The following is a 57,671-nucleotide window of genomic DNA, read 5'->3' as shown; positions in this document are numbered from 1 at the left end:
TCGCCCAGGCGTAGGCGCCGACCGCACTGGCGTCCTCGCCGCTGGCCCAGGCGTTGTCGCCCTGCGCCAGGCTGTAGTTGCCGGTCGCCCGCGCCTTGTAGCCGCCTGCAGTGCTGTGGTCGCCGGTGGCCTGCGCGCCGTAGCCGGTGGCGGTGGCGACGCTGCCCGTCGCCTGCGCGCCGGCACCGAGCGCGGTGGCGTTCTCGCCGGCATTGGCGCCGACCAGCACCGGCTTGCCGTCGGCATCGACGATCGGCTGGTTGTATTGGTCGTAGGCCTGGCCGCGGCCGCCGATGGCGGTGCCGCCGGTGCCGCTGGCGCTGCTGCCGTTGCCGAGCGCGACCGCGTCATCGCCCATCGCCGCCGCGCCGCTGCCGAACGCCGCCGCGCCGGCGCCGTAGGCATTGGCCGCATCGCCGGCGGCCAGCGCACCGTCGCCGTCGGCATAGGCGCCGACCGTGCCGCCGCTGTGGGCGAAGAACTTGGAGGTGCTCTCGGCGGTGGCACGCACCGCATCCAGCTGCGCGAGGTTGACCGCATCGGTGGACTGCGTGCCCGCGGCGACGTTGACGACCTGCCGCTCGCTGCCGGCATCGCCGACCGAGACCGTGTTGGCGCGGCGCGCCACCGAATTGGCGCCCAGCGCCACGCTGTCGGCCGCGAACGCGGTGCTGTAGTAGCCCAGCGCGGTGCTGTTGGCGCCGCTGGCCCAGGACTGCGCGCCCAGCGCGCTGGCATGGTCGCCCGGCGCATAGGCGAAGTAGCCCAGCGCGGTGCTCTGCAGGCCCGAGGCTTCGGTCATGCTGCCGGTGGCGGTGGAGTCGTCGCCCGAGGCGATCGCGCCGGCGCCGAACGCGGCCGCGTTGGCGCCGCTGGCCTGGGTCTGCACGAACAGGCCCAGGCCCGGGATCAGGTCGGCCGGACCACCGACCGCGACGCTGCTGGTGCCGGTGGCCGCGCTCTGGGTGCCGACCGCGGTGGCGTAGTCGCCGGTGGCGTTGGCCACCGCACCGAAGGCCGACGCCTGCGCGCCGCCGGCGTAGGCACCCACGCCGACCGCCGAGGCGGCGAAACCGCTGGCATCGGCGCTGGCGCCCAGCGCGGTACCGCCGACCCCGGCGCTGGTGGCGCCGGTATCCACCGCTACCCCGCTCTTGGTGATCAGCGGCTCGCCGTTGGCGTCCACCGCCACCCCGCCGACCGCCACCGCCGCCGGCCCGGTGGCCTGCGCGTTGGTACCGAAGGCGGCGCTGTTCTGGCCGGCCGCGACCGCGCCGCTGCCCACCGCGGTGGCCCCGTTGTTGAGCGCGTCGGCGCCGGCACCGAGCGCGGTGCTGCCGTTGCCGATGGCATTGGCCGCCTCGCCGGCGGCCAGCGCATCCTCGCCTTCGACGTAGGCGCCGGCATCGCTGTTGCCGGCGCTGGCCTGCAGGTATTTGCCGGCCTCCTGCAACTGCGCCACGTTGACCGCGTCGGTGGCCTCGGTGCCGGCAGCGACGCTGGTGATCTGCCGGGTCAGGCCATTGGCCACGTCGCCGACCGACACGCTGTTGTCGCGCGCGGCGTAGGAATGCGCGCCAAGCGCGACCGCATTGGTCGGCGCCTGGTCGCGCGCATCGTCGAGCCAGCTGCTGACGCGCGCGCCATAGCCGATCGCGGTGGCGTCGCTGCCATTGGCCTGGCTGTCGGTGCCGAGCGCCGTGCCGTTGCTGTTGAAGGTCGAGGTCACCGCGCGCGCGCCCAGCGCGACGCTGTCGGCGTTCCACGCGGTGGCCTTGTAGCCCAGCGCGATGCCGCCGTCGCCGGAGGCCAGCGCATAACTGCCCAGCGACACCGTGTACGGCGCGAACGAGCCGGCGCTGTGGCCGATCGCCACCGAGTCCGTATTGCCCGGCAGGTTCGGGAACACGTTGGCGTTGTAGCCCAGCGCGATCGCGTAGTCGGACTGGCTTTGCGCGCCGGCGCCCAGGGCGATGCCGCCGACGCCGGTGGCGGCGGCGATGCCCATGCTGTTGCCGGCGCTGGCCGCGGCGGTGCTGACGCCGCCCACGGCGACGCTGTCGGTGCCGCTGGCCAGCGCGTTCATGCCCACCGCCACCGTGCTGGTGGCGGTGGCGCGTGCGCCGATGCCCATCGCGGTGGCGTAGTCGCCGGCGGCGCGGGAGCTGTAGCCCACCGCCGTGCCCAGGTCGCCGGCCACCTCGGACAGGCCGCCGACCGCGGTGGCGCCGTCGTTGAAGGTCTGCGCGTGATAGCCCAGCGCGGTGCTCTGCACGCCGCTGGCCGAGGTGCCGGTGCCGACCGCGGTGGTCAGCGGATCCAGCGCCTGCGCGCCGCCACCGACCGCGGTGGCGGCCACGCCGAGGGCTTGCGTGGTCTGCTCGCGGCTGCCGACGATGAAGCCGTCCGCGTCGTACTCGTACACCGTCGCGGTGCTGCCGATCGCCGTGGCCGAGGTGCCGACCGCGGTGGCATCGGTGCCGACCGCGCTGGCGTGGTCGCCGCTGGCGACCGCACCGCTGCCCAGCGCCGCGGCGCCGAGGCCGGCGGCGGTGCTGGTGGAGCCGACGGCCGTGGTGTAGTCGCCATCGGCCAGCGCATCGGCGCCGGCGGCGGTGGCCTGCTGACCCTGCGCCAGCGCGGCGCCGTCGCCGCTGCCGGCGAACAGCCGCGCGGTGCCGTCGGCCACCTGCTTGACCGCATCGAGCTGATCCAGGTTCACCGCATCGGTACCCTCGGTGCCCGCGGCGACGTTGGCGATCTGCCGCTCCTTGCCGGCGCTGCCCACCGACACCGTTTCGGCGCGATCGGCGACCGATCCCTGGCCCAGCGCGACGCTGCCGCTGGCCGCGGCCTTGGCGCCGTAGCCAAGCGCGGTGGAGTCGTCGGCCTGCGCCCAGGACGCGGCACCGAACGCGGCGCTGGAGGCGCCGTCGGCCGAACTCAGCCAGCCGACCGAGGTGGAGAAGGCGCCGTTGGCCCAGGCACCGGCGCCGAACGCGCTGCCGCCTTCGCCCTGCGCCTCGGTGGTGAACAGGCCGAGCACGCTGCCGCCGACGGCGGTGCTGGACACGCCGCTGGCGAGGCTGGAAAAGCCCACCGCCACGGCATCGCCACCGCTGGCATTGGCGCCGTAGCCGAACGCGGAGGCGAAGTCGCCGCCGGCCTGGCTGAAGCCGCCGGTGGCGGTCGCCGCCAACCCGGTGGCGGCGGCGGAGAAGCCGGTGGCGGTGCTCTGCGTGCCGTCGGCGCGCGCCGCGGTGCCCAGCGCGGTGGAGAACGCGCCATTGGCCTGCGCACCGGCGCCGAATGCGCTGGCGCCCTGCGCGGCGGCGGTGGTGGTGCCTTCCAGCAGCACCTCGCCATTGTCGTCGACGATCGACAGCGCACCGCCGACCGCGGTCGCCGAGGCGCCGACGGCGGTGGCGTTGCTGCCGACCGCAGTGGCATTGCCGCCCAGCGTGGTAGCGCCGCTGCCCAGCGCGCTGGCGCCGTTGCCGATGGCGTTGGCGCCTTCGCCGGCGGCGATCGCATTGGCGCCCTCGACGTAGGCGCCGGCATCGCTGGCGTCGCTGCCGCTGGACTGGAAGTACTTGGCGGTGGTGTCGGCGGTCTGCTTGACCGCGTCGAGCTGCGCCACGTTGACCGCGTCGGTGGCTTCGGTGCCGGCGGCCACGTTGGTGATCTGGCGTTCGTTGCCGGCCTTGCCGACCGAGACGCTGTCGTCGCGGTCGGCCACCGCATCGGCGCCCAGCGCCACGCTGTTGCGGCCCTGCGCGACCGCGCTGTTGCCCACCGCGGTGCTGTTGAAACCACTGGCGCTGGAGAAGCCGCCGACCGCCGTGGCGTACGCGCCGGTCGCGTCGGCCGCCACGCCGACCGCGGCGCTGGCCGCGCCGGAGGCGATGCTCTCGGCGCCGAGCGCGGTCGCGCCATCGCCGCTGGCGGTGCTGTAGTAGCCGAGCGCGCTGGCCTCCACGCCGCTGGCTTCGCTGAGGGTGCCGCTGGCCACGCTGCCGTCGCCGCTGGCGTTGCTGGCCGCGCCGGTCGCGGTGCTCTGCGCGCCGCTGGCGTTGCTCTCGGCACCGACCGCGGTGGCGTAGTCGCCGCTGGCGCTGGCGTTGTCGCCGATCTGCAGGGCCTGCGCCTGGGCGCTGGTGGGAAGGGCGCCGGCGCCCAGCGCCAGGGCGATCGCGCCGGCCAGGGCCAGGCCGTGTGCGCGTGCGGCACGGCGGTCGCGGACGACGGCGCCGCGCGCATCGCCGCTGGCCAGTTCCGATGCCACCACCCACATCCCCAGTGCGTTGTTCCAGACCTTGCGATAAATCCGATTCATCGACGACTGCTCCTCAATTCGGCTGGTTTTTGGTCAAAAAGCCACCCTCGCCCGGCGTTCCGGCCGGCCGACCCCCTGTCGGTTTTTTGGTGCCGCACGTCCCTGCCGGGACGCGAGAGGCTCACGCCTGTCGCTGCTCGGAGCTGTATGAACCGAGGTGGAATGCGGAACTGACTCGAGTGTTAACCCGGCCTCTCGAGTACGTCAAGTTTTTGACTTGATGCGACACAAGCCGTGACAAAGACCGCGAATTCAGCCTCGATTCGTTAAATTTTCGATAAATATCAATGAAAACAACCAAGTCCCGCCAATTTTTCGGCACGCACCTTGCCATCCTTGACATGCCGCCCCGCAGGCGATTTCTTTTCCTGTCAAGGACTTGACGCAAAAGGGTGGTACACGCGCCAAAGCCCGTCAGCAGACGCCCGGCAACCGCTCCAGACGGAGGCGCATGGCGCCGGTTGCGCGAAATGGGGCGAGCGGTCGCGCGGCGGAGCGACCTGAGTGCCCGACAACGGGTGCGTGCTGCCACGATGGGGCCACCGCAGCAGAGAGCGCCACGAGAGGGCACGTGTACCGCTCGCTGGCTTGCGGCGGCGGATGGCGCAGGCACACGCACGCTGCCGCCATGACAGCAGCGCGCAAGGCGCCCACGCACCGTGATTTTCGTAGGAGCGGCTTCAGCCGCGACCGCGCACGGTCAGATCATCCGAAGCCGGGACGCGCCGACGAGAAACCCACTCGACACACAGGAAATCGACGGCATCGGCGGTCAAACCGCCGGCTCGGCCGGCCTGCACGCGGTCCCGCGTCGGGACTGAAGTCCCTCCCACATCGGACACAGCGACGCGCGATCCAGCGCATGCGCCGCGCGACGGATCCCGGGCGCTGTCCGGTATGCATCCCGGACCCCACAGCGCATGGCCGCCACCGTGGCGCCATGGCGCTGCCGACGGCACTCCTGGCCAGCGCCATCGTCAGGCCACGATCAGGGCGCCAAACACGGCACCGTCGATGTCGACCGCGCAGGCGCGCCGCCATCGCGGCGAGCGCGCCGGGGCGACGCCGGGTTCAGCCCACCCACACCCGCGCATTGCGGAACATGCGCAGCCACGGCGACGCGTCCGGCCACTCGGCCGGATGCCAGCTGAGGTTGAGCGAGCGCAGGGTGCGTTCCGGATGCGGCATCAGGATGGTCACCCGACCGTCGTCGCTGGTCAGGCCGGTGATGCCGTCGGGCGAGCCGTTCGGGTTCAGCGGGTACTGCGTCGCGACGGCGCCATGACCATCGACGAAACGCAGCGCCACCCGCGCGGCGGCCTGGTCCACGGCGCTGTCGAATTCGGCGCGGCCTTCGCCGTGCGCCACCGCCACCGGGATCCGCGAGCCGGCCATGCCGCGCAGGAAGATCGATGGCGACTCCACCACTTCCAGCAGGCTGGTGCGCGCCTCGAACTGCTCGCTGCGGTTGCGCAGGAAGCGCGGCCAGTGCTCGGCACCGGGGATGATGTCCTTGAGCTGGCTGAGCATCTGGCAGCCGTTGCACACGCCCAGGGCGAAGGTGTCCGCACGCGCGAAGAACGCGGCGAAGGCATCGCGCAGCGCCGGCCGCTCCAGGATCGAGGTGGCCCAGCCGCGGCCGGCACCCAGCACGTCGCCGTAGCTGAAGCCGCCGCAGGCGGCCAGGCCGACGAAATCGGCCAGGTCCACGCGGCCGGCGATCAGGTCGCTCATGTGCACGTCGAAGGCGCGGAACCCGGCCTGCTCGAACGCATTGGCCATCTCGATCTGGCCGTTGACGCCCTGCTCGCGCAGGATCGCCACCTTCGGCCGCTGGCCGCTGGCGACGAACGGCGCGGCGATGTCCTCGGCCGGGTCGAAGGCCAACTTGGGCCTGAGCCCGGGCGCGGCGAAATCGCGCGCCAGCGCGCGTTCCTCGGCGGCGCTGTCGGGGTTGTCGCGCAGCGTCTGCATGGCGTGGGTCACCGACCACCAGGTATCGAACAGCTCGTCCCAGCGCCACTCGGCCAAAATCTTGCCGCCCAGGCCAACACGCACCGCGGCGGCGGTGCTGGGCCGGGCGATGCGCTGCGCGCACTCGGTCAGCGCATGCCGCTCGACCAGATCGGCGAACGCGGCGCGGTCTTCCCTGGCGACCTGCACCACCGCACCCAGTTCCTCGTTGAACAGGCTGCGGAACGGATCGTCGCCCCAGGCATCGAGAGTGATGTCCAGGCCCTGCCGCGAGGCGAACGCCATCTCGCACAGCGCGGCGAACGCGCCGCCATCGCTGCGGTCGTGATACGCCAGCAGCATGCCGGCCTCGCGCGCATCGCGGATCAGCTCGAAGAACGCGCGCAGCCGCTGCGGATCGTCCAGGTCCGGCACTGCGCCGCCGAAGGCCGGCAGCGCACCGTCGCCATGCACCTGCGCCAGCACCGAACCGCCCAGGCGCTGCTTGCCGCCGCCCAGCCCGATCAGCCACAGCTCGCTCTCGGCCTCGCGCGCCAACAACGGCGTCAGCTGCGCCCGCGCATCGGCGACGGGCGCGAAGGCGGAGACGATGAGCGAGACGGGCGAGACGCTTTTGTGCGTCTCGCTGACGCCGGGAGTGGGGAGTGGAGATTCGGGATTCGCAGAAGCGCTATCCGCGCGCGCGGCGCTCTCCCCAATCCCCAATCCCGACTCCCGAATCCCAGCCACACTCCATTGCGCCTGCATCGACAGCGAGTCCTTGCCCACCGGGATGCTCAGGTCCAGTTGCGGGCACAGTTCCATGCCCACCGCCTTGACCGCGGCGTACAGGCGCGCGTCCTCGCCGTCGTGGTTGGCCGCGGCCATCCAGTTCGCCGAGAGCTTGACCTGGTCCAGCGCCTGCACCGGCGCCGCGCACAGGTTGGTGATCGCTTCGCCCACCGCCATGCGCGCGGCTGCGGCGGCATCCAGCAGGGCCAGCGGGGTGCGCTCGCCGATCGCCATCGCTTCGCCGGCGTGGGTGTCGAAGCCGGCCAGGGTGATCGCGCAATCGGCCAGCGGCAGCTGCCAGGGTCCGATCATCTGCTCGCGCGCGGTCAGGCCGCCGACGCTGCGGTCGCCGATGGTGACCAGGAAGCTCTTCGCCGCCACGGTCGGATGGGCGAGCACCCGCAGCCCCGCCTCGCGTAGGTCCAGCGCCTCGGTGTCCAGCTCCGGCCAACGCGGCGCCGGCGGCTGCCGGGTGTCGCGATGCATCTTCGGCGGCTTGCCGAAGAGGACGTCCATGGGGAGATCGATGGGGTGCTGATCGGGACCCGGGACCCGGGACCCGGGACCCGGAACGGCCAAAGCGGCCGGCTCGTGCTGTTGCGTTTGCTCTTCCCGGGTCCCGGGTCCCGGGTCCCGGGTCCCGAGCGTTCCGTAACCCACGACGAGCCTCTCCTCGGCGGTCGCCACGCCGACAGCGGCGAACGGACAGCGCTCGCGTTCGCAGATCGCGGCGAATTCGGCCAGGCGCGCCTGCGGCACGCCGAGCACGTAGCGCTCCTGCGATTCGTTGCACCACAGCTGCATCGGCGACAGCGACGGGTCGTCGCTGGGTACGCGGTCCAGGTCGATGATCCCGCCCACGCTGGAGTCGTGCAGCAGTTCGGGGATGGCGTTGGACAGGCCGCCGGCGCCGACGTCGTGGAACCAGCGGATCGGGTTGTCCGCGCCCAGCGCCACGCAGCGGTCGATGACCTCCTGCACGCGCCGCTCCATCTCCGGGTTGTCGCGCTGCACGCTGGCGAAATCCAGGTCCTCGGCGCTGTCGCCGGAGGCCACCGAACTGGCCGCGCCGCCGCCCAGGCCGATCAGCATCGCCGGGCCGCCGAGCACGATCACCGCATCGCCGGGCTGCAGCGGGATCTTCTCCACCTGCACGCGGTCGATCGCGCCCAGGCCGCCGGCCAGCATGATCGGCTTGTCGTAGGCGCGGGTCAGCTCCTGGGTCTCCGGCAGTTCGAAGCTGCGGAAATAGCCGAGCAGGTTGGGCCGGCCGAATTCGTTGTTGAACGCGGCGCCGCCGAGCGGGCCGTCCAGCATGATTTCCAGCGCCGGCGCCATGCGCGGGTTGAGCGGACGCGCGCCCTCCCACGGCTGCGGCAGGCCGGGAATGCGCAGGTGCGAAACGCTGAAGCCGGTCAGGCCGGCCTTGGGCTTGCCGCCGCGGCCGGTGGCGCCCTCGTCGCGGATCTCGCCGCCGGCGCCGGTGGAGGCGCCCGGGAACGGCGCGATCGCGGTCGGGTGGTTGTGGGTCTCGACCTTGATGCAGAACGCCGACGGCGTCACCGCCTCGCTGCGGTATTCGCCACTGGCCGGATCCGGGCGATAGCGCGCGGCCGGATGCCCTTCCACCACCGCCGCGTTGTCGCTGTACGCGCTGAGCGTGTGCTGCGGAGTCTGCTGGTGGGTGTGCTTGATCATCCGGAACAGCGAGCGGTCCTGCTCCTTGCCGTCGATGGTCCAGCTGGCGTTGAAGATCTTGTGCCGGCAGTGCTCGGAGTTGGCCTGCGCGAACATCATCAGTTCCACGTCGGCCGGATCGCGGCCGAGCTCGCCGAAGCGCTGGCGCAGGTAATCGATCTCGTCCTGGGCCAGGGCCAGGCCCAGGCGCGCATTGGCCGCTTCCAACGCATCCAGCGGGATGCGCTCGACCTCGCCGCGCGCCGGCGCCTGGAACAGCGCCTGCGCCTGTGCGGCGCCGTCCAGCAGCGACTGCGTCATCGGGTCGTGCAGCAGCCTGGCCAGCGCGGCTTGGTCGGCCGGCGCCTGCGGCCAGCCGACCAGGTCCAGGCGGGTACCGCGTTCGACCCGGCGGATCGCCAGGCCGGCACCGCGGACCAGTTCGGTGGCCTTGCTCGACCACGGCGAGCGCGTGCCCAGCCGCGGCACCACGTAGCGCGAGCAGGTGCCCGCGTCGGCCGGCGCCGGCGCGTCCTGCGCCTGCAGGATGCGGCGGGCCGCGACCAGGTCCAGTTGCCCGGCGTCGTCGCCGTCGAGGAAGTACACGTGCCAGGCGCCGACGATGCGCACGCCGGGAACCAGGGACTGCAGGCGGGTTTCGAGCCGAGCGCGACGGAACGGCGAAAGGGCGGAAGCGCCCTCGAGGACGATCATGTCCGGGGAACCGTGTGAGGAAACGGGCTGGCTATTGTAAGCCGGGATTGGGGATTCGGGATTCGGGATTTGGGATCGGCAAAAGCGGCGTTCCGTGCGGGGACGCCGCTGCGGCAGCGCCTCGGCGAATGCCCAATCCCCAATCCCCAATCCCGAATCCCCGTTCGCCAGCGCTAATGCACGCCCCGGCCTGGGTCGCTGCCGGGATGGGGATTCTGGCTTTGCAGAGCGGCGTCCCGCGCGTGGACGCTCGCCATGGGACGCACTGACGGCGTTTTGATCTCAGTGGATCTGGGGATTCAGGATCTCGGATCCGGACGCGTGGCGCTCCGCATCGGAATCCGCCGCAGCAGCGCTCCAGCGAATCCCCAATCCCGAATGCCCAATCCCCGCGCGCCAGCGCTCAGCGGCCTCCGCCCGCCTTGGTCGCTTCGGCCGCGCGCTTGTCCAGGGCTTCGCGCAGTTTGGCCGGTGGCAGGTAGCCGCCGAGCTGGGTGCCGTCGGGGGCGAAGATCGCCGGGGTGCCGTTGACGCCCAGGCGCTGGCCCAGGTTGTACTGCATGGTCACCGGGTTCTTGCAGTTGGCCGCGCCCGGCACCTTGCCGCTGGCCTTGGCGTCGGTCAGCGCCTTCTTCTTGTCCGCCGCGCACCACACCGCGACCATGTCCTTGTAGTCCTGGCTGCCCAGGCCCATGCGCGGGAACGCCAGGTATTCCACGGCGATGCCCTGCTTGTTGAGCTCGCCGATCTCGCTGTGCAGCTTGCGGCAGTAGCCGCATTCGATGTCGGTGAACACGCTGATGGTGTACTTGGGATTGGCCGGGGCGAACACAATGCGATCGGCACGCGGCGCCGATTCCAGCAGCTTGCGGCGGTAGCTCAGCAGGCCCTCGCTGGAAGCGAACTGCTTTTCCTGGATGTCGAACGGCTGCGCCTGGAACAGATAGCGGCCGTCGTCGGAGACGTACAGCACCTGCCCGCCGACCACCACTTCGCGGAAACCCGGGAACGGCGCGGCGCCGATGTAATCGGGCTTGAAGTTGGGATCCAGCTCCAGCAGCGCCGAGCGCACGCGCTGCTCGCCCGGTGCGCCGCTGGCGGCAGGAGCAGACTTGGCCGCCGCGGCAGCGCCGGCCGGAGGGGTGGTGGACTGTGCGCAGGCGGAGAGCGAAGCCGCGCCCAGCAGCGCGCAAAAAGCAAAACGGAGCATTGGCGATCCATGAGGGCTGCGAATCGCCGGATTGTCGCACACCCCCCGGCACGGTCCATGTAGACAGGCTGAGCGTGCGCCATGCACGTCGCGGCGCCCGCTCAACCGCGTGGATGATGCTTGCGGTGCAGGCTCTGCAGGTGCTCGCGCGCGACCAGGGTGTAGATCTGGGTGGTGGACAGGGAACTGTGACCGAGCAGCATCTGCAGCGCACGCAGGTCGGCGCCGCGGTTGAGCAGATGCGTGGCGAAGCTGTGGCGCAGCCCGTGCGGGCTGATCCTCGCCGGATCGATCCCGGCCACCGCGGCGTAACGCTTGACCAGCACCCAGAACTGCTGGCGGGTCAACGCGCGCCGCGCGGCATCGATGAACAGCGGCACCACGCCGTCGCTGGCCGGCACCGGCTGCCCGGCCGTCAACGCCGGCCGTGCGCTGTCCAGGTAGCGCTGCAGCCAGTGCTGCGATTCCTCGCCCAGCGGCACCAGCCGCTCCTTGCTGCCCTTGCCGGTGACCCGCAGCACGCCCTGGCGCAGATTCACCGCATTGGCCGGCAGGTTGACCAGTTCGCTGACGCGCAGGCCGGCGGCGTACATCAGCTCGAGCATGGCGCGGTCGCGCAGCCCGGCCGGTGCGGTCGCGTCCGGCGCCGCCAGCAGTGCATCGATCTGGCTCTCGGCCAGCGCCTTGGGCAGCGAACGCGGCAGCCGCGGCGGTTCCAGCAGCGCGGTCGGATCGTCGCCGCGCTCGCCACGGCGCACGCGCAGCGCGAAGAACGCGCGCAGCGACGACAGCCAGCGCGCATTGCTGCGCGGCGAATAGCCCAGTTCGGTGCGCCAGGCCAGGTAGTCGAACAGCGCCTGCCGATCGGCACCGGCCAGGCCACCACCGGTGCCGTCGCGCCAGCGCGCGAAGCCCTCCAGGTCGCGGCGGTAGCTGTCCAGGCTCTGCCGCGCCAACCCCTGCTCGGCCCAGGCCGCATCCAGGAACTGCTGGATCGCCACCGTATCGGCCTCGCGCAGCGGCGCGAGCCGTTGCGTCTGCTGGCGGCGTTCGGCGGGGGAATGCAGGGAGGGCATGTGGGGGGAATCGGGAATCGGGAATCGGGAATCGGGAATCGGGAATCGGGAATCGGGAATCGGGAAAGCCTAGCGGCTTTGCAGGGGGGCGCAAGGTCGATGTGGGCGGGACGAGCGCAGGGCTGCGCACGCGCGAGCCGCGCGACACGCGGTCCACCGCAAAGCGCGCGACTGGCTCTAAGCTGTGCCGATGAGCGCACCGCCTCCCGCTTCCACCCCACGTCCACGCGCGCTGCTGTTGTGGCGGCTGCTGGCACTGTTCTACGACGCCTGGCCGGTGCTGGCGCTGTGGTTCGTGGTCTCGGCGCTGTTCACCCTCGGCTACACGCTGGATGGCCATGCGCCGCGCGAGAACATCGCTCCGTTCAGCGCCCTGCAGTGGCTGCTGTGGCTGTGCTGCTGGGTGGTGGCCGGCCTGTATGCGACGCTGAGTTGGCGTCGCGGCGGCCAGACCCTGGGCATGCGTCCGTGGCGGCTACGCCTGCACGGTGCCGACGGCAACGCGCCAGGTTGGGGCGCGCTGTGGCGGCGCTATCTGGTCGGCACGGTGTCGCTGCTGCTGGGCGGGCTGGGGTTCTGGTGGGCGCTGATCGATCGGGAACGGCTGACGTGGCATGACCGGGCCAGCGGCACCTATCTGACACGCCTGCCCAAAGCCAAACCCTGACCGTAACACATGGGCGCGCGGCGGCGCGCCAAACGCTCCTGCCACATCGGGACCACTGCGGTGCGGCACGACCGCGCCAGCGGCACCGGTCTGATCCGCCAGCCCAAAACCAAGCCCTGACCGCAGCACATGGGCGCGCGGCGGCGCGCCAAACACTCCTGCCACATCGGGACCACTGCGGCGCGGCACGACCGCGCCAGCGGCACCGGCCTGATCCGCCAGCCCAAAACCAAGCCCTGACCGCAGCACATGGGCGCGCGACGGCGCGCGATACGCGCCTTTCGCACCAGGATGGATGCGACGCGCTAACTGCTGCGTTTTCGGAACAGCAACCAGGACACGGTGAGCATCACCAGCGGCGGCAAGGCGTAGGCGATGCGGTAGTCGAACTTCAGGGCGCCGGCCATGCGTCCGAAGAACAGCTGCAGCAGCCAGAACACCAGGGCGAACAGGATGCCCAGGAACAGGCGCTTGCCCATGCCGCCGCTGCGCAGCGCGCCGAACGCGAACGGGATCGCGGCGAAGCATAGCGCCAGCACGTTCAGCGGATAGAACCAGCGGCTCCAGTACTGGTCCTCGTAGTCGCGCGCGTCCAGGCCGTTGCGGCGGCGGTACTCGATGCTGGTGTGCAGGTCGCGCGCCGACAGGTTGCGCGGCTTGGCCAGGCCCGAGGCCAGCGCCGCCGCATCCAGCCGCGATTGCCACGGCAGGCTGTCGAACTTCTCGCGTTGTACCGAGCGCTCGGCGAAGGTGTCGCGATAGGCCTGCTTGAGGGTCCAGCCGCTGTGCCGGTGCTCGGCGATGGCGGCATGGGTCAGCGAAGCCAGCCGGCCGCTCTCGTCCAGCGTGTACAGGCGCACGTCGCGCAGCTCCAGCCAGGTGCCGCCGCCGTCCTCCAGGTGCTCTTCGCCAGCCTGCGCGTTGAGGAAGGTATTGCCCTCGCGCGCCCACAGCCCCGAATAGCGGGCCATGCTCATGTCGCCGTTGTACTTGGCGTTGGCCTTGATCGCATCGGCCTGGTTCTGCGCCCACGGCGCCAGGGTCTCGCCATTGACCACCATCGCCACGGTCAGCACCGCCATGGTCGAGGCCGCGGCCAGGCTCAGCCGGCGCCGCGACAGGCCCAGCGCGCGCAGCGCGGTCAGTTCGGACGTGGCGGCGAGCTGGCCCAGGCCCATCAGCACGCCGATCACCGCGCCGGTCGGGAACAGGGTGTAGGCGCGGCGCGGCACCGTATAGGCCACGAAGGCGGCGGCATGGCCCAGGCTGTAGCTGCCGGTGCCGATGACCTTGAACTCGTTGGACAGGGCCATGATCACGTCCAGGCCCAGCAGCACCGCCCAGGTCAGCAGCACCGTGCCGAGCACGGCGCGGCCCACGTACACATCGTGCAGGTTCGGACGCAGCCTCATGCCGGCTGCCTCCGCGGCCGCGACAGCCGGCCATCGCGCAGGTACATCCAGACCGACAACGCCAGCAACGGCAGTGTCAACCACCACAGGCCGAGCGCGCGCGGCAGCTTCTCGGTGCTCAGCCACTGGGTGCCGAGGAACATCAGGTTGGTGCCGACCAGGTAGGCCAGGAACGCCAGCATGATCCGGCCATAGCGCTGCTGCCGCGGCGAACTGCGCGACAACGGCAGGGTCAGCAGGGCAAAGGCCAGCGCCAGCAGCGGCGGCGCCAGGCGCGCATGCAACTGCGCATTGGCCTGCGGGCGCGGATCGCCGATCAACTTGCCGGTGGGCAGCAGTTCGGGGTCGTCGTCCTTGCGCGCGGCGTTGCGGTCGGGCAACGCCACGTCGTTGCTGACGAAACGCATCATGCGGTAGTCCAACCCATCGCCGGCCAGCGGCCCCTCGACCCGGTAGCCGTCCTCCAGGCGCAGGTAGCGATCGGCCTTGCCCTCGAAGAACATCGCGCCGCGCTGCGCGGTGACCACGTCCAGGCGGCCGTCCTTCTGCCGCTGCATGAACACCTTGCTGAGCTTGGTGCCGTCCCCGGACAGGGTGCTGATGTAGACGATGCCGCCATCGGACAGCGGGGTGAAGCGCCCCGCCTCCAGCCCGGCCATCAGCAGGCTGTGGTTGGCCTCGTCGATCAGCCGGTCGGAGGTGCGGTCGGCCCAGGGACCCAGCCACAGCGAGCACATGCCGACCAGGGTCACCACCGGGATCACCAGCATCAGGATCGGCCGCAGCAGGCGCCGCGGGCCCACGCCGATGGCGGTGATCACCGCCATTTCCGAGTCGCGGTACAGGCGCGCCAGCGCCAGCAGCAGGCCCAGCATCAGCGCCAGCGGCAGGATCAGCGGCAGGTACACCACGAACTGCAGGCCGAGCTGTGAAAACAACAACTTGGCCGGGATGCGGCCATCGGCGATGTTGCCCAGGATGTCCACCAGCACACCACCGACGCTGACCACCAGCAGCACGATCAGGGTGGCCGAGAAGCTCTGGACGAAATCGCGCAGCAGGTATCGATCGAGCTTCGGCATGGGGGTGGGTTGATTTAAACTCTCGGATTCGTTCGCGGCTGCCCCAGCCTATCCGACTGGGGGTAAAGAGTCCGCGATTGTACGGATTTGCCAACGGAATCTGATCAATGGCCCTGGAATTCACCCTGAACCACGACGCCCCGGCCACCGCGGCGTTCGACTGCATCGTCGTCGGCGTGTTCGCCGACAAGCGCCTGTCCCCGGCCGCCCAGGCCCTGGACGCGGCCAGCGGCGGACGCCTGACCGCGCTGGCCGAGCGCGGCGACGTCAGCGGCAAGACCGGCGCCACCGCCCTGCTCCACGACCTGCCTGGCGTGAGCGCACCGCGCGTGCTGGCCGTGGGCCTGGGCGACGCCGCCAAGTTCGGCGTGCCGCAGTACCTGAAGGCGGTCGGCGACGCCGCGCGCGCCCTCAAGAGCGGGCCGGCGACCAGTGCGCTGCTGACCCTGAGCGAACTGGAGGTCAAGGGCCGCGATCAGGCCTGGGCGATCCGCCAGGCGGTGATCGCCAGCGACCACGCCTGCTACCGCTACACCGCCACCCTCGGCAAGAAGAAGCCCGACGACAGCGGCCTCGCCCGCCTGGCCGTGCACGGCGACGACGCCACCGCGCTGGCCCAGGGCGAGGCGATCGCCGCCGGCGTGACGTTCGCCCGCGAACTGGGCAACCTGCCGCCGAACCTGTGCACCCCGGCCTACCTGGCCGAGACCGCCGCCGCCTTCGCGCAGGGCGTGGACGGCGCCGAGGCCGAGATCCTCGACGAGACGCAGATGCAGGAGCTGGGCATGGGCTCGCTGCTGGCAGTGGCGCGCGGCTCGGCCAACCGGCCGCGGCTGCTGGTGCTGAAGTGGCATGGTGGCGGCGACGCCCAGCCCTACGTGCTGGTCGGCAAGGGCATCACCTTCGATACCGGCGGCGTCAACCTGAAGACCCAGGGCGGCATCGAGGAGATGAAGTACGACATGTGCGGCGGCGCCAACGTCATCGGCACCTTTGTCGCCGCGGCCACCGCGCGCCTGCCGCTGAACCTGGTGGTGGTGGTGCCGGCGGTGGAGAACGCGATCGACGGCAACGCCTACCGTCCGTCCGACGTGATCACCAGCATGTCCGGCAAGACCATCGAGGTCGGCAACACCGACGCCGAGGGCCGCCTGATCCTGTGCGACGCACTGACCTACGCCGAGCGCTTCAAGCCGGCGGCGCTGATCGACGTGGCCACCCTCACCGGTGCCTGCATGGTCGCCCTCGGCCACCAGACCGCCGGGCTGATGAGCAAGCACGACGACCTGGCGGAAGAACTGCTGGCCGCCGGCGAGTACGTGTTCGACCGCGCCTGGCGCCTGCCGCTGTGGGACGAGTACCAGGGCCTGCTGGATTCCAGCTTCGCCGACGTCTACAACATCGGCGGCCGCTGGGCCGGCGCGATCACCGCCGGCTGCTTCCTGTCGCGCTTCACCGAAGGCCAGCGCTGGGCGCACCTGGACATCGCTGGCGTGGCCAGCGACGAAGGCAAGCGCGGCATGGCCACCGGCCGCCCGGTGGGCCTGCTGTCGCAGTGGTTGCTCGACCGCGCCGCGGGCGGCGCGGCGTGATTGGGGAGTCGGGATTGGGGATTCGTGAAAGGCGCCTCAGCGCTCCCTTTCCGCACCCCTTGCTCCAGCAGGCAGCCGTGATCCGCGGTTGCCAATCCCCAATCCCCACTAACGAATCCCAGCTCTGATGCGCGCCGACTTCTACCTGATCGCCAAGCCGCGGTTCCTCAACGAACCGCTGCGGCTGGTGTGCGAACTGGCGCGCAAGGCCAACGACGCCAACCTGTGGACGCTGGTGCTGGCGCGCGACATGGCCCAGGCCGAGGAACTGGACGAGCTGCTGTGGGCGTTCGATGCCGACGCCTACATCCCGCACCAGATCGCCGACGCCGATGCCGACGAAGAAGAGGCACAGGTGCTGATCGTCCCGCCCGGCGTCGAGGCGCCGCAGCGCCCGCTGGTGATCAACCTGCGCGATGCGCCCTACCTGGGCGCCTGCGACCGCGTGCTGGAAGTGGTACCGGCCGACCCGTCCGCGCGCGACCCGCTGCGCGAGCGCTGGAAGCAGTACAAAGCGCAGGGCTACGCGGTCAGCAAGCACGATATGTGAGGAGCCGGGAGTGGGGATTGGGGATTCGAGATGAATCCCTGCCCCACTCCCTCATCGGCACCGCACGGCAAAAAATCCCGAATCACCAATCCCCAATCCCGGCTTCTCCATGACCACCCTCGCCTCCAGCTACGATCCCACTTCCTTCGAATCGCGCCTGTACGCGCAATGGGAAGCGTCCGGTTACTTCGTGCCGTCCGGGCAGGGCGCGCCGTACACCGTGCTGCTGCCACCGCCGAACGTGACCGGCACGCTGCACATGGGTCACGCCTTCCAGCAGACGCTGATGGACGCGCTGGTGCGCTATCACCGCATGCGCGGCTTCGACACGCTGTGGCAGGTCGGCAGCGACCACGCCGGCATCGCCACCGAGATGGTGGTGTCGCGCAACCTGGCGCTGGAAGGCAAGGGCGAGACCCGCGATTCGCTGGGCCGCGACGGCTTCATCGCCAAGGTGTGGGAGTGGAAGCAGCACTCCGGCGACACCATCGAGCGGCAGATGCGTCGCCTCGGCACCTCGGCCGACTGGTCGCGCAGCACCTTCACCATGGATCCGCAGCCGTCGGCGGCAGTGATCGAGGCGTTCGTGCGCTGGCACGAACAGGGCCTGATCTACCGTGGCCAGCGCCTGGTCAACTGGGACCCGGTGCTGAAGACCGCGATCTCCGACCTGGAAGTGGAGAACGTGGAGGAAGACGGCTTCCTGTGGTCGATCGCCTACCAGCTCGAGGACGGCGCCAGCTACGAGCACGTCGAGCACGACGCCGACGGCAACGAGACCCTGCGCGAGACCCGCGACTACCTGGTGGTCGCCACCACCCGCCCGGAGACCCTGCTCGGCGATACCGCGGTGATGGTGCACCCGGAGGATGCGCGCTACGCGCACCTGATCGGCAAGACGGTGACCCTGCCGCTGACCGGCCGCCGCGTGCCGGTGATCGGCGACGACTACGTGGACCGCGCGTTCGGCACCGGCGTGGTCAAGGTGACGCCGGCGCACGACTTCAACGACTACCAGGTCGGCGTGCGGCATGGGTTGCCGATGATCAACATCCTGACCAAGGACGCAAAGATCATCGGTGCGCCAGACAGCCATGCGGAAATCAGCGACGAGCTGTCGAAAAACGATCCGTCCGATAGCGGCGTGCTCGTCCCCGATGACCTCTTCAGCCCCGAACGTATTCCCGCCAAGTACCGCGGCCTGGACCGCTTCGACGCGCGCAAGGCGGTACTGGCAGATCTGGAAGACCTCGGCATCCTGGTCGAGACAAAGCCGCACAAGCTGCAGGTGCCGCGCGGCGACCGCACCGGCCAGGTGATCGAGCCGTATCTCACCGACCAGTGGTTCGTGAAGATGGATGCGCTGGCCAAGCGCGGCCTGGAGCTGGTCGAGTCCGGGCAGATCCAGTTCGTGCCGCCGAACTGGATCAACACCTATCGCCACTGGATGGAGAACATCCAGGATTGGTGCATCAGCCGCCAGCTGTGGTGGGGCCATCGCATTCCGGCCTGGTTCGACGACGCCGGCAACTGTTACGTCGGCCGCGACGAGGCCGACGCGCGCGCCAAGGCCGGCCTCGGCGCCGACGTCGCCCTGCACCAGGACAGCGACGTGCTGGAAACCTGGTTCTCCTCGCAGCTGTGGCCGTTCGCGACCATGGGCTGGCCGGAGCCGCAGGCTATGGCCGAGCGCGGCTTCGACCGCTACCTGCCGTCGAGCGTGCTGGTCACCGGCTTCGACATCATCTTCTTCTGGGTGGCGCGGATGATCATGGCCACCGACAGCTTCACCGGCAAGGTGCCGTTCCGCGACGTCTACATCACCGGCCTGATCCGCGACGCGCAAGGCCAGAAGATGTCCAAGTCCAAGGGCAACGTGCTCGATCCGCTGGACATCATCGACGGGATCAGCATCGAGGACCTTGTCGCCAAGCGCACCACTGGGCTGATGAAGCCGCAGGACGCCCCCAAGATCGAGAAGGCCACGCGCAAGGAATTCCCGAACGGCATTGCCGCCCACGGCGCCGACGCGCTGCGCTTCACCATCGCCGCGCTGGCCGGTCACGGCCGCGACATCAAGTTCGACCTGGGCCGCGCCGAGGGCTACAAGAACTTCTGCAACAAGCTGTGGAATGCGAGTCGGTTCGTACTGATGAATACGGATGGCCGGGACCCGGGACCCGGGACCCGGGACCCGCAACTGCATCAGCCGGTCACCGATGCCGAGAAGTGGATCCTGCTGCGCCTGCAGGCGGTCACGGCCGAGGCGCAGGCGCAGTTCGCCGCGTACCGCTTCGACCTGCTGGCGCAATGCCTGTACGAATTCGCCTGGAATGCGTTCTGCGACTGGTTCCTGGAACTGGCCAAGCCGGCGCTGAGCGGCGACGACGCGGCCGCCGCCGACAGCACCCGCCACACCCTGCTGCACGTGCTGGAAACCCTGCTGCGCCTGCTGCACCCGCTCACCCCGTTCCTCACCGAGGAACTGTGGCAGCAGGTGGCGCCGCGCCTGGGCATCTCCGCGCCGACCATCTCGCTGCAGCCTTACCCCGACGCGGCGTCGATGGACGTATCCGCCTACGACGGCGCCGCGGCCGACGTCGAATGGCTGAAGGCGATGGTGTCGGCGCTGCGCCGCGTGCGCAGCGAACTGCAGGTGGCACCGTCGCGGCAGGTGCCGCTGTTGCTGCAGGGCGGCCAGGCGCAGGACCGCGCGCGGGTCGAGCGGTTCGCCGCGCAACTGCGCTTCTTGCTCAAGCTCGAGGCCATCCAGTGGCTGGACGACGGCGCACCGGCGCCGGCCGCGGCCACCGCCATCGTCGGCGAACTGAAGCTGCTGGTGCCGCTGGAAGGCCTGGTCGACCTGGATGCCGAGCGCCTGCGCCTGGACAAGGAGATCGCCCGCGTCGCGTCCGAGAAGGACAAGAGCGAGGCCAAGCTGGGCAAGTTCACCGACAAGGTGCCGGCCGCGGTGGTCGAGCAGGAACGCCAGCGCCTGGTCGAATGGAGCGCGCAGCTCGACGGCCTGCGCGCGCAGCGCGCCAAGCTGTAGCGTCACCCTGGTTGTAGGAGCGGCTTCAGCCGCGACCTCCGTCCCTAACGGGTCGCGGCTGAAGCCGCTCCTACAACATGAATTCGAGCTCGCTGCGAGAGTGCCGGCGTCCTGCCCATTGGATCCAGCCGCGACGCCGCATCGTCAGGCATCGCGAACAACGCTCCAATTCTCTTACGCCGTCGACCGGCGAAGCGACGACACTGAGCATGACCACACCACACCGCCGCCCGGCCTTCCAGGCGGCGGCACAGCGACTTCCTCAGAGCTTGCCGGCGCCGGCCTTGGCCTTGACGTCCGCCGCCACCTTGTTCGCCGGCAGCAGCGAATAGGTGTACGGCGGGGTCCAGCCGATGTTGTTGTTCCAGGAACAGGTCAGCGCCTGACCGTTGAGCAGCGAGCCGAAATCGCGGTAGACGCTGCCGCCGTAGTCGGCCGCGATCTTGTCGCAGTTGCTCACGCCGCTGATGTCGAAGACGTTGTTCTCGGAGAAGATCTTCGACTCCTTGCCGACGCCGTGCGCGTAGGAGAACGGATACACCGCATTGCTGGTGCTGCCCACGTGGTAGTTGTTGTACAGGTGCACCTGGCCGAAGCGCACCCGCGGCGCGCGCGCGGAGATGTTCTCGAACAAGGTGTTGTGGATGGTCACCTTGAGCTTGCCGCTGTCGGTGCTGGAAGCGCTGTCGCTAGAGCCGATCAGGTTGTTCTTCTCGTGCGACTTGAATGCCGAGTAGGACACGGTGACGTAGTTGGCGCCCTTCTTGATGTCCAGCGCGCCGTCGTGGTGCTGCTTGGGCCGGCCGTTGGCGGTGCCGTTCTGGTCGTCGGTGCGACGGCCGTCGGTGAAGGTCACATGGTCCACCCACACGTTGCTGGCGCCCTCGATGGTCATGCCGTCGTACTCGGAATTCCAGTTGCCGGCGCTGCCGTCGTTCGGATCCCACACCGGTTGCGGGTCCCATGGATTCTCGATGGTGATGTTGCGCACGATCACGTCGTTGGCCTTGACGTAGAAATAGCCCTCGCGGATCTCGGCGTTGCTGCCGACACCGATCAGCGTGGTCTTGGTGGGCACGTCCAGGCGCGCGCGGCTCTTCATGTCCGCGGTGGTGCTGTAGGGCGTGCCTTCGCTGATGTCGATGATGCCGTTGATCTTGATGATGCGGCCGTTGCTGCCGGCGCTGGCCTTCAGTGCGGCCTTCAATTGCGCCGCGGTGCTGACGCTGTAGACGTCGGCGGCGGCGGCCTTGGAACCGCCCTTGGTGCCGCCGTTCTGCGTCGCCCAGCCGGTGCTGGCGACCTCCAGGCTGGCGTCGGCATGGGCAGCGCCGGCGAGGCCGGCCAGGCACAGGGCCAGGCCGAGCGTGCGCAGCGGCGAACGCGGCGATGAAGCGATGAGGGACTGCGTGGTCATCCTGGAAACCTCGTGAGCATGCGTGGTTTGGACGCAGGCGCACGTGCTCCGCGACAGCGGAATGCACGGCGACGCCTGCGCGGTCGCTGTCCCCTCGGACAACTGCGGGTCATGCCTTCGTGGGAGGCAGGCGCCGAAGAGGCGCGCACTGTAGGGAGCGCGTGGCGCGTGTAAAGAGGCGACGACAGCACCCCACGATCCAGTCACACGATGTGTGATCCATCGCGCACGAATCGCCTGCGCGCGGCAACGCGCCGCCTCGCCATCGCTGCGGGACAACAACGCTGTCCCACCGACAGGAGGCGACATTGCGGGGATCGCGTGCGAGGGCGCGAAAACGCCGGGAAAACCGCAACAGACAGGGGCAGTGAGCGCCAGGCCTTGTCGATCGACACGCAACACACAGGTGCACTCGCCACAGCGAACACCAGGCCGACAACGCCGACTGCCTGCAGCGGGATCGCCTAAATCAGGTTGCGGCGCGCACGCGGTGCAGTGCCATCGCGCCAGCGCGGCACAGGCCAGCGCCATTGCCGGTCGCTTGTGCCGGCAACGTCCGCACACAGGCGGCAGCAGCGCTCAAATGAAACCGCACGTCGCCCGCGGCGAACGCGCAGGGGCCTCAGGACATGCCGTCGAAGAACAGCTCGATCGCCATCACCAGCGCGTCCTCGCGCCCGTTCGCGGCCGGGTAATAGCGCGGGCGCCGGCCGATCTCGTTGAAGCCTTCGCTGTGGTACAGCGCGATCGCGTTGGGATTGGACGGACGCACTTCCAGGAACACCCGGCGCGCGCCGAGGTCGACGCCGTACTTGATCAACGCGCGCAGCAGCAGCCGGCCGTAGCCGCGCGACTGCCGCTCCGGCGCCACGCAGACGTTGAGGATGTGCGCCTCGTCGGCGGCGACGCTGATCACCCCGTAGCCGACGATCGTGCCCTCTTCCACCAGCACCCAGCCCGGGTAACCGGCCTGCAGGCAGTCGCGGAAGATGCCGCGGGTCCAGGGAAACGGATAGGCGCGGCGCTCGATCTCCATCACCGCATCCAGATCGGCCTCGCGCAAGGCGCGCAGCGTGGCCGCTGGCGCGGGTGCCGACCCGAGCGCGCTCATTGCGGCGTCCGCTTGCGCAGCGCGCGCAACTGCGGCCACAGCGCGCGCTTGGCCGCGGCATTGCCGCGCAGTTCGTCCAGCGGCCAGGTCGCCATCAGCGCCTGCGTGGCCGGATCGTTGGGATTGAGGCCGGAGGCGCGCAACAGGGCGATCTGCAGCCGGTCGGGCAGGCGCAGGCCGACCCGGCGCGCGCCCGCCGCAGGCGCCGCACGCACCGCGTCCGGCTGCACCGCCGGAGCCGGTGGCGCCGGCGCGCGCCGCCGTTCCGGCATCTCGGCGGCTGGCAGTTCGGCGGCGTGGCCTCCCCGTAGCGGCGCCGATCCCGGCCCAGACCGCTGCACCGGCGCCACCGGCGCCTCTTGCGGCGGCGGGGCCGGTTCGATCACGGCTGCGGCATCCACGTACACGGTGTGGCCGAGCGCCTGCAGCCAGCCGACCTGCTCGGCCGACCACAACGGCGCATCCATGGATGCGTGCTCGCTCATGTCGCGTCCGGCACCTTGCGCCAGCGCCGCCACAGCCACAGGCAGGGCCCGGACAGCGCGTACAGCACGCCGATCGCCAGCAGCGCCCGCGCCAGGTCGATGACCAGCACCGCCAGCACGATCGGCGCCAGCACCAGCATCAGGAACGGCACCCGGTCGGTGCGCGGGCCCTTCTCGCCGCTGCCCTTGAAGCTCCAGAAGCGGATGCGGCTGACCATCAGCAGCGCTGCGGTCACGGTCAGGCCCAGCGCCACGTAGCGCAGCTGTTCGCCGTCCCAGCCCAGCGAGCCGTCGGCGAAGGACCACACGAAGGCCATCATCAGCCCGGCCGCGGCCGGGCTGGCCAGGCCCACGAACCAGCGCTTGTCGACCGTGCCGACCTGGGTATTGAAACGGGCCAGGCGCAGCGCGGCGCAGGCCGCGTACAGGAACGCCGCCGACCAGCCGACCCGGCCGAGCATGCTGCCGTCGAACTTCAGCGCCGACAGCGACCAGTGGTACATCACCAGCGCCGGCGCCATGCCGAAGCTGACCAGGTCGGCCAGCGAGTCGTACTGCACGCCGAATTCGCTGCTGGTGCCGGTCAGCCGCGCCACGCGCCCATCCAGCCCGTCCATCACCGCGGCCACGAACACCGCCACGCTGGCGTGCACGAACTGGCCGTTGGCGGCGGCGATGATGGCGTAGAAACCGGAGAACAGGCCGGCGGTGGTGAACAGGTTCGGCAGCAGGTAGATGGTGCGCGAACGGGGGGGCGGTTGGGATGAGTCCATCCCGTCAGTCTAATCGACTTGCCAGGCCCGTCGGCGGGTGCTGCAATCGGCGCTCCCGCCGCGCCCTGGAGACCGAGATGCGCGTCCTGCCCCGGCTTTGCTGCCTGCCCCTGCTCGCCGTCAGCGGCATGCTCGGCGCCACCACCCTGTACCAATGGAAGGACGCGCAGGGCGTCACCCACTATGCCGAGACCCCGCCCCCCGGCGGCAAGTACCAGGTGCGCAAGGTCGACACCCGCGGCGACGCCCCGGCCGAGACGCCCGCGGCGGCCCCGGCCGAGAACGGCCAGTGCCTGACCGCACGCAAGAACCTGGACATCCTTAACAAGCCCGGCAAGATCACCACCGACAGCGATGGCGACGGCAAGCCGGACGGGGAACTGGACGAATCCCAGCGCGCCTCGCAAAAGGCCGTGGCCGAGGCCGCGATCAAGGCCTACTGCACCCCGGCCGCCGCGCCCGCCAAGTGACCCCAACGCACGAAGCCGGCCGCGGGCGATGCCCGCAGCGCCGGCAATGACTGGCAAAATGGGCGACCCGCCGTCTGCGAAGCCCCTCGATGCGCCTTTCCCAGTTCCACCTGCACACCACCAAGGAAACCCCGGCCGACGCCGAACTGGTCAGCCATCAGCTGATGCTGCGCGCGGGCATGATCCGCAAGCTCGCCTCCGGCCTGTACACCTGGTCGCCGCTGGGCCTGCGCGTGCTGCGCAAGGTGGAAGCGGTGGTGCGCGAGGAAATGAACCGCGCCGGCGCGGTGGAAGTGCTGTTCCCGACCATCCAGCCGCGCGAACTGTGGGACGCCACCGGGCGCTGGAGCAAGTTCGGCGGGCTGATGCTGCGCATGCAGGACCGCAAGGAGCAGGACTACTGCTACAGCCCGACCGCCGAAGAGGCCGCCGCCGATTTCGCGCGGCAGGAGCTGAGCAGCTACAAGCAGTTGCCGGTCAACTTCTACCAGATCCAGACCAAGTTCCGCGACGAGATCCGCCCGCGCTTCGGGGTGATGCGCGCGCGCGAGTTCCTGATGAAGGACGCCTACTCGTTCCACATCACCGACGAGGACCTGGCACGCGAGTACGAGAACATGAAGGCGGCCTACACCCGCATCTTCACCCGCCTGGGGCTGCAGTTCCGCGCGGTGCAGGCCGATTCCGGCGACATCGGCGGCGACGCCTCGCAGGAGTTCCACGTGCTGGCCGCCTCCGGCGAGGATTCGCTGGCGTTCTCCACCGGCTCGGACTACGCGGCCAATGTCGAAGCCGCCGTCGCCGCGACGCCGTCGCCGCGCGCGGCGGCAGGCGAGGAACTGCGCAAGGTCGCCACGCCCACCCAGAAGACCTGCGAGGCGGTGGCCGAGCTGCTCGGCCTCCCGCTGCAGCGCACGGTCAAGTCGGTGGCGGTGATGGCTGGCGAGACCTTCGTGCTGGCGCTGGTGCGCGGCGATCACACGGTCAACGAGATCAAGCTGGGCAAGGTCGCCGGCCTGGCCGGCTACCGCATGGCCACCGAAGCCGAGATCATCGCCCACCTGGGCAGCGAGCCGGGCTTCCTCGGCCCGCTGGGCCCGCGCCAGCCGATCCGCGTGGTCGCCGACCGCGACGTGGCGGCGCTGGCCGACTTCGTGGTCGGCGCCAACGAGCGCGGCTTCCACCTGGCCGGGGTCAACTGGGGCCGCGACCTGCCGGAGCCGGACGCCGTCGCCGACCTGCGCAACGTGGTCGAGGGCGAGCGCGCCCAGGACGGCGGCGAGATCCGCCTGGCGCGCGGCATCGAGGTCGGCCATGTGTTCCAGCTCGGCCGCCAGTACGCGCAGGCGCTGGATGCCACCGTGGTGGACGAGAACGGCAAGACCGTGACGCTGGCGATGGGCTGCTACGGCATCGGCATTTCCCGCATCGTCGCCGCGGCGATCGAGCAGAACCACGACGACGCCGGCATCCGCTGGCCGCAACCGATGGCGCCGTGGGCGGTGGCGGTGTGCGTGATCAACCCCAAGCGCGATCCGGCGGTCGACGCCGCTGGCGAGGCGTTGCTGGCGGAGCTGCAGCAGGCCGGACTGGATGCGGTGCTGGACGACCGTGGCCTGCGCCCCGGCGCGATGTTCGCCGATATCGAATTGATCGGCGTTCCGCACCGGGTGGTGGTCTCGGAGCGGGGCTTGGCCGCCGGCACGTTCGAATATCGCGCGCGCAGCGGCGGCGATGCCGAACACCTGGACCGCGCCGCCTTGCTGGCGCGCTTGCAGGCATGACGAGGAGGGCCGGGACGATATCCCGGCCCTTCTTCTTTACGCCATCATCACGCCGCATGGGCGAAACCGGCAAGGTATCGTCGCAATTGAATACGCCGGGCATGAATATATAAGGACATATTCCAGGGCATTGCATCCGGAGATATCGGAAGCGAATAAGCCGGATATTTGTCAAGCCGATTCGGCATCATTATGATTCAGCGCTGCCAGGGAATGGCGGAAGGCCACCACCCATTTTCCGGAGTAAAGATGACCATCGATCTCAGCGGCCTGTCGGCCAAGCAATTGGGCGCGCTCATCAAGACCGCCAAGAAGCAGCAGTCCATCGTCGCCAAGCGCACCCCCATCGCCAAGGTCCGCACCCAGCTGACCCGCCTGGCCAAGAGCCACGGCTACAGCATCGAGGAAGTCTTCGGCGGCGCCCCCGCCGCGCGCGGCCGCAAGGCCGGCAAGCCGGGTCCGAAGCCGGGCCGCAAGCTGGGCAAGGTTCCGCCGAAATACCGCAATCCCGCCAATGCCGCCGAAACCTGGACCGGCCGCGGCAAGCAGCCGCGCTGGCTGGCGGATCTGGTCGCCAAGGGCAAGAAGGTCGACGATTTCCTGATCGCCGGCGGCGCTGCCAAATCCGCCGCGCCGGCCAAGAAAACCGCCAAGAAGGCGGTCAAGCGCGTCGCCAAGAAGGCCAGCAAGAGCGCCGCGCCGAAAGCCTGATCCGGCAGCGCCGATCGCAACGGAAAACGCCGGCGCATGCCGGCGTTTTTTATTACCGGATTCAAAGATTCTTGCGCGCCGGGATCAACAGATTGCCGAACAACAAGCCGGCGACCAGCGCCATCACGATATTGGTGACCGTCAGCAGCGCCGATTGCCCGCCGAGCACGTCCTGCTGCTGGACCAGGGTCAACAGCCCGCGCAGGCTGGCACTCCCGGGCACCAGCATGATGATGCCCGGCAACCGCACCAGCGCGCCCGGCCGGTGCACGATGCGGCCGAACAGGTTGCCGGCGGCGGTCAACACCATCGCCGACAGGAAGATGCCGACCGGGCTGCCCCAGGCGTCGCCAGCGAAGCGCGCGACCGCATAACCGGCCACCGATGCCGCCATCACGAACGGATAATCGCGCAGGCTGGCCTTGAACAGCAGCGCGAAGGCATAGGCGGCGACCAGCAGCGAGGCCCATTCCACCCAGCCATGCTGCGGCCGCGACGCCCGCACCATCGGCTCCAGGCCGAGCAGCTGCGCCAGGGTCACCGCGATCACCGCGCCGACGGTCAGCTTGACGACGGTGGTGACCGCGCCGGCGAAGCGCGCCGTGCCCGATACCCAGTGCTGGCTGGTCAGTTCGTTGACTGCATTGGTCAGCGCCATTCCCGGCAGCAGCACCACCAGCGAGGCGATGATCACCGTATTGAGATTGAGCGGCGCCACGAAACTGGCCACCAGGGTCGCGACGAAACCGGCCAGCAGCGCGGCCAGCGCGTCGTTGGCTTCCTTGGTCGCCGGGCGCTTGTCGGTGAGCTGGGTGAGCACGCCGATCAGCAGGCCGATCATGGTGGCGGTGGCGATGTCCAGCCACGGCAGGCGCCACAGCCCGGCCACGCCGGCCGCGGCCAGGCCGAAGCCCAGCACCTGCATCGCCATCCAGCGCCGCCCCGGCGGCTGATCCAGCTGACGCAGCGCGGTGTGGCCCTGGGCCACGCTCATGCGCCCGCTGGCCACATCGTCGGCGATGCGGTCGGCGACGCTGAGCTTGTGCAGGTCGTTGTCGCCCGGCGCCAGCCGCACCACGCGGGTGATGTCGCTGGAGCCGATCGCCTTGGTCGGGTCGCTGAAGCTGAGGATCAGCCCGGTCGGGTTGGACCAGGGTTCGCAATCCAGGTCCAGTTGCTGCGCCAGCGCCACCACCGCCGCCTCCAGCCGCTGCGCGGTGGTGCCGTAGGTGTGCAGTCGCCCGGCGATGTCGGAGACGAAGGCGATGCGCTGCGCGTAGGTCGCGTTGGCGGAGGGGCTGACGGTGGGAGCGGCGGGCATGTCGGCTAGTATGGCGCGAACGCCGCGCCCGGCCACCCCGTCGCGATCACCACATTTGCAACACGGGCGAAACAGGTATGCTCGCGCACCGGACGCCCCCATGATCGAACCGCAACCGCCCAAACTCAGCCAGGACGACCGAGACCCCTCGCGGGTGCGGCTGACCGGCAGTTGGACCCTGGCCACTGCCCTTGCCTCCTCGGAAGTGCTGCGCGGCATGCCGGCCGGTACCACCGGCATCGACGCCAGCGGCATCGGCCAGCTGGATTCGGCCGGGGTGCTGCAACTGATGCGTTACGCCACGCGCAACGGCATCGCCCACGAGGCGCTGGATTTCCGCCAGGACCACCGCGCCCTGGTCTCGACCATCGAGGACGTCGCCGACGACCGCCCCAAGCGCAAGCGCGACTACGGCTTCGCCGCGGCGCTGGAACGCCTGGGCTATGCGGTGCACCGCAATGGCAAGGAAATCGTCGCCCTGGTCGGCTTCCTCGGCGAAACCCTGGTCAAGCTGCTGCGGCTGCTGCACGCGCCGCGCCGGTTCCGCATGACCGCCACCGTGCACCACATGGAGCAGGTCGGCCTGGACGCGGTACCGCTGGTGGCACTGCTGTCCTATCTGGTCGGCGCGGTGATCGCCTTCCTGGGCTCGACGATCCTGCGCGACTTCGGCGCCGAGATCTATGTGGTGGAGCTGGTCTCCATCGCCTTCCTGCGCGAGTTCGCGGTGCTGCTGACCGCGATCGTGCTGGCCGGACGCACCGCCAGCGCGTTCACCGCGCAGATCGGCGCGATGAAGGCGCGCGAGGAGGTCGACGCGATCCAGACCCTGGGCCTGGACCCGATGGACCTGCTGGTGATCCCGCGACTGGTGGCGCTGCTGCTGATGCTGCCGCTGCTGACCTTCGTGGCGATGATCGCCGGCCTGGCCGGCGGCGTCACCGTCGGCGCCTTCGACCTGGGCATCCCGCCGCAGATGTACCTGGCGCGCATGCACGACACCATCCAGATCCGGCACATGCTGGTGGGCCTGTCCAAGGCGCCGATCTTCGCCATCGTGATCGGCCTGATCGGCTGCCTGGAGGGACTGCGCGTAGAAGGCACCGCGCAGTCCGTTGGCGAGCGCACCACCTCCAGCGTGGTGCAGACGATCTCGCTGGTGATCATCATCGACGCGATCGCCGCGCTGTGGTTCATGAACATGGGGTGGTGATGGAGCCGGGATTGGAGATTGGGCATTGGGGATTCGTTGAAGCCGGGCGCTGCGCGCCGGGACGGGAGCGGTTGCGTTGACCAATCCCGAATCTCCACTCCCGAATCCCGAGCAGGAACTGGCCATCTCCGTCCGCGGCCTGGTCAATCGCTTCGGCACCCAGACCGTGCACGAGGACCTGGACCTGGACGTGCGCCGCGGCGAGATCCTCGGCGTGGTCGGCGGGTCGGGCACCGGCAAGTCGGTGCTGATGCGCACCATCCTCGGCCTGCGCGACCCCGATGCCGGCAAGATCCAGGTGCTCGGCGTGGACACCGATTCCGGCCGTCGCGCCGATCGCCTGCACGTGGAGCGCAATACCGGCGTGCTGTTCCAGGACGGCGCGCTGTTCTCCTCGCTGACCGTCGGCGAGAACGTGCAGGTGCCGCTGAAGGAGCATTTCGGCGAACTGCCCGACAGCTGGCACTACGAGCTGGCGCTGCTGAAGGTGAAGCTGGCCGGCCTGCCCGCCGACGCATTGAACAAGCTGCCCTCGCAGCTGTCCGGCGGCATGCGCAAGCGCGCCGGGCTGGCGCGTGCGCTGGCACTGGACCCGCCACTGTTGTTCCTGGACGAGCCCACCGCCGGGCTGGACCCGATCGGCGCGGCCGCCTTCGACCGGCTGATCCGCACCCTGCAGGAAGCGCTGGGCCTGACCGTGTTCCTCATCACCCACGATCTGGACACCTTGTACGCTATCTGCGACCGCGTGGCGGTGCTGGCCGACCGCAAGGTCATCGCCAACGCGCCGTTGGCCGAGATCGAGCAAGTGGACCATCCGTGGATCCAAGAGTATTTCCACGGCCCGCGCGCCCGCGCCGCGCGCGATGCCAAGACCGCCTGGACCGAGACCCCCTGAGCCCATGGAAACCAAAGCCAATTACGTGCTGATCGGCGCCTTCACCATCGTGGTGGGGATCGCGCTGCTGCTGTTCGGACTCTGGGCCGCCAAGTACTCCTCCGACCGCACGTGGCAGGAATACCGCGTGGTGTTCCGCGAGGCGGTGACCGGCCTGTCGGTCGGCAGCCCGGTGCAGTACAACGGCATCGCGGTTGGCTCGATCACCGAGCTGACCCTGGCGCCGAACGACCCGCGCCAGGTGGTGGCGCGGATCCGGGTCAACTCGACCACGCCGATCAAGAGCGACACCCGCGCCAAGCTGGGCATCACCAGCCTGACCGGCCCGTCGATCATCCAGCTTTCCGGCGGCACCCCGGAAGCGCCATCGCTGACCTCGATCGACAACAGCGATGCGCCGATCATCCAGACCACGCCCTCGGCGCTGCAGAACATCACCGACACCGCCAACCGCATCGTCGAGCGCCTGGACGAGGTGCTCAGCGACCGCAACGTCGCCAGCATCACCGCCACCCTGCACAACCTGGAGACCATCAGCGGCGGCCTGGCCGACCGCGACCAGGGCATGCAGTCGCTGATCGTCAGCGCGCGCGACGCCGCGCGCAACCTGGACACCACGCTCAAGACCACCAACGGCACCATCCAGCGCCTGGACCAGAATCTGGTGCAGCAGCTGCCGCCGATCCTGGACAAGCTGGAGGACACGCTGAGCAAGCTGGATTCGGCCGCGGGCAATGCCGACAAGATCCTTGGCGAGAACCGCTCGGCGATCAACAGCTTCGCCAACGACGGCCTCGGCCAGCTCGGCCCGACCCTGACCGAACTGCGCGGCCTGATCCGCGACCTGCGCCGGGTCAGCGACCGCCTGGACAACAACCCCGCGCGCTACCTGCTCGGCCGCGACGCCCCGAAGGAGTTCAAACCCAAATGAAGCCGATGCGCGCCTTCTTCCTGCTCGCCGTGCCGGCCCTGCTGCTGGCCGGCTGTTCGCTGCCCGGCGGCAGCAAGGAGCCGGTGACGATCTACGCGCCGGACGTGCGGGTGACCGCGGACCCGGCCTGGCCGACCGTGAGCTGGCAACTGGCGCTGACCAAGCCCAGCGCCGCGCGCGTGGTCGACAGTTCGCGCATCGCGGTGCGGCCGACGCCCGACGAACTGCAGGTGTACGGCGGCGTCAGCTGGGCGCAGCCTGCCACCGACATGCTCGAGGACATGCTGCTGCGCGCGTTCGAGGATTCCGGACGCATCCCCGGCGTGGCCCGGCTCGGCACCGGCATCCGCGCCGACTACAAGCTGCTGCTGGACCTGCGGCGTTTCGAAGCGGACTACGCCGGGCGCACGGTGCCGTCGGCCACCATCGAACTCAATGCCAAACTGCTGTACAGCGCCGACCAGCGCGTGGTCGCCTCGCGCACCTTCCTGGTGACCCAGCCGGCCGCCGGCACCGCCGAATCGCAGGTGGTCGACGCCTTCGGCCAGGCCATGTCGCAACTCGGCCATGACGTGGTCGGCTGGACCCTGCAGCAGGGCCAGGCCGACGCCGCCACCGCACTGGCGCCGAGCGCACCGTCGCCGGCCAGCCCGAAGCCGCCGCGACGCTGATGGCTCCCTGATTGCCCCCCTCTCCCACCGGGAGAGGGGTCGGGGGTGAGGGTGCGACGGCCGCGGAGCCGTCTTCCCCAGATACCTCCCTAGCCATCCGCCCCTCATCCGCCCCTTCGGGGCACCTTCTCCCGAAGGGAGAAGGAATAGGGCATGCGACGACCTACCGGTGCTGCTCCGCTCCCCTCTCCCACCGGGAGAGGGGCCGGGGGTGAGGGTGCGGCGGCCAGGGGGCCATCTCCCCCAGATGCCTCCCTAGCAACCCGGCCCTCATCCGCCCCTTCGGGGCACCTTCCCGAAAAGGGGGCCATGGTCCCGAAGGGAGAGGGGATCAAGCGCAATGCGGCGGAACGTCAGGTTGATCCGCTCGCCGACCGGCTTGGCGGTGCGCGGTAGGGCGTGCCGGTACAGGCGCTGGGTGTCGCCCGCCATCAGCAGCAGTCCGCCGGAGGTCAGGTCCAGCGCCTGGCGCAGCGCCGGCTGCTGGCGATGGCGCAGCACGAAACGGCGGGTCGCGCCCAGACTCAGCGAGGCGATCACCGGCGCCGGCCCCAGTTCGCGCTCGTCATCGCTGTGCCAGCCCATCGCATCGCGGCCGTCCCGGTAGCGGTTGGCGAGCACGCTGTTGAACGCCACCCCGGTCTCGGCCGCCAGCCGCGCGCGCAGCGGCAGCAGCGCCGCCGGCCACGGATGCGGCGCGAAGCGGGTACCGGAATAGCGGTAGCTGGCATCGGCATCGCCGATCCAGCAGCTCAGCCGCGGCGAATCGACCAGCTTGCCGAACAGGCGGATCCGGTGCACCTCCCACGGCACTTCGTGCAGCAACTGCGCGCACAACGCCGCCGCCGCGGTCGGGTCCAGCCACTCGGGATACCAGCGCAGATCGGCGCCGGGCAGGTCCAGTTCCATCGCGCCACGCTAGCATGCCGGCCGCCACCATACGCCGGCGTGCGGAATTTGCCCCTTCACGCGCAAACCCTGAAAATGCAGGCAGCCAGAACGAGCCAAACGGGAGCGGAGCAGATGACGGGAACCGAGGGCGGCGCCAACGCGCCGGAGCCAGTGGAGCGCGACGTCATGGAGTACGACGTCGTCACCGTCGGCGCGGGCCCGGCCGGGTTGGCGTTCGCGATCCGGCTCAAGCAGCTCAAACCCGACCTCTCGGTCTGCGTGATCGAGAAGGCCAGCACCATCGGGGCGCACATCCTGTCCGGCGCGGTGATCGAACCGGCGCCGCTGGACGCGCTGCTGCCGGGCTGGCGCGACAACCCGCCGCCGATCTGCGTGCCGGCGGCCGAGGACGAGTTCTGGTACCTGAGCAAGGACGGCGGGCACAAGTTCCCGATGGTGCCGCCGGGCATGCGCAACCACGGCAATTTCATCGTCAGCCTCGGCGCGATGTGCGCGTGGCTGGCGCCGCAGGCCGAGGCGCTGGGCGTGGAGATCTACCCCGGCTTCGCCGCCGCCGAGACCCTGCACGCCGAGGACGGCACGGTGCTGGGCGTGCGCATCGGCGACATGGGCGTGGCCAAGGACGGATCGCACAAGCCGGGCTACACCGCCGGCATCGACATCCGGGCCAAGGTCACGGTGCTGGCCGAAGGCGCGCGCGGACACCTGACCAAGCGCCTGATCGCGCGCTTCGCACTCGACGCCGGCCACGATCCGCAGGCGTTCTCGATCGGCATCAAGGAGCTGTGGCAGTTGCCCGAGGGCCGCGTCAGCCCCGGCAAGATCGTGCACACCCTGGGCTGGCCGGCCGACAGCAAGACCTATGGCGGCAGCTTCCTGTACCACCTGGAGAACAACCAGGTGGCGCTGGGCTACGTCAGCGGCCTGGACTACCGCGACCCCGAGTACCGCCCCTGGGAGGCCTTCCAGCAGTGGAAGAACCACCCGATGATGAAGTCGCTGCTCGACGGCGGCACCATCCTCTCGGCCGGCGCGCGCGCCATCGCCAGCGGCGGCTGGCAGTCGCTGCCGAAGGTGGAGATGCCCGGCGCGCTGCTGATCGGCGACACCGCCGGCCTGCTCAACGTGCCCAAGATCAAGGGCACCCACCAGGCGATCCGCAGCGGCATGCTCGCCGCCGAACACCTCGCCGCCGGCGCCGCGCTCGACCCGGCCGGCTTCGACGCGCGCCTGCGCGGCTCGGAGGTAATGGCCGAACTGCGCCAGGTGCGCAACATCAAGCCCGGCTTCAAGAAGGGCCTGTGGTTCGGCCTGCTCAACGGCGCCTGGGAGACCCTGGTCAAGGGCGCCTCGCCGTGGACGCTGAAGGTCGGCGCCGACTGGAAGAGCCTGGACCGGCTGGGCGAGCACGAGCAGCCCAAGCGCGACTACGTGCAACGCGAACTGGCACCGCGCGACCGCCTGCAGGGCGTGTACTTCGCCGCCACCGAGCACGACGAGGACCAGCCGGTGCACCTGCACGTGCTCGATCCGCAGATCTGCGTGACCCGCTGCACCGAGGAATACGGCAACCCCTGCACGCGCTTCTGCCCGGCGGCGGTGTACGAGATCGTCGACGACGCGGCCGGCAAGCGCCTGCAGATCAACGCCGCCAACTGCGTGCACTGCAAGACCTGCGACATCAAGGATCCCTACGCGATCATCGACTGGGTGACGCCGGAAGGCGGCTCCGGGCCGAACTACCAGAACCTGTGAGCGCAGGCCTGCCCGCGCGCCTGAAGACCGCGCTGTTCCTGACGCTGCGCGCGGGCTTCCGCGCCCTGCCGCTGACGCCGGCGCAGCGCGACCGCCTGCGCGCGCGCTTCCTGGAGCGCCATGCGGACCTGGTGCCGCCGCCGCCGCGCGGCCGCGACGCTGCCGGGCTCAGCGAACGCCGGCCACGCGCGCGCGCCGACGAACGCGCGATCGGTCATGTGTCCGCGCAGCAGGCGCCGTTGCCCACGCCGCTGCCGGCCACCGTGGTGGCGTTCTACCTGCCGCAGTTCCACCCGATCCCGGAGAACGACGCCTGGTGGGGCACCGGCTTCACCGAATGGCGCAACGTCAGCCGCGCGCTGCCGCAGTTCGAGGGGCATGTGCAGCCGCGGCTGCCGGCGGACCTTGGCTTCTACGATCTGCGCAACCCGGACAGCATGCGCCAGCAGGTGGCGCTGGCGAAGCAGTACGGCGTCGGCGCGTTCTGCTTCTACTTCTACTGGTTCGGCGGCAAGACCTTGCTGGAGACGCCGCTGCGGCAGTGGCTGGACGATCCCACGCTGGAGCTGCCGTTCTGCCTGTGCTGGGCCAACGAGCAATGGTCGCGGCGCTGGGACGGCCGCGGCGACGATGTGCTGATGGCGCAGGCGCACAGCGCGCAGGACGATCTGGACTTCATCGCGCACGTCGCCGACTACCTGCGCGATGCGCGCTGCCTGCGCGTGGACGGCCGGCCGATGCTGCTGGTGTATCGCCCGCATCTGCTGCCGGATCCGCAGGCCACCGCCACGCGCTGGCGCGACTGGTGCCGGCAGCACGGCATCGGCGAACTGCACCTGGCCTACGTGCAGGGCTTCGAGCGGCCGGACCCGCGCGACATCGGTTTCGACGCGGCGGTCGAGTTCCCGCCGAACATGAGCAATCCGCGCTCGCTGGCCGCCGACCAGCAACTGCTCAATCCCGACTACAGCGGCGCCGTGCTGGATTGGCGCGCCCTGGCCGCAGAGATCGCCGCGCGCCCGCTGCCCGACTACCTGCTGTATCCGGGCGTGAACCCGGGCTGGGACAACGAAGCGCGCCGTCCCGGCGCCGGCCGCGTCTATCTACACGCCTCGCCGCGCGGTTACGAGGACTGGCTGCGCAGCACCATCCACACCCGGCTGCAGGGCCGCCGCGCCGAACAGCGCCTGGTGTTCGTCAACGCCTGGAACGAGTGGGCCGAAGGCGCCGTACTGGAACCGGATGCGCGGTTGGGCCACGCCTATCTCGACGCCACCCGCCGCGCGCTGGCGTCGCTGCCGGCGCGCGACGCGACACCGCATGCGATCGTCCACGCATGGTATCCGGACGTGCTGCCCGAACTGCTGGCGCAGCTCGCCGCGAGCGCCCTGCCGTGGCGTCTGCTGATCACCACCTCGCCCGACCAGGCCGATGCGGTGCGGGCGCATCTACGCGCGTGCGCTTTCCCTTCCGAGCTGATGGTGCTGGAAAACCGCGGCCGCGACATCCTGCCGTTCCTGCACGCGGCCGAACGGCTGCTGCGCGACGGCGTGGACGTGGTGCTGAAGCTGCACACCAAGCGCAGCACCCATCTACGCAACGGCGATGCCTGGCGCAACGAACTGCTGCAACGCCTGGCCGGCACCGACCGCGCCGCGCGCGTGCTGCAGGCCTTCGCCGACGATCCTGCACTCGGCCTGGTTGCGCCCGAAGGCCATCTGCTGCCGTTGGCCGACTTCTGGGGCGGCAACCGCGCCGCCGCCGACTATCTGCTGCGCCGGACCGGCTACAGCGCCGCACCCCTGGAGCAGGCGCAGTTCGTCTCGGGCAGCATGTTCTGGGCACGCTTGAACGCGCTGCGGCCGCTGCTGGACAGCGGCCTGTGCCCGTCGGAGTTCGAGGCGGAGCAGGGTCAGCTCGACGCCACCCTGGCGCATGCGGTGGAACGGCTGGCGGCGCCGCTGGCCGAGCGCGTCGGCTATCGCGTTACCACCGTGGCCGACCTACTCGGCCAGCCACCGCCGGCAGCCACCGACTACGCCTACGCACAGCGCAGCGCCTGAGCGGCGCGGCGCGCCCTTATCCGCGCCGGAACGGCACGCCGGTCTTGGCGACCAGTTCGGCCTCGTCCACGCCCTCTGCGGTCTCGACCAATACCAGTCCGCTGTCGGTGACGTCGAACACCGCCAGGTCGGTGATGATGCGGTCGACCACGCCGACGCCGGTCAGCGGCAGGTCGCAGGCCGGCAGGATCTTGTGGCTGCCGTCCTTGGCCACGTGTTCCATCAGCACGACCACGCGCTTGACCCCGGCCACCAGGTCCATCGCGCCGCCCATGCCCTTGACCATCTTGCCCGGCACCATCCAGTTGGCCAGATCGCCCTTCTCGCTGACCTGCATCGCGCCGAGGATGGCTAGGTCGATATGGCCGCCGCGGATCATCGCGAAGGAATCGTGGCTGCCGAAGTAGCTGGCGCCGGCGCGGGCGGTGACGGTCTGCTTGCCGGCATTGATCAGGTCGGCATCGACCTCGTCCTCGCTGGGGAACGGGCCGATGCCGAGCAGGCCGTTCTCCGACTGCAGCCACACGTCCACGCCCTCGGGAATGTGGTTGGCGACCAGGGTCGGCAGGCCGATGCCCAGGTTCACGTAGGCGCCGTCGGTGAGTTCGCGGGCGGCGCGCTGCGCCATGTCGTCGCGGGTCCAGGCCATGTCAGGCGTCCTTCTGGCGCAGGGTGCGCTGTTCGATGCGTTTTTCGGGATGCGGGTTGTGCACGATGCGGTCGACGTAGATGCCGGGCAGGTGCACCTGGTCCGGATCCAGGTTGCCGATCTCCACCACTTCTTCGACCTCGGCGATGCAGAGCTTGCCGGCCATCGCGCAGGCCGGGTTGAAGTTGCGCGCGGTCTTGCGGAACACCAGGTTGCCGGCGGCATCGGCCTTCCATGCCTTGACCAGGGCCACGTCGGCGCGCAACGCGGTCTCCAGCACGTAGTGCTTGCCGTCGAATTCGCGGGTCTCCTTGCCCTCGGCCACCACCGTGCCGTAGCCGGTGGCGGTGAAGAACGCGGGGATGCCGGCACCGCCGGCGCGCAGGCGCTCGGCCAGGGTGCCCTGCGGGTTGAATTCCAGGTCCAGTTCGCCGGCCAGATACTGGCGTTCGAACTCCTTGTTCTCGCCGACGTAGGAGGAAATCATCTTGCGGATCTGCCGCGTCGCCAGCAGTTGGCCCAGGCCGAAGCCATCGACGCCGGCGTTGTTGGAGATCACCGTGAGTCCGCTGACGCCGCTGTCGCGCAAGGCCGCGATCAAGGCCTCGGGGATGCCGCACAGGCCGAATCCGCCGACCGCCAGGGTCTGCCCGTCCGCCACCACGTCGGCCAGCGCCGTGGCCGCATCGGGGAAACGCTTGCCGCGCCGTCCGCCCACAGGGGTAGAGGTGTCGCCCATTCGCCAGCTCCGCGTTGGAAATAGGCGCGTAGTCTAGCCGTTCGCCGCACCGGACCCCCGCCGCACCGCCGCAACGACCGATTAAGCGCCGTAACGTTACACTCGGGTTTCCCCCAACTAGGACCCTCTTCCATGTCGCTTCCCGCATTCAAGGCCTACGACATCCGCGGTCGCGTACCCGACGAACTGAACGAGGACTTGGCGCGCCGCATCGGCGTGGCGCTGGCGGGGCAATTGGACAGCGGTCCGGTGGTGGTCGGCCATGACGTGCGCCTGGCCAGCCCGGCGCTGCAGGCGGCACTGTCGGCGGGCCTGCGCGCCAGCGGCCGCGAGGTCATCGACATTGGCCTGTGCGGCACCGAGGAAGTGTATTTCCAGACCGACCACCTGCAGGCCGCCGGCGGCGTGATGGTGACCGCCAGCCACAACCCGATGGACTACAACGGCATGAAGCTGGTGCGCGAGAACGCGCGCCCGATCAGCTCCGATACCGGCCTGTTCGCGATCCGCGACACCGTCGCCGCCGACACCGCGCCTGCCGCTGCGCCGACCGCCGCCGAGCATCACCGCCCGGACAAGAGCGCCTACATTGAGCACCTGCTCAGCTACGTGGACCGCGCTACGCTCAAGCCGCTGAAGCTGGTGGTCAACGCCGGCAACGGCGGTGCCGGCGCCATCATCGACCTGCTGGCGCCGCACCTGCCGTTCGAGTTCGTGCGCGTCTTCCACGAACCGGACGGCCACTTCCCCAACGGCATCCCCAACCCGCTGCTGCCGGAGAACCGCGCTGCCACCGCCAACGCAGTCAAGCAGCACGGCGCCGACTTCGGCATCGCCTGGGACGGCGACTTCGACCGTTGCTTCTTCTTCGACGCCGACGGCCGCTTCATCGAGGGCTACTACCTGGTGGGCCTGCTGGCCCAGGCGATCCTGGCCAAGCAGCCGGGCGGCAAGGTCGTGCACGACCCGCGCCTGACCTGGAACACGATCGAGCAGGTCGAGGAAGCCGGCGGCATCCCGGTGCTGTGCAAGAGCGGCCATGCCTTCATCAAGGAGAAGATGCGCAGCGAGAACGCCGTGTACGGCGGCGAGATGAGCGCGCACCACTATTTCCGCGAATTCGCCTACGCCGACTCGGGCATGATCCCGTGGCTGCTGATCGCCGAGCTGGTGTCGCAGTCCGGCCGCTCGCTGGCCGACCTGGTCGAGGCGCGCATGCAGAAGTTCCCGTGCAGCGGCGAGATCAATTTCAAGGTCGCCGACGCCAAGGCCGCGGTGGCGCGGGTGATGGAACACTTCGCCGCGCATGCGCCGACGCTGGACTACACCGACGGCGTCAGCGCCGAATTCGCCGACTGGCGCTTCAATCTGCGCAGTTCCAACACCGAACCGCTGCTGCGCCTGAACGTGGAAACCCGCGGCGATGCGGCCCTGCTGGAACAGCGCACGCAAGAAATTTCCGATCTGCTGAAAGCATGATCGCGTCGTTGCCTTTCTCTTCCCCCTTCAACGGATCCATGGAGTCCTTCCGTTCATGAGCGACATTCTGCCCATCATCCTGTCCGGCGGTTCCGGCACCCGCCTCTGGCCGCTGTCACGCGAAGCGTATCCCAAGCAGTTCCTGCCGCTGGTGGGAGACACCACCATGCTGCAGTCGACCTGGCTGCGCGCTGCGCCGATCGCCGGGCTTCCGCCCATCCTGGTAGCCAATGAAGAACACCGCTTCATTGCCGCGGAACAATTGCAGCAACTCGGCGTCAAGCCGGGGGCGATCCTGCTCGAACCCAAGGGTCGCAACACCGCCCCTGCCATTGCGGTGGCGGCGATGGAGGCGATGCGCGACGGTGCCGATCCGCTGCTGCTCGTCCTGCCATCAGATCACGTGATCCTCGACGAAGCGGCGTTTCAGGCCGCGGTGCAGGCGGCCGCGTCTTCGGCGACAGATGGGAAGCTGGTGACTTTCGGGATCAAGCCGACCGCGCCGGAGACCGGCTACGGCTATATCAAGGCGGCGGCCGGCATCGGCGCGCGTGCGGTCGAGCGCTTCGTCGAGAAGCCCGACCTGTCCACCGCCCAGGGGTATCTGACCTCCGGCGAATACTATTGGAACAGCGGCATGTTCCTGTTCCGCGCCTCGCGCTATCTGGAAGAACTGCGCAAGTTCCAGCCGGCCATCGCAGATGCCTGCAGCACGGCGTGGCAGTCGGCAAAGCGTGATGCCGACTTCACCCGCCTGGACAAGGACGCCTTCGCCGCCAGCCCCTCCGACTCCATCGACTACGCGGTGATGGAGAAGACCGCCGACGCGGTGGTGGTACCGCTGGACGCGAAGTGGAGCGACGTCGGTTCGTGGTCGGCGCTGCTGGACGTGTCGCCGCAGGACGCCAACGGCAACGCCCACCACGGCGACGTGATCGAGATCGATTGCCGCAACACCTACGCCTACGGCTCGCGCCTGATCGCGATGGTGGGCCTGCAGGACGTGGTGGTGGTGGAGACCGACGACGCCGTGCTGGTCGGCCACAAAGAGCGCATCCAGGAAGTGAAGGACGTCGTCGGCAAGATCAAGGCCAACGGCCGTTCCGAGGCCACCTGGCATCGCAAGGTGTACCGCCCGTGGGGCGCCTACGATTCGATCGACAACGGCCAGCGTTTCCAGGTCAAGCGCATCACGGTCAAGCCCGGCGCCACGCTGAGCCTGCAGATGCATCACCACCGTGCCGAGCACTGGATCGTGGTCAGCGGCACCGCCGAGGTCACCCGCGGCGAGGAAGTGCTGCTGCTCACCGAGAACCAGAGCACCTATATCCCACTCGGGGTGACGCATCGTTTGAAGAATCCCGGCAAGCTGCCGCTGGAGCTGATCGAAGTGCAGTCGGGCAGCTATCTGGGCGAGGACGACATCGTGCGCTTCGAGGACACCTACGGGCGTACCTGAATCCGGCGCAGGCCGCAAAAACAAAGAGCCGGGCACTGCCCGGCTCTTTGTTTTTCACCGATGCTGTTTTGCAGTGCGCACCGTATCAGGCGGCCGGCGCTGCCGCGGCCAGCTCGCCGATCACCTTGCGCAGGCCATCGCGCCACTGCGGCAGTTCCAGCGCGAAATCGCGCTGCAGACACGACACATCTAGGCGCGAGTATGCCGGGCGCTTGGCCGGGGTCGGATACTCGGCGGTGGTGATCGGCAGCACCCGCGGCACGCGCGGCAACAGGCCCGCCGCCACCGCCTCGGCGAAGATCGCCTCGGCGAAGCCGTGCCAGGTGGTCTCGCCGGCCGCGGTCAGGTGCCAGGTGCCGGACGGCAGCGTCGCGCGCTGCGCCAGCACCCGCGCGGTGACGTCTGCGATCAGCGCCGCCGGGGTCGGCGTGCCGACCTGGTCGGCGACCACCTTCAATTCGTCACGTTCGGCGCCGACCCGCAGCATGGTGCGCAGGAAATTGTGTCCGTGCGCGGCATACACCCAGGCGGTGCGGAAGATCAGATGCTGCACACCAGACGCGCGGATCGCCTCCTCGCCGGCCAGCTTGGTGGCGCCGTACACGCCCAGCGGCGCGGTCGGTGCATCCTCAAGATAGGGCTGCGTGCCCCGGCCGTCGAACACGTAGTCGGTGGAGTAATGCACCAGCGGCACGCCATGCGCCGCGCACCAGGCGGCGATCGCCGCCGGCGACTCGGCATTCGCGCGGTGCGCGGCCTCGGCATCCTGTTCGGCGCGATCGACCGCGGTGTAGGCCGCAGCGTTGACCACCGCCGTCGGCCGCAGCCGGTCCAGCACCTCGCCCAGCGTCTGCGGCTGGTCGAAATCGGCGCGCTCGCAGGCGCTGCCGTCGGGCAACTGGCCGCTGCGCGTGGTCGCGAGCACCGGCCCCTGCGCCGCCAGCGCCCGCAGCAGCTCCTGCCCGACCTGGCCGTTGCCGCCGAAGACCAGCACGCTCATGGCTGGTAGACCGGCAGGCGATCCTCTGCGATGTCCTTCAAAAATGGCGCCTTTTCGTCCTTGGCCGACAGCAACGGCGCATTGAGCGGCCAGTCCACCGCAATATCGGCGTCATCCCAGCGCACCGAAGCATCCGCTTCCTGGACGTAGACATCGGTGCAGAGATAGCTGAATACCGCGCGCTCCGACAACACCGCGAACCCATGGGCGAAGCCTTCCGGGATCCAGAACTGCTTGTGGTTCTCCGCGCTCAAGATAGCGGCAACCCATCGCCCGAAGTAGGGCGAACCGCGGCGTATGTCCACGGCAACGTCATAGACCTCGCCCTCCAGGACGCTGACCAGCTTGCCCTGCGGCCGCGGCCACTGATAGTGCAAGCCGCGCAATACGCCCTTGGAAGAGACTGACACGTTGCTCTGCAGGAACGCCGCTGGCAAGCCGGCCTGTGCGAACCGCTCGGCGTTCCAGCTCTCGAAGAAATGGCCGCGCGCGTCGCCAAACACCTTGGGTTCGATGACGGCACAGCCGGGTATCGCGGTTTCGATCAGGTTCAAAGAAGCTTTCCTCGTTTCGCCAGGGCCTGCAGATACAGGCCATAGCTGTTCTTGACCATTGGAAGCGCCAAACGTTGCAATTGTTCGGCATCGATCCACCCCTGCAGGAACGCAATTTCCTCCGGACAGCAGACTTGCAGCCCTTGGCGCGCCTGGATGGTCTCGATGAAATTGGACGCTTCGTGCAACGATTGATGCGTACCGGTATCCAGCCACGCGTAGCCGCGCCCCAAGGCTTCCAAGTGCAGTCGCCCTTCCTGGAGATAGCGCCGATTGAGATCGGTGATTTCCAACTCGCCACGGGCGGAAGGCTTCAGCTCTGCGGCATGGCGACTGGCATCGCCATCGTAAAAATACAGGCCCGTCACCGCATAGTTAGACCGCGGCGACGCCGGCTTTTCCTCGATACCGATGACCTTGCCGGACGCGTCGAACTCGGCCACGCCATAGCGCTGTGGATCGTTCACCCAGTAGCCGAACACGGTCGCGCCGTGCGTGCGGGCATCGGCGCGCCGCAAGGTCTCGGTCAACCCATGGCCGTGGAAGATGTTGTCGCCCAACACCAGACAGCTCGGCTTTTCGTCGACGAAATCGCGCCCGATCAGATAAGCCTGCGCCAATCCATCGGGGCTGGGCTGCACCGCGTACTGGATCTCCATGCCCCACTGCGCCCCGTCTCCCAGCAGCCTGCGGAACAGCGCCTGCTCGTGGGGCGTGTTGATCACCAGCACCTGGCGAATGCCCGCGAGCATCAGCACGCTAAGCGGGTAGTAGATCATCGGCTTATCGTAGACAGGCAGCAACTGCTTGCTGACCGCCTGGGTGATCGGATACAGCCTGGTGCCGGATCCTCCGGCGAGGATGATGCCTTTACGTTGCGTCATGGTCAGATTCTGTCGAAACGCTGCTTCGTGCAGCGGACATGAGGATCGAACGGCCACCGCATCATTGCAGCGCGCCCATCCGTTCCAGCCGATAGCGGCCGTCGAGTACGCCCTGCACCCAATCCTGATGGCTCAGGTACCAGTCCACGGTGAGCGCGATGCCCTGTTCGAAGGTGTACTGCGGCTCCCAGCCCAGTTCGTTCTTCAGCTTGGAGGCGTCGATGGCGTAGCGGCGGTCGTGGCCGGGCCGGTCGGCGACGTAGGTGATCTGGCTGGCGCGCGGCTTGCCGTCTTCGCGCGGACGTCGCGCGTCCAGCAGCGCGCAGATCGCCTGCACCACTTCGATGTTCTGCTTCTCCGCATTGCCGCCGACGTTGTAGGTCTCGCCGACCTTGCCCTTGGCCAGCACGGTGCGGATCGCCTCGCAATGGTCGCCGACGAACAGCCAGTCGCGCACCTGCTTGCCGTCGCCGTACACCGGCAGCGGCTCGCCGGCCAGCGCCTTGGCGATCACCAGCGGAATGAGCTTTTCCGGGAAGTGGTACGGGCCGTAGTTGTTGGAACAATTGGTGGTCAGCACCGGCAGGCCGTAGGTGTGGTGAAACGCACGCACCAGGTGATCGGACGCGGCCTTGGACGCCGAGTACGGCGAGTTCGGCGCATACGGGGTGGTTTCGCTGAACTTGCCGGTCTCGCCGAGCGTGCCGTAGACCTCGTCGGTGGACACGTGCAGGAAGCGGAACGCGTCGCGGCGGTCCTCCGGCAGCGCCTTCCAGTGATCGCGCACCGACTCCAACAGGCCGAGGGTGCCGACCACGTTGGTCTGGATGAAGGCACCGGGGCCGTCGATCGAGCGGTCCACGTGGCTTTCGGCGGCGAAATTCACCACCGCGTCGGGCTGGTGCTCGGTCAGCAGACGGCGCACCAAGTCGCGGTCGCCGATATCGCCGTGCACGAACACGTGGTCGGGATTGCCCTCCAGCGACGCCAGTGTGTTCAGGTTTCCGGCGTAGGTCAGTGCGTCCAGGTTGATCACACGGATGCCGCGCGCCACCGCCTCGAGCACGAAATTACCGCCGATGAAACCGGCACCGCCGGTCACGAGCCAAGTCGCCAATGCCTTTCTCCTGTGTCTTGGCCTGGGCCCCAGACAGAATCGCTGGAGCGTAACCGGCAAGCATAGCGCTGGAGGTAGCCCGACGCGCTCACGCCATTAGGCTTGTTCAGTCCACCGCCCGCCCTTGACCATACGCCCTCGCATGGTCCCCCGCGCCCGGTTAGAATCCTCCGACTGCCCCGTGCCAGCCGCCGCGGCCGGGCCTTCCCGCACTGCTGAAGGATCTCGTACACGATGAAAATCCTCGTCGCCTACAAGCGCGTGGTGGACTACAACGTCCGCATCCAGGTCAAGCCGGACGGCTCCGGCGTGGTCACCGAGGGCGTCAAGCTCTCCGCCAACCCGTTCGACGAAATCGCCCTGGAAGAAGCGCTGCGCCTGCGCGACGCCGGCATCGCCAGCGAGGTGGTGGTGGCCACCATCGCCCCGGCCGATGCCGCCGCGCACCTGCGCAACGGCCTGGCGATGGGCGCCAACCGCGCCATCCACGTGGTCGCCGATGCGGCGATCCAGCCGCTGACCGCCGCGCGCACCCTGCTCAAGCTGGTCGAGCAGGAGCAGCCGGACCTGGTGATCCTCGGCAAGCAGGCGATCGACGACGACGCCAACCAGACCGGGCAGATGCTGGCCACGCTGTGGGGCCGGCCGCAGGCGACCTTCGCCGGCAAGCTGGTGGTGGCCGACGGCAAGGCCACGGTGACCCGCGAGGTCGACGCCGGCCTGGAGACCCTGGAAGTGGACCTGCCGGCGGTGGTCACCACCGACCTGCGTCTGAACGAGCCGCGCTTCATCAAGCTGCCGGACATCATGAAGGCCAAGAGCAAGCCGCTGCAGACGCTGGCCTTCGCCGACCTGGGCGTGGAGGCCAACGACAGCCTCACCACCACCCACTACGCCCCGCCGGCCAAGCGCAGCCGCGGCGTGATGGTCAAGGATGCCGCCGAACTGGTGGCCGCACTGAAGAACAAGGGGTTGCTGTAATGGCCAAGATCCTCGTCGTCGCCGAACATCTCAACGGGCAGCTCAACGCCGCCACCGCCAAGTGCGTCAGCGCCGCGCAGGCGTTGTCGCCCGAGGCCATCGACATCGTCGTGCTGGCGTCCGATCCGGCCGCGGTGGCCGCACAGGCCGCGCAACTCGCCGGCGTCTCCCGCGTCCTGACTGTCGCCAATCCCGCCAACGAGCACGCCATCGCGCAGGTGCTGGGCCCGCAGATCGCCGCCCTGGCGACCGGCTACACCCACGTGTTCGGCCCCTCCACCACCTTCGGCAAGGATTTGATGCCGGTGGTGGCCGCCCTGCTCGGCGTGAACCAGATCTCCGACCTGATGGCGGTGGACGGCGAGTACGCGTTCAAGCGCCCGATCTACGCCGGCAACGCCATCATCAGCGTGCAGGCCCCGGCCGACCAGATCGTGGTCGCCACCGTGCGCAGCGCCTCCTGGCCGGAAGCGGCGCAGGGCGGCAGCGCGGCGGTCGAAGCGGCCAGCGTGGACGCGTCGCTGCCGAGCCACACCCGCTTCGTCGGCCTAGCCGCCGGCAAGTCCGACCGTCCCGACCTGCAGAGCGCCAAGCGCGTGGTCTCCGGTGGCCGCGGCGTCGGCTCGGCGGAGAACTTCCAGATCGTCTACCAGCTCGCCGACAAGCTCGGCGCCGCGGTCGGCGCCTCGCGCGCGGCGGTCGACGCCGGCTATGTGCCCAACGAACTGCAGGTAGGCCAGACCGGCAAGATCATCGCCCCGGAGCTGTACGTGGCGATCGGCATTTCCGGCGCCATCCAGCACCTGACCGGCATCAAGGACGCCGGCACCATCGTCGCGATCAACAAGGATCCGGAATCGCCGATCTTCGAGATCGCCGACATCGGCCTGATCGGCGACCTGTTCACGGTGCTGCCGGAGCTGGAAAAGGCGCTGGGCTGAGCCGTCGCGGAGACCCGGGAATGATGCCGCACGGCGCCGACGGCGTGCCCGCGCCGCGCCACCGTGCGGATCATCTGGCGTTGTTCGTCGTGCTGTTGTGCGGCGGCTACCTGGCCGCCCTGTGGTGGATCGACCGCGGCAACGGCACGTTCGCCCGGCTCGGCGCGATCTGGCCGTTGCTGGCGCTGGCGGTGCTGCCGGTCTCGGCCAGCTACCTGTTCCGCTTCTGGCGCTGGCGCTGGCTGCTGCAACGACAAGGCCATGCGGTACCGTTCTGGCTGGGCTGGGCCGCCTACCTGGCCGGCTTCGCATTGACCGCCACCCCCGGCAAGGCTGGGGAGTTGCTGCGCATCCGCTATTTCGCGCGCATGGGCGTGCCGGCGGGGCGGACGCTGGCGGTGTTCGTGTTCGAGCGCGCCTCCGACCTGCTGGTGATCCTGGCGCTGTCGCTGCTGGCCGCACCGGTCTTCCCCACCCTGGGCACGCTCGCCGCGGTGGTGCTGGGCTTCGTCGCCCTGCTGTTCGGCGCCGCCGCCTGGCCGGCCTTGCTGTCGTGGCTGGAGGGCGTGGGCCGGCGTCTGCCCGGCCGCTGGCTGCGGGGGGCGGCGCAATTCGCCGTGTTCGCCGCCATGGAGCTGCGTGCCTGCCTCGGCACCGCGCAGATGGTGCGCAGCCTGATCGCGGGCGCGGGCGCCTGGGGCCTGACCTCGGCGGTCTTCGTCGGCTTGTGCCACGGCCTGGGCCTGCACCTGGACCCGCTGGTCGCGTTCGGCATCTACCCGCTGGCGATGCTGATCGGCGCGCTGTCCTTCGTGCCCGGCGGGGTCGGCACCACTGAACTGGCGATCGTGCTGATGCTGGACCGGATGGGCGTCGCCACCGCCGATGCGATCGCGGTCGCGGTGGCCGCACGGCTGGTGACGCTCTGGTATGCGGTCGCCGTGGGCGCCCTGGCAATGGGCACGACCGAATTCCTGCAGCGGCGCCAAGCCGGCTGAGCGGGGCCAGAGCGTGTCACAGGTATAATCTCGGCCCCACTATGCATCGCCAGGCCGCAGAATGTCCCTTCCCCCCAGCTCCCCCGCCGACCGCCCGGCTGTCTCAGGGCGCGCGCTTTGCGTGGATCTGGACGGCACGCTGCTGAATTCGGACATCCTCTACGAGTCCCTGCTGGCCCTGCTGGCGCGCAACCCGCTGTACGTGTTCCTGCTGCCGCTGTGGCTGCTGCGCGGCAAGGCCGCGCTGAAGCGCGAACTGGCCGCCCGGGTCACCCTCCCGGCCGAGACCCTACCCTACAACGAACACGTCCTGGAGCTGCTGCGCACCACGCCGCAGCGCCCACGCGTGCTGTGCACCGCCTCCGACCAATTGCTGGTGGCGCCGATCGCCGCGCACCTTGGCCTGTTCGAAGAGGTCATCGCCAGCGACGGGCAACGCAACCTGTCCGGCCGCAACAAGGCCGAGGTGCTGGTGCAGCGGTTCGGCGAAGGCAATTTCGACTATGCAGGCAATGGCCGCGTGGACCTGCACGTGTGGGACAAGGCCGGCGGCGCCTGGGTGGTCAACAACGGCAACGGCTTGCGTGCGGCCGCCGCACAGCGCACCACCGTGCATGGGCACTGGCCGGCGCCGCCGCGCGCCCGCGCCTGGCTCAAGGCGCTGCGCTTGCACCAGTGGCTGAAGAACCTGCTGGTGTTCGTGCCGCTGCTGACCTCGCACCGCTTCCTGGAGGGCGAATCGGTGCTGCAGTCGGTGATCGCCATGGTGGCGTTCGGGCTGTGCGCCTCCGGCGTCTACGTCCTCAACGACCTGCTCGACCTCACCCCCGACCGCCAGCATCCGCGCAAGCGCAAGCGGCCATTCGCCGCCGGCCGCCTGCCGCTGCTGCAGGGCCTGTTCGCCGCGCCCGCCCTGACCGTGGCCGGACTGGCCCTATCGCTGGCCTGCAACCTGCAGTTCACCCTGGTGCTGCTGGCCTACTACGTGATGACGCTGGCGTACTCGCTGCGGCTCAAGCGCATCGTGATGATCGACGTGGTGCTGCTGGCCGCGCTGTACACCGTGCGCATCATCGGCGGCGCGGTTGCCATCGACCTGGAACTGTCGTTCTGGCTGCTGGCGTTCTCGATGTTCATCTTCCTCTCGCTGGCGCTGCTCAAGCGCTATACCGAACTGCACGCGATGCTCGGCAGCGGCAAGACCAAGGCCAGCGGGCGGGCCTATTCGGTGGAAGACCTGGTGCTGCTGCAGTCGATGGGCGCGGCGGCCGGCTACATCGCGGTCATGGTCATGGCGCTGTACATCAACAGCCCGGAAAGCGTGCAGTTGTATCGGCATCCGAAGCTGCTGTGGCTGATCTGCCCGGTGCTGCTGTACTGGGTCAGCCGGGTCTGGATCGTCGCGCACCGCGGCGACATGCACGACGATCCGATCGTATTCGCTGCCACCGACCGGGTCAGCCAGGTGGTCGTGGTGCTGTGCGGGCTGTTCGCACTGAGCGCCATCTGATGGCCGATGCCGGGCAGTCCTGGGGACGCTATCCGCACGCGACGCAGACGCTGCTGCCGATCGCCGACCGGGCGGCCACCCTGCCGGCCTTCGCCGGCAACGCGCTGCCACGTGGAAACGGCCGCAGCTACGGCGACAGCTGCCTCAATCCGGACGGCACCCTGCTGTGCGCGCGCAGCCTGGACCGCTTCATCGGCTTCGACCCGGCGTCCGGCCGGCTGCGCTGCGAGGCCGGCGTTACCCTCGCCGAGATCATCGACCTGGCCTTGCCACAGGGCTGGTTCCTGCCGGTGACGCCCGGCACCCGCTACGTCACCGTGGCCGGCGCCATCGCCAACGACGTGCACGGCAAGAACCATCACCGCACCGGCAATTTCGGTCACCACGTGCTCGCCTTCGAGCTGCTGCGCAGCGACGGCAGCCGTCGCCTGTGCACGCCGGACGCCGATGCCGACGGCTGGTTCGCGGCCACGGTCGGCGGACTTGGCCTGACCGGGCTGATCACCTGGGCGGAGATCCAGCTGCGCCGCGTGCCGGGCCCGGCGCTGGAGACGGAGAACATCCGCTTCGGCTCGCTCGACGAGTTCTTCGCGCTGTCCGCCGCCTCCGCCGACAGCCACGAGTACAGCGTCGCCTGGATCGACTGCCTGGCCAGCGGCCGCGCCCGCGGCCGCGGCCACTTCACCCGCGCCGATCACTGCGCCGGCCTGCCAGAGGAACGCCCGGCCTCACCCGGCAAGGGCCTGGCGATGCCGCTGACCCCGCCGGTCTCGCTGGTCAACACGCTGTCGCTGCGCCCGTTCAACACGCTGTACTACTGGCGCCAGCCCGCGCGCAGCAAGCGCCGGCTGAGCCACCTGCTGCCGTTCTTCTATCCGCTGGACGGCATCCGCCACTGGAACCGCATGTACGGCCCGCGCGGCTTCCTGCAGTACCAGTGCGTGCTGCCGCCGGCCACCGCACGCGACGGCGTGGACGCGCTGCTGGCGGAAATCGCCCGTAGCGGCAGCGGCTCCTTCCTGGCCGTGCTGAAGGAGTTCGGCGACCTCCCCGGGCGCGGCATGCTGTCCTTCCCGCGCCCGGGTACCACCCTGGCGCTGGACTTCCCCAACGATGGCGCCGACGTGCTGCGCCTGCTGGAGCGGCTGGACCGCATCGTCGACGCCGCCGGCGGCGCTCTGTACCCTGCCAAGGACGCGCGCATGTCCGCCGCCTCGTTCCAGCGTGCTTATGCCCGCTGGCAGGACTTCAGCCGCTATCTCGATCCCCGCTTTTCTTCCGGCTTCTGGCGCCGGGTCACGGAGTGAACATGCAACGCGTCCTCATCATCGGCGCCACCTCGGCGATCGCCGAGGCCACTGCCCGGCACTACGCCGCGCGCGGCGCGGCCCTCCATCTGCTCGGCCGCCAGGCCGCGCGCCTGGGCGCCATCGCGTCGGATCTGTCGGCGCGCGGCGGCAAGGCCAGTTGCGGCGTGCTCGACGTCAACGACAGCGCCGGCCATGCGGCGGCCTTCGATGCCGCCTGGGCCGCGCTGGGCGGCGTCGACGTGGTGCTGATCGCCCACGGCACGCTGCCCGACCAGGTCGCGTGCGACGCCTCGGTCGACCTGTCGATGCGCGAGTTCGCCACCAACGGCACCTCGACGATCGCCCTGTGTGCCGCGCTGGTGCCGCGCCTGCGCGCGGGGGCGACGCTGGCGGTGATCTCCTCGGTCGCCGGCGACCGCGGCCGCGCCAGCAACTACCTGTACGGCAGCGCCAAGGCCGCAGTCAGCGCGTATTTGAGCGGCCTCGGCCAGCGCCTGCGCCCGGACGGCATCAACGTCCTCACAATCAAGCCGGGCTTCGTCGATACGCCGATGACCGCCGCCTTCAAGAAGGGTGCGCTGTGGGCCAAGCCCGACCAGATCGCCAAGGGCATCCTGCGCGCAGTCGACGGCCGCCGCGCGGTCGCCTACCTGCCCGGTTTCTGGTGGGCGATCATGTTCGTCATCAAATCCATTCCCGAATTCGTTTTCCGCAGGATCAAGCTCTGACATGACCGACAAACACGCCAAGATCGTCATCACCGGCGCCGCGGGCCTGGTCGGCCAGAACCTGATCGTCGAACTGGAGCAGCAGGGCTACACCCAGTTGGTGGCGATCGACAAGCATGCGCACAACCTGCAGATCCTGCGCGAACTGCATCCGGCGGTGCGCGTGGTGGAGGCGGATCTGGCCGAACCCGGCGAGTGGGCACGCGAGTTCGAGGGCGCGGCCTGCGTCGCCCAGTTGCACGCGCAGATCACTGGCAAGACCACCGACCTGTTCACCCGCAACAACCTGACCGCGACCGCGCACGTGCTCGATGCCTGCCGTGCAGCGAAGGTGCCGTACCTGGTGCACATCAGTTCCTCGGTGGTGAATTCGGTGGCCAAGGACGACTACACCAACACCAAGCGCGCTCAGGAAGAAATGGTGGTCGCCAGCGGCCTGCGCCACTGCGTGCTGCGTCCGACCCTGATGTTCGGCTGGTTCGATCCCAAGCACCTGGGCTGGCTGTCGCGCTTCATGGCCAAGACGCCGGTGTTCCCGATCCCGGGCGATGGCCGCTTCATGCGCCAGCCGCTGTACGAGCGCGACTTCTGCCGTTGCATCGCCAAGTGCATCGAACGCGAACCCGACGGCCATGTCTACGACATCGTCGGCGATACGCGCGTGGACTACGTCGACATCATCAAGACGATCAAGCGGGTCAAGAAACTGCACACCCTGATCGTGCATATCCCGATCGGCTTCTTCGCCTTCCTGCTGCGCGTGTATTCGCTCTTCAGTTCCAAGCCGCCGTTCACCGCCGACCAGTTGAAGGCGCTGAGCGCCGGCGACGACTTCAAGGGCGTGGATACCGAAGCGGTGTTCGGCGTGCGCCAGACGCCGTTCGAAGACGCGATCCGCGAAAGCTATACCGACCCGCGCTACAGCCACATCGTGCTCAAGCGCTGAACCGTCATACGAGACCAGAACCATGAGTACATTCGCGATCGTCGGCAGCGGCCCCATGGGCTTGATGGCTGCCATGGAACTGCTGAAGAAGGGCCACCAGGTCGACGTCTACGAACGCGACGACCGCATCGGCGGCATGTCCGCGGACTTCGATTTCGACGGCCTACGCATCGAGCGCTACTACCACTTCATCTGCAAGACCGATTTTCCGCTGTTCAAGCTGCTCGAAGACCTGAAGCTGTCCGACCGCCTGCACTGGACGGACACCAAGATGGGGTACTACTACCAGGGCAAGCTGCACAAGTGGGGAACGCCGTTCGCACTGCTCGGTTTCCCGCACCTGGGGTTGGTCGACAAGATCCGCTACGCCCTGCACGTCATGCACACCAAGGGCATCAGCGACTGGACTGCGCTGGACAAGGAAAACGCGCGCGACTGGATCACCCGCTGGATCGGCCCCAAGGCCTACAAGGTGATGTGGGAGAAGGCCTTCGCGCTGAAGTTCTTCGAGTACCAGAACGACCTGTCCGCGTCGTGGATCGGCACCCGCATCAAGCGCGTGGCACTGTCGCGGCGCAACCTGTTCAATGAAAGCATGGGCTATCTGGAGGGCGGCTCGGCCGTGCTGCTGGAACGCATGGCCGCAGAAGTGACGCGCCTTGGCGGACGCATCCTGCTGTCGCAACCGATCGAGGAAGTCGCCTCGGTCGACGGCAAGGTCACCGGCATCCGCACCCGCGACGGCCATCATGCCTACGACGGCGTGGTGTCGACGGCACCGATCCAGTACGTGCCCGGCATAGTGCCTGGCCTGCCCAAGACCTTCGCCGACCAGGTCGCCGCGATCGAGAACATCCCGGTCGCCTGCGTGATCCTGAAGCTGTCCAAGCCGGTCAGCGAGAACTTCTGGATGAACATCAGCGACGAGCGGATCTCCATCCCCGGCCTGATCGAATACAGCAACCTCAACCCCGGCAAGGGCCCGGGCGAGCACATCGTGTATGCGCCCTACTACATGCCCAAGACCCATCCGAAATGGCAGTGGAGCAACCAGCAGCTGATCGACGAAGTCATCAGCTACTTGCCGATGATCAATCCGGACTTCAAGCCGGAATGGATCCGCGCGACCCATTGCCATCGCTACGAGTACGCGCAGACCATCTGCCCGCCGGGGTTCCAGGACATGCTGCCGCCGATGAAGACGCCGCTGCAGGGCTTCTACATGGCGGATACTGCCTACTATTATCCGGAAGACCGCTCGATCAACGAGAGTATTGCGGTAGGAAGCCAGCTCGCGCGAACGGCACTGTCGCAGATATGATCAGTCGGCAGTTCATCGGCTTTGTGGTCGTGGGAGGCATCGCTGCCGCGGCCAACTTTTCCTCGCGAATCCTTCTGAGCCATTGGCTGGCTTATGTCCCCGCCATCGCGCTGGCCTACCTGATCGGCATGGCGATCGCGTTCGTGCTGAACCGCCAGTTCGTGTTCAAAAAAGCGGGGAACGCGCTACACAAGCAGGCCTTCTGGTTCGTGACCGTGAACATACTCGCCATCTTGCAGACGATCGCGATCAGCCTGCTGCTGGCACGGTGGCTTTTCCCATTGATCGGGTTCGATTTTTATCCCGAAGCCGTTGCACACGCCATCGGTGTGGCCACTCCCATCTTCACGAGCTTTGTCGGGCACAAGCATCTGAGCTTCAAGATCGCCCCACCGCAATGAACGCGTCTCGTTGAATTCGCCCTTCACGGATATCCTAAATACGATGCTCATGAAATATACAAACGCCCTCCTTTTCCCCAAAGGGCCACCCACCAGCAGTTTGGCGAAGCCAGATCTGCGAATGATCTTCTTTACCGCGTTCGTGGCGATCCTATGCACCCAGTTCGTCGGAACATTTCACTTCCTTTTCGGCCCCGCGGTCCTTGAATCCGGTGACTTCGCGGCGAATGGGCTGCAGATTGCCAACGCGGGAGCAATGAAGGAGCTGCTGGGAAATTATTCTCGCTGGCATTTCCATCACCCTGGCCCTGCATTCTTCTACGTCTATGCGCTCGGCGAACTGGTCTTCTTCAAGGTTTCACACCTCGTAAACAGCCCGCATCAAGCCCATGTCTTAGCAGGCATACTCCTGCAGAGCTTTTTTGTGGCGCTCTCGGCCAGCCTCTGCGCGCTCGTGTGCGACTCCAAGAGGGCTGCAAGCACCTTGGTACTGGCTGTCATCATCGTCCTCGGCCTGACGACCTTTGGAAGTCTCTCAAGCATCTGGCCGCCTCACGTTCTGTTCGGACCATTTCTTTTGCTGGTGATTGCGGCAGCCGCTGCCTCAATGGGAAAAGATTCAGGCCTGATCGCGTTGGCGCTTGCCTTCGGATTCTGCATCCACGGGCACATAGCACAAGCGGCCCTTGTCATTCCGGTCGCTGCTTATGGAACAGCCGGCTGGATCCTGAGCACGGGTGGGAATTGGCGACCGCATGTCCGGACGCTGGTCTGGCTGCTTGCGATAGCGTTCGTTTTTGCGCTCCCCATTCTCATCAATGCGATTTTTGTAAGACCATCCAATATCCAGGAAGTTCTTGCCTACCTACACGCCAACCAAGATCCTCGCCCATCTTTTCCTTCTGCCCTGCGCTACATCCTGGGTTTCTGGCTGTTTGACGCGTATCCAGAGGCCGCCGCAAGCAACAATGTCACATTGGCCAGCGCGTGGCCTGCAGCTGCCTTTCTGTGCCTCTCCGCTTTGGCAATCCTCGTTGACCCACTGCGCCAGCGCGCTTACGGGTACAGGAATGTGGCCCTCGCCGCGGTAGTCGCATTGGTCATGTCCATATTTTGGGCCACGCGCATTACCGGCCCTCTCTATGAATTCAACTCGTTCTATGTCTACGCCTTGGTCGCAATCAGCTTCTTCTTGATCATGGAAGGAGCCGCGGCGCTACTGCAGAAGTACGCAAAACCCATCGCTCCCGCGGTGTTTTTGCTGGCTGGCGTGTTCATTATCTTGAGTTATAAACCCCACCCGGCATTCTCCAGCGCGGAAACATATGCGCTTCCGTCTCAGATCATGCCCTCCGCGAAGGGGAAAACCGTGCTCGTTGATGTGACGACGGAGTCATGGCCCATGACGACCGCACTGGTGCTTGAGCTGGTCCGTGAAGGGGCATCGGTCTACGTGAACCGCGACTGGGAGTTCATGTTCGGAAAGAAGCACTCCCTTGATCTTTTATCACTCAATACGGTTTCCAACCCAATGTTCGTCAATCCGCGTCTTGGCGCGAACCCACCGAAGCAATCGCCTCTCAACCTGGATGCATTCTGTGTACCAGCGATGGCACAAAAAATGTACGCAGGAGACCATGCCATCGGCGAGGCCCTCAGGGACTGTTCTCTCGCTTCATTTTCGACAACGGAACCGACAGGTGACTTCGTTTACTCCCTGGGAAGTGGAGCCGCCTTGCAATTCAAGGCGCATCGAGGCAACCGCATGACCTTACAAGTGGCGCCTTTCCTGGGGGGAAACATCAAGGAGCAACAAGTTGAAGTTCTGCTCTCCGGGAAGCGGATCTACTCCGCCATGCTGAAGGGTCCCGCTTCCGTGGAAGCCACACTCGATTGCGACTTGTGCACCCTCGAAATCAGAACGCCAAATGCGTTCAGTCCTATCTCCGCCGGGATCGGCGGGGACGGGCGACAACTTGGCTTCGCACTGCAGCGGCTCGCTATCGCGCCAGTCCACTGACCACCATGACGTCGGCGGCGCCAGCTTTTGCGCTCGCCGCCGACGTTATTTGCCGATGAGCAAAGATGACCTACTCGCCGCCGTGGTACCGGGCCAGGATCCTCTGGGGCTGATGTAGACATGTCCGAGTACGAAACATAGATTTTCCGCTGGCCCAGGACGGCAGCGCACTACCCAACGACGCGCTGCTCGACGCGGTCAATACGCTGGCGCCCGTTAACGCGAAACCGCATGACATCACGTCATGGGCGCATGCTGAAGCACTTCAGCACCTTGCAGAAAGTATGGCGCTCCAGACGCCTTGGTCGATCAGTGCTAGCAGCACGACATCACCCGGATGGAGGAACACCATCGACCGACCTCGCGGCAGCGCGACATTGAGCGCCGCGCTGCCCATCACGTTGCACCCGAGCACGATGTCGAGCGATGCTTCTCGCAGCCATTCCCAAAGGAATGGACTCCCAGCCGATCTGGAGTTCAGAGGAGTTCTCTGTGACGCCTCTAACGCCTACATGCGCCCTAGTACAGTAACTTCTCCATCAATCCACGCGACGATTCGCGCCACGTCAACGTCCGGATGTTGGCCGGCTCCTTCCATCCGTGCGCTACACCACGTTCGATCTCAGCCGCCAGCGCATCTGCATCGCCTACCGGGAAGTAGCTTGCCTCCTCGCCCGCGATTTCCCTGAAAACGGCGAGATCGCTGAGCAAGAGAGGCTTGCCGCGACTACCTGCTTCCACTACCGGGAGGCCAAACCCTTCCGCAACCGATGCCTGGACCAAGACATCCACTCTGTCCATCAGGTGGTGAAGGTCGGTATCCGACATTCCCTGCAACCAGAAAAGTCGCGTGCCCAATTGCGGATGCGCCTGAAGTTTCAGCACAAGCTCTTCGACATTCCATCCATGCTTGCCGACGATGGCCAATGCGACATCACCGCCACGTGCCCACACTTTTTCGAAGGCGGCAAGGACAGTGGCGTAGTCCTTGCGCGGCTCGACCGTGCCAATTGCCAAGACTAACGGTCTGGCCCCTAATCCTTCCAGCAGCGAAGCAATCGTTTCTGAAGCCTGGCCGACGACCTGACCGGACTCCAGATCGCTGCCCAGGTGCATCGCACGCGTCCAAGGTCTTGCCACCGGATGAGCAGGCTGCTCATCCAGGAAGCGCTCAAGATCCTGCCGCGTCGCCTCAGAAATGCAGACAAACCCATCCGCAGTGGCGGCAGCATGCTCAAGCCATCTCCGGAATGCCGGCGGCATGCCTGGATCGCAGGTATGTGGCACCAGCAAAGGGATCAGATCGTAGACCATCCAGACTACCTCGCCGCCTGCAGCCGCCACCTGGGCGTGCAGCGCATCGAATCGTTCCGGACTCCACCACGACGAATCGAGCATCAGCAGCAAATCGTTCGGCTTCACCGCAACTCGCATGCCGGCGTTGACCGTATCGATAGACATACCCAAGTGGCTGGAGGCGTAATCACTTGCGTACAGGATGCCGTGCTCAGTCCAGCAAATAGGCTGGACCTCCACCTGAGCATCGTTAGCTAGCGCATACAGACCTGCGCAATAATTGCGGACAACGCGCTGAATGCCGCTGCGTGCATCCAGTCGCACCACCTCGCTGACATCGACCAGTATTCGGCGTCGACCGCGCGCGGCAGCCGCTGTCAGGCTTCCTTCCAGAGAGCTACCTGCATCGGGCGCAGCGATAAGCAACTCTGACCAGGTATCGATGTCGTCCTGCGTCACTCGCAGGCGGTCAACCTCGTCGACTTTGCCAAACTGAGGCTGCGTCGCCTTAGCCTCACCACCCAGGGCTCGCATCGCTGTGAGCGCGGCGTCAGCGCAGGACTTCCAATCATACGTCCAAGCATGAGCCTTGACGCCGGAAATCAACACCTCACGAAAAGTCCCATCTTCCAAGGCGGCCTCAAGAAGCGATGCAGCCGCGTCGATGTCATGCGGGTTGAACAGGCAACGCGGATCGTGCACGACTTCAG

44 protein-coding genes (2 of these 44 running past the window's edge) are annotated in these 57,671 nt (G+C 68.4%); 25 read left to right on the top strand and 19 right to left on the bottom strand.

Annotated elements, in window-relative coordinates:
* From GGR71_RS09645 to xerD, 4 genes are all read right to left on the bottom strand, one after another.
* Positions 1-4,336, bottom strand: the 5' portion of a protein-coding gene (locus GGR71_RS09645) for an ESPR-type extended signal peptide-containing protein (RefSeq protein ID WP_456362606.1). It extends 3,887 nt beyond the left edge of the window; only the first 4,336 of its 8,223 coding nucleotides appear in the window; it begins with the start codon at positions 4,334-4,336; its stop codon lies beyond the left edge, outside the window.
* 1,071 nt (positions 4,337-5,407) lie between these two features.
* Positions 5,408-9,472, bottom strand: a complete 4,065-nt coding sequence (gene purL, locus GGR71_RS09635; protein WP_160957500.1) for a phosphoribosylformylglycinamidine synthase — start codon at positions 9,470-9,472, stop codon at positions 5,408-5,410.
* Between the two features lie 403 nt (positions 9,473-9,875).
* Entirely contained in the window at positions 9,876-10,682 is an 807-nt protein-coding gene (locus tag GGR71_RS09630; protein ID WP_160957501.1) for a DsbC family protein, read from the bottom strand.
* Positions 10,683-10,783: 101 nt separating this feature from the next.
* Positions 10,784-11,758 (bottom strand): site-specific tyrosine recombinase XerD, encoded by a 975-nt coding sequence (xerD, locus tag GGR71_RS09625; protein ID WP_160957502.1) that lies wholly within the window; start codon positions 11,756-11,758, stop codon positions 10,784-10,786.
* A 190-nt stretch (positions 11,759-11,948) separates the two neighbouring features.
* Here xerD and GGR71_RS09620 point away from each other — a divergent pair, with 190 nt between their 5' ends.
* A complete protein-coding gene (locus GGR71_RS09620; RefSeq protein ID WP_160957503.1) occupies positions 11,949-12,425 on the top strand; it encodes an RDD family protein in 477 nt (158 codons plus the stop codon).
* Positions 12,426-12,730: 305 nt separating this feature from the next.
* Here GGR71_RS09620 and lptG read toward each other — a convergent pair whose 3' ends face one another.
* Complete coding sequence (lptG, locus tag GGR71_RS09615) at positions 12,731-13,837, bottom strand: LPS export ABC transporter permease LptG (protein ID WP_048491582.1); 1,107 nt, start codon at positions 13,835-13,837, stop codon at positions 12,731-12,733.
* Positions 13,834-14,919 carry an LPS export ABC transporter permease LptF gene (gene lptF / locus GGR71_RS09610; protein WP_160957504.1) on the bottom strand — a complete coding sequence of 362 codons (1,086 nt, stop codon included), beginning with the start codon at positions 14,917-14,919 and terminating at the stop codon, positions 13,834-13,836. The genes lptG and lptF overlap by 4 nt, the downstream gene beginning before the upstream one ends.
* 107 nt (positions 14,920-15,026) lie before the next feature.
* Between lptF and GGR71_RS09605 the strand changes: the two genes are divergently transcribed.
* The 3 genes from GGR71_RS09605 (at position 15,027) to GGR71_RS09595 (ending at position 20,113) form a co-directional block, all read left to right on the top strand.
* On the top strand, positions 15,027-16,511 hold the full coding sequence (locus GGR71_RS09605; RefSeq protein WP_160957505.1) for a leucyl aminopeptidase: 1,485 nt from the start codon (positions 15,027-15,029) through the stop codon (positions 16,509-16,511).
* Positions 16,512-16,635: 124 nt separating this feature from the next.
* Positions 16,636-17,061 carry a DNA polymerase III subunit chi gene (locus GGR71_RS09600; protein ID WP_184451914.1) on the top strand — a complete coding sequence of 142 codons (426 nt, stop codon included), beginning with the start codon at positions 16,636-16,638 and terminating at the stop codon, positions 17,059-17,061.
* Positions 17,062-17,170: 109 nt separating this feature from the next.
* The gene (locus GGR71_RS09595; protein WP_160957507.1) at positions 17,171-20,113 is read left to right on the top strand and encodes a valine--tRNA ligase; all 2,943 of its coding nucleotides are present in this window, start codon (positions 17,171-17,173) and stop codon (positions 20,111-20,113) included.
* Between the two features lie 262 nt (positions 20,114-20,375).
* Here GGR71_RS09595 and GGR71_RS09590 read toward each other — a convergent pair whose 3' ends face one another.
* The 4 genes from GGR71_RS09590 to pssA all read right to left on the bottom strand — a co-directional run bounded on the left by GGR71_RS09590 (position 20,376) and on the right by pssA (position 23,899).
* Positions 20,376-21,530 (bottom strand): pectate lyase family protein, encoded by a 1,155-nt coding sequence (locus tag GGR71_RS09590; protein WP_160957508.1) that lies wholly within the window; start codon positions 21,528-21,530, stop codon positions 20,376-20,378.
* A gap of 622 nt (positions 21,531-22,152) precedes the next feature.
* Positions 22,153-22,641, bottom strand: coding sequence for a ribosomal protein S18-alanine N-acetyltransferase (gene rimI, locus GGR71_RS09585; protein ID WP_048491587.1), 489 nt, complete (start codon positions 22,639-22,641; stop codon positions 22,153-22,155).
* Entirely contained in the window at positions 22,638-23,108 is a 471-nt protein-coding gene (locus tag GGR71_RS09580; RefSeq protein ID WP_184451912.1) for an alanine acetyltransferase, read from the bottom strand. Before GGR71_RS09580 ends, rimI begins: the two co-directional genes overlap by 4 nt.
* Before the next feature lie 14 nt (positions 23,109-23,122).
* On the bottom strand, positions 23,123-23,899 hold the full coding sequence (gene pssA / locus GGR71_RS09575; RefSeq protein ID WP_160957510.1) for a CDP-diacylglycerol--serine O-phosphatidyltransferase: 777 nt from the start codon (positions 23,897-23,899) through the stop codon (positions 23,123-23,125).
* 77 nt (positions 23,900-23,976) lie between these two features.
* On the opposite strand from pssA, the gene GGR71_RS09570 reads away from it, so the two are divergent.
* The 3 genes from GGR71_RS09570 to GGR71_RS09560 all read left to right on the top strand — a co-directional run bounded on the left by GGR71_RS09570 (position 23,977) and on the right by GGR71_RS09560 (position 26,864).
* Entirely contained in the window at positions 23,977-24,369 is a 393-nt protein-coding gene (locus tag GGR71_RS09570; RefSeq protein ID WP_160957511.1) for a DUF4124 domain-containing protein, read from the top strand.
* A gap of 89 nt (positions 24,370-24,458) precedes the next feature.
* A complete protein-coding gene (locus GGR71_RS09565) occupies positions 24,459-26,153 on the top strand; it encodes a proline--tRNA ligase (protein ID WP_160957512.1) in 1,695 nt (564 codons plus the stop codon).
* A gap of 249 nt (positions 26,154-26,402) precedes the next feature.
* The gene (locus GGR71_RS09560) at positions 26,403-26,864 is read left to right on the top strand and encodes an H-NS histone family protein (RefSeq protein WP_148828841.1); all 462 of its coding nucleotides are present in this window, start codon (positions 26,403-26,405) and stop codon (positions 26,862-26,864) included.
* 61 nt (positions 26,865-26,925) lie between these two features.
* On the opposite strand, the gene GGR71_RS09555 is transcribed toward GGR71_RS09560, so the two are convergent.
* Positions 26,926-28,185: a threonine/serine exporter family protein gene (locus tag GGR71_RS09555; protein ID WP_160957513.1), complete on the bottom strand. Its 1,260-nt coding sequence runs from the start codon at positions 28,183-28,185 to the stop codon at positions 26,926-26,928.
* A 100-nt stretch (positions 28,186-28,285) separates the two neighbouring features.
* Here GGR71_RS09555 and GGR71_RS09550 point away from each other — a divergent pair, with 100 nt between their 5' ends.
* From GGR71_RS09550 to GGR71_RS09535, 4 genes are all read left to right on the top strand, one after another.
* Positions 28,286-29,398 carry an ABC transporter permease gene (locus tag GGR71_RS09550; protein WP_048491593.1) on the top strand — a complete coding sequence of 371 codons (1,113 nt, stop codon included), beginning with the start codon at positions 28,286-28,288 and terminating at the stop codon, positions 29,396-29,398.
* A gap of 76 nt (positions 29,399-29,474) precedes the next feature.
* A complete protein-coding gene (locus tag GGR71_RS09545) occupies positions 29,475-30,296 on the top strand; it encodes an ABC transporter ATP-binding protein (protein WP_160957514.1) in 822 nt (273 codons plus the stop codon).
* A gap of 4 nt (positions 30,297-30,300) precedes the next feature.
* The gene (locus GGR71_RS09540) at positions 30,301-31,227 is read left to right on the top strand and encodes an MlaD family protein (protein ID WP_043093283.1); all 927 of its coding nucleotides are present in this window, start codon (positions 30,301-30,303) and stop codon (positions 31,225-31,227) included.
* Positions 31,224-31,898 carry an ABC-type transport auxiliary lipoprotein family protein gene (locus tag GGR71_RS09535; protein ID WP_160957515.1) on the top strand — a complete coding sequence of 225 codons (675 nt, stop codon included), beginning with the start codon at positions 31,224-31,226 and terminating at the stop codon, positions 31,896-31,898. Before GGR71_RS09540 ends, GGR71_RS09535 begins: the two co-directional genes overlap by 4 nt.
* A 270-nt stretch (positions 31,899-32,168) precedes the next feature.
* On the opposite strand, the gene GGR71_RS09530 is transcribed toward GGR71_RS09535, so the two are convergent.
* Entirely contained in the window at positions 32,169-32,807 is a 639-nt protein-coding gene (locus tag GGR71_RS09530) for an alpha-ketoglutarate-dependent dioxygenase AlkB family protein (protein WP_160957516.1), read from the bottom strand.
* Positions 32,808-32,921: 114 nt separating this feature from the next.
* Here GGR71_RS09530 and GGR71_RS09525 point away from each other — a divergent pair, with 114 nt between their 5' ends.
* Entirely contained in the window at positions 32,922-34,565 is a 1,644-nt protein-coding gene (locus GGR71_RS09525; RefSeq protein WP_160957517.1) for an electron transfer flavoprotein-ubiquinone oxidoreductase, read from the top strand.
* Complete coding sequence (locus GGR71_RS09520; protein WP_160957518.1) at positions 34,562-36,628, top strand: glycoside hydrolase family 99-like domain-containing protein; 2,067 nt, start codon at positions 34,562-34,564, stop codon at positions 36,626-36,628. The genes GGR71_RS09525 and GGR71_RS09520 overlap by 4 nt, the downstream gene beginning before the upstream one ends.
* 16 nt (positions 36,629-36,644) lie before the next feature.
* Here the strand turns inward: GGR71_RS09520 and GGR71_RS09515 are convergent, their stop codons facing one another.
* Entirely contained in the window at positions 36,645-37,277 is a 633-nt protein-coding gene (locus tag GGR71_RS09515) for a CoA transferase subunit B (RefSeq protein ID WP_160957519.1), read from the bottom strand.
* Position 37,278: 1 nt separating this feature from the next.
* On the bottom strand, positions 37,279-38,016 hold the full coding sequence (locus GGR71_RS09510; RefSeq protein ID WP_160957520.1) for a CoA transferase subunit A: 738 nt from the start codon (positions 38,014-38,016) through the stop codon (positions 37,279-37,281).
* 132 nt (positions 38,017-38,148) lie between these two features.
* Between GGR71_RS09510 and GGR71_RS09505 the strand changes: the two genes are divergently transcribed.
* Together GGR71_RS09505 and GGR71_RS09500 are read left to right on the top strand one after the other, a co-directional pair.
* Positions 38,149-39,495, top strand: coding sequence for a phosphohexomutase domain-containing protein (locus tag GGR71_RS09505; protein ID WP_160957521.1), 1,347 nt, complete (start codon positions 38,149-38,151; stop codon positions 39,493-39,495).
* Positions 39,496-39,550: 55 nt separating this feature from the next.
* Entirely contained in the window at positions 39,551-40,954 is a 1,404-nt protein-coding gene (locus GGR71_RS09500; protein ID WP_160957522.1) for a mannose-1-phosphate guanylyltransferase/mannose-6-phosphate isomerase, read from the top strand.
* An 85-nt stretch (positions 40,955-41,039) separates the two neighbouring features.
* On the opposite strand, the gene rfbD is transcribed toward GGR71_RS09500, so the two are convergent.
* From rfbD to rfbB, 4 genes are all read right to left on the bottom strand, one after another.
* Positions 41,040-41,954 (bottom strand): dTDP-4-dehydrorhamnose reductase, encoded by a 915-nt coding sequence (gene rfbD / locus GGR71_RS09495; protein WP_160957523.1) that lies wholly within the window; start codon positions 41,952-41,954, stop codon positions 41,040-41,042.
* Entirely contained in the window at positions 41,951-42,508 is a 558-nt protein-coding gene (gene rfbC / locus GGR71_RS09490; protein WP_160957524.1) for a dTDP-4-dehydrorhamnose 3,5-epimerase, read from the bottom strand. Before rfbC ends, rfbD begins: the two co-directional genes overlap by 4 nt.
* Entirely contained in the window at positions 42,505-43,392 is an 888-nt protein-coding gene (gene rfbA / locus GGR71_RS09485; RefSeq protein ID WP_160957525.1) for a glucose-1-phosphate thymidylyltransferase RfbA, read from the bottom strand. The genes rfbC and rfbA overlap by 4 nt, the downstream gene beginning before the upstream one ends.
* Before the next feature lie 61 nt (positions 43,393-43,453).
* Positions 43,454-44,509, bottom strand: a complete 1,056-nt coding sequence (gene rfbB, locus GGR71_RS09480; protein ID WP_160957526.1) for a dTDP-glucose 4,6-dehydratase — start codon at positions 44,507-44,509, stop codon at positions 43,454-43,456.
* Positions 44,510-44,743: 234 nt separating this feature from the next.
* Here rfbB and GGR71_RS09475 point away from each other — a divergent pair, with 234 nt between their 5' ends.
* The 10 genes from GGR71_RS09475 (at position 44,744) to GGR71_RS09430 (ending at position 55,665) form a co-directional block, all read left to right on the top strand.
* On the top strand, positions 44,744-45,490 hold the full coding sequence (locus tag GGR71_RS09475) for an electron transfer flavoprotein subunit beta/FixA family protein (RefSeq protein ID WP_152236056.1): 747 nt from the start codon (positions 44,744-44,746) through the stop codon (positions 45,488-45,490).
* The gene (locus tag GGR71_RS09470; protein ID WP_160957527.1) at positions 45,490-46,431 is read left to right on the top strand and encodes an electron transfer flavoprotein subunit alpha/FixB family protein; all 942 of its coding nucleotides are present in this window, start codon (positions 45,490-45,492) and stop codon (positions 46,429-46,431) included. Before GGR71_RS09475 ends, GGR71_RS09470 begins: the two co-directional genes overlap by 1 nt.
* 20 nt (positions 46,432-46,451) lie before the next feature.
* On the top strand, positions 46,452-47,429 hold the full coding sequence (locus GGR71_RS09465; RefSeq protein WP_160957528.1) for a lysylphosphatidylglycerol synthase transmembrane domain-containing protein: 978 nt from the start codon (positions 46,452-46,454) through the stop codon (positions 47,427-47,429).
* 121 nt (positions 47,430-47,550) lie between these two features.
* Complete coding sequence (locus GGR71_RS09460; RefSeq protein WP_160957529.1) at positions 47,551-48,939, top strand: UbiA family prenyltransferase; 1,389 nt, start codon at positions 47,551-47,553, stop codon at positions 48,937-48,939.
* Positions 48,939-50,246 carry an FAD-binding oxidoreductase gene (locus tag GGR71_RS09455; RefSeq protein ID WP_160957530.1) on the top strand — a complete coding sequence of 436 codons (1,308 nt, stop codon included), beginning with the start codon at positions 48,939-48,941 and terminating at the stop codon, positions 50,244-50,246. Before GGR71_RS09460 ends, GGR71_RS09455 begins: the two co-directional genes overlap by 1 nt.
* 2 nt (positions 50,247-50,248) lie before the next feature.
* Positions 50,249-50,977 (top strand): SDR family oxidoreductase, encoded by a 729-nt coding sequence (locus tag GGR71_RS09450; protein WP_160957531.1) that lies wholly within the window; start codon positions 50,249-50,251, stop codon positions 50,975-50,977.
* 1 nt (position 50,978) lies between these two features.
* Positions 50,979-51,923, top strand: coding sequence for an NAD-dependent epimerase/dehydratase family protein (locus tag GGR71_RS09445; protein ID WP_160957532.1), 945 nt, complete (start codon positions 50,979-50,981; stop codon positions 51,921-51,923).
* A gap of 22 nt (positions 51,924-51,945) precedes the next feature.
* The gene (locus GGR71_RS09440) at positions 51,946-53,244 is read left to right on the top strand and encodes an NAD(P)/FAD-dependent oxidoreductase (RefSeq protein WP_160957533.1); all 1,299 of its coding nucleotides are present in this window, start codon (positions 51,946-51,948) and stop codon (positions 53,242-53,244) included.
* Positions 53,241-53,645, top strand: coding sequence for a GtrA family protein (locus GGR71_RS09435; RefSeq protein WP_160957534.1), 405 nt, complete (start codon positions 53,241-53,243; stop codon positions 53,643-53,645). Before GGR71_RS09440 ends, GGR71_RS09435 begins: the two co-directional genes overlap by 4 nt.
* 121 nt (positions 53,646-53,766) lie before the next feature.
* A complete protein-coding gene (locus GGR71_RS09430; RefSeq protein WP_237474235.1) occupies positions 53,767-55,665 on the top strand; it encodes a hypothetical protein in 1,899 nt (632 codons plus the stop codon).
* A 519-nt stretch (positions 55,666-56,184) separates the two neighbouring features.
* On the opposite strand, the gene GGR71_RS09425 is transcribed toward GGR71_RS09430, so the two are convergent.
* A protein-coding gene (locus GGR71_RS09425) for a glycosyltransferase family 4 protein (RefSeq protein ID WP_343160787.1) crosses the window boundary here: on the bottom strand, positions 56,185-57,671 show its 3' portion. It continues 1,009 nt past the right edge of the window; only the last 1,487 of its 2,496 coding nucleotides appear in the window; the start codon falls outside the window, past its right edge — the gene reads right to left on this strand; the stop codon is at positions 56,185-56,187.

This window comes from Xanthomonas sp. F1 (assembly GCF_014199855.1).
This window is presented reverse-complemented; position numbering and strand designations above follow the sequence as displayed.

What these genes read in the sequence shown, in the direction of transcription:
- purL (WP_160957500.1), bottom strand. Translation starts at nt 9,472, where the DNA reads ATGATCGTCCTCGAGGGCGCTTCCGCCCTTTCGCCGTTCCGTCGCGCT.
- GGR71_RS09630 (WP_160957501.1), bottom strand. Translation starts at nt 10,682, where the DNA reads ATGCTCCGTTTTGCTTTTTGCGCGCTGCTGGGCGCGGCTTCGCTCTCC.
- xerD (WP_160957502.1), bottom strand. Translation starts at nt 11,758, where the DNA reads ATGCCCTCCCTGCATTCCCCCGCCGAACGCCGCCAGCAGACGCAACGG.
- GGR71_RS09620 (WP_160957503.1), top strand. Translation starts at nt 11,949, where the DNA reads ATGAGCGCACCGCCTCCCGCTTCCACCCCACGTCCACGCGCGCTGCTG.
- lptG (WP_048491582.1), bottom strand. Translation starts at nt 13,837, where the DNA reads ATGAGGCTGCGTCCGAACCTGCACGATGTGTACGTGGGCCGCGCCGTG.
- lptF (WP_160957504.1), bottom strand. Translation starts at nt 14,919, where the DNA reads ATGCCGAAGCTCGATCGATACCTGCTGCGCGATTTCGTCCAGAGCTTC.
- GGR71_RS09605 (WP_160957505.1), top strand. Translation starts at nt 15,027, where the DNA reads ATGGCCCTGGAATTCACCCTGAACCACGACGCCCCGGCCACCGCGGCG.
- GGR71_RS09595 (WP_160957507.1), top strand. Translation starts at nt 17,171, where the DNA reads ATGACCACCCTCGCCTCCAGCTACGATCCCACTTCCTTCGAATCGCGC.
- GGR71_RS09590 (WP_160957508.1), bottom strand. Translation starts at nt 21,530, where the DNA reads ATGACCACGCAGTCCCTCATCGCTTCATCGCCGCGTTCGCCGCTGCGC.
- rimI (WP_048491587.1), bottom strand. Translation starts at nt 22,641, where the DNA reads ATGAGCGCGCTCGGGTCGGCACCCGCGCCAGCGGCCACGCTGCGCGCC.
- GGR71_RS09580 (WP_184451912.1), bottom strand. Translation starts at nt 23,108, where the DNA reads ATGGATGCGCCGTTGTGGTCGGCCGAGCAGGTCGGCTGGCTGCAGGCG.
- pssA (WP_160957510.1), bottom strand. Translation starts at nt 23,899, where the DNA reads ATGGACTCATCCCAACCGCCCCCCCGTTCGCGCACCATCTACCTGCTG.
- GGR71_RS09570 (WP_160957511.1), top strand. Translation starts at nt 23,977, where the DNA reads ATGCGCGTCCTGCCCCGGCTTTGCTGCCTGCCCCTGCTCGCCGTCAGC.
- GGR71_RS09565 (WP_160957512.1), top strand. Translation starts at nt 24,459, where the DNA reads ATGCGCCTTTCCCAGTTCCACCTGCACACCACCAAGGAAACCCCGGCC.
- GGR71_RS09560 (WP_148828841.1), top strand. Translation starts at nt 26,403, where the DNA reads ATGACCATCGATCTCAGCGGCCTGTCGGCCAAGCAATTGGGCGCGCTC.
- GGR71_RS09555 (WP_160957513.1), bottom strand. Translation starts at nt 28,185, where the DNA reads ATGCCCGCCGCTCCCACCGTCAGCCCCTCCGCCAACGCGACCTACGCG.
- GGR71_RS09550 (WP_048491593.1), top strand. Translation starts at nt 28,286, where the DNA reads ATGATCGAACCGCAACCGCCCAAACTCAGCCAGGACGACCGAGACCCC.
- GGR71_RS09540 (WP_043093283.1), top strand. Translation starts at nt 30,301, where the DNA reads ATGGAAACCAAAGCCAATTACGTGCTGATCGGCGCCTTCACCATCGTG.
- GGR71_RS09535 (WP_160957515.1), top strand. Translation starts at nt 31,224, where the DNA reads ATGAAGCCGATGCGCGCCTTCTTCCTGCTCGCCGTGCCGGCCCTGCTG.
- GGR71_RS09530 (WP_160957516.1), bottom strand. Translation starts at nt 32,807, where the DNA reads ATGGAACTGGACCTGCCCGGCGCCGATCTGCGCTGGTATCCCGAGTGG.
- GGR71_RS09525 (WP_160957517.1), top strand. Translation starts at nt 32,922, where the DNA reads ATGACGGGAACCGAGGGCGGCGCCAACGCGCCGGAGCCAGTGGAGCGC.
- GGR71_RS09515 (WP_160957519.1), bottom strand. Translation starts at nt 37,277, where the DNA reads ATGGCCTGGACCCGCGACGACATGGCGCAGCGCGCCGCCCGCGAACTC.
- GGR71_RS09510 (WP_160957520.1), bottom strand. Translation starts at nt 38,016, where the DNA reads ATGGGCGACACCTCTACCCCTGTGGGCGGACGGCGCGGCAAGCGTTTC.
- GGR71_RS09505 (WP_160957521.1), top strand. Translation starts at nt 38,149, where the DNA reads ATGTCGCTTCCCGCATTCAAGGCCTACGACATCCGCGGTCGCGTACCC.
- GGR71_RS09500 (WP_160957522.1), top strand. Translation starts at nt 39,551, where the DNA reads ATGAGCGACATTCTGCCCATCATCCTGTCCGGCGGTTCCGGCACCCGC.
- rfbD (WP_160957523.1), bottom strand. Translation starts at nt 41,954, where the DNA reads ATGAGCGTGCTGGTCTTCGGCGGCAACGGCCAGGTCGGGCAGGAGCTG.
- rfbA (WP_160957525.1), bottom strand. Translation starts at nt 43,392, where the DNA reads ATGACGCAACGTAAAGGCATCATCCTCGCCGGAGGATCCGGCACCAGG.
- GGR71_RS09475 (WP_152236056.1), top strand. Translation starts at nt 44,744, where the DNA reads ATGAAAATCCTCGTCGCCTACAAGCGCGTGGTGGACTACAACGTCCGC.
- GGR71_RS09470 (WP_160957527.1), top strand. Translation starts at nt 45,490, where the DNA reads ATGGCCAAGATCCTCGTCGTCGCCGAACATCTCAACGGGCAGCTCAAC.
- GGR71_RS09465 (WP_160957528.1), top strand. Translation starts at nt 46,452, where the DNA reads ATGATGCCGCACGGCGCCGACGGCGTGCCCGCGCCGCGCCACCGTGCG.
- GGR71_RS09455 (WP_160957530.1), top strand. Translation starts at nt 48,939, where the DNA reads ATGGCCGATGCCGGGCAGTCCTGGGGACGCTATCCGCACGCGACGCAG.
- GGR71_RS09450 (WP_160957531.1), top strand. Translation starts at nt 50,249, where the DNA reads ATGCAACGCGTCCTCATCATCGGCGCCACCTCGGCGATCGCCGAGGCC.
- GGR71_RS09445 (WP_160957532.1), top strand. Translation starts at nt 50,979, where the DNA reads ATGACCGACAAACACGCCAAGATCGTCATCACCGGCGCCGCGGGCCTG.
- GGR71_RS09440 (WP_160957533.1), top strand. Translation starts at nt 51,946, where the DNA reads ATGAGTACATTCGCGATCGTCGGCAGCGGCCCCATGGGCTTGATGGCT.
- GGR71_RS09435 (WP_160957534.1), top strand. Translation starts at nt 53,241, where the DNA reads ATGATCAGTCGGCAGTTCATCGGCTTTGTGGTCGTGGGAGGCATCGCT.
- GGR71_RS09430 (WP_237474235.1), top strand. Translation starts at nt 53,767, where the DNA reads ATGATCTTCTTTACCGCGTTCGTGGCGATCCTATGCACCCAGTTCGTC.